General features: G+C 48.7%; 53 protein-coding genes, 1 tRNA gene and 1 pseudogene. 18 read left to right on the plus strand and 37 right to left on the minus strand.

The window, feature by feature from the left end; translation table 11 throughout:
• Positions 1 to 374 precede the first annotated feature (374 nt).
• The 5 genes from ACI1P1_RS28120 to ACI1P1_RS28140 are packed head-to-tail and all read left to right on the plus strand — an operon-like array spanning position 375 to position 5,065.
• The gene (locus tag ACI1P1_RS28120; RefSeq protein WP_416219890.1) at positions 375 to 1,568 is read left to right on the plus strand and encodes a serine hydrolase domain-containing protein; all 1,194 of its coding nucleotides are present in this window, start codon (positions 375 to 377) and stop codon (positions 1,566 to 1,568) included.
• The gene (locus ACI1P1_RS28125) at positions 1,568 to 2,386 is read left to right on the plus strand and encodes an ABC transporter permease (RefSeq protein WP_416219892.1); all 819 of its coding nucleotides are present in this window, start codon (positions 1,568 to 1,570) and stop codon (positions 2,384 to 2,386) included. The genes ACI1P1_RS28120 and ACI1P1_RS28125 overlap by 1 nt, the downstream gene beginning before the upstream one ends.
• 30 nt (positions 2,387 to 2,416) lie before the next feature.
• A complete protein-coding gene (locus tag ACI1P1_RS28130) occupies positions 2,417 to 3,199 on the plus strand; it encodes an ABC transporter permease (RefSeq protein WP_416219893.1) in 783 nt (260 codons plus the stop codon).
• Positions 3,196 to 4,218 (plus strand): ABC transporter ATP-binding protein, encoded by a 1,023-nt coding sequence (locus ACI1P1_RS28135; protein WP_416219894.1) that lies wholly within the window; start codon positions 3,196 to 3,198, stop codon positions 4,216 to 4,218. The genes ACI1P1_RS28130 and ACI1P1_RS28135 overlap by 4 nt, the downstream gene beginning before the upstream one ends.
• Positions 4,219 to 4,276: 58 nt before the next feature.
• On the plus strand, positions 4,277 to 5,065 hold the full coding sequence (locus tag ACI1P1_RS28140; RefSeq protein ID WP_416219895.1) for a class I SAM-dependent methyltransferase: 789 nt from the start codon (positions 4,277 to 4,279) through the stop codon (positions 5,063 to 5,065).
• Between the two features lie 87 nt (positions 5,066 to 5,152).
• Here the strand turns inward: ACI1P1_RS28140 and ACI1P1_RS28145 are convergent, their stop codons facing one another.
• Positions 5,153 to 5,956 (minus strand): hypothetical protein, encoded by an 804-nt coding sequence (locus tag ACI1P1_RS28145; protein ID WP_416219896.1) that lies wholly within the window; start codon positions 5,954 to 5,956, stop codon positions 5,153 to 5,155.
• Positions 5,957 to 5,995: 39 nt separating this feature from the next.
• Between ACI1P1_RS28145 and ACI1P1_RS28150 the strand changes: the two genes are divergently transcribed.
• Positions 5,996 to 6,751 carry a GNAT family N-acetyltransferase gene (locus tag ACI1P1_RS28150; protein ID WP_416219897.1) on the plus strand — a complete coding sequence of 252 codons (756 nt, stop codon included), beginning with the start codon at positions 5,996 to 5,998 and terminating at the stop codon, positions 6,749 to 6,751.
• Positions 6,752 to 6,777: 26 nt separating this feature from the next.
• Here ACI1P1_RS28150 and ACI1P1_RS28155 read toward each other — a convergent pair whose 3' ends face one another.
• Positions 6,778 to 7,032 carry a zinc ribbon domain-containing protein gene (locus ACI1P1_RS28155; RefSeq protein WP_416219898.1) on the minus strand — a complete coding sequence of 85 codons (255 nt, stop codon included), beginning with the start codon at positions 7,030 to 7,032 and terminating at the stop codon, positions 6,778 to 6,780.
• Positions 7,033 to 7,057: 25 nt separating this feature from the next.
• Positions 7,058 to 7,645, minus strand: a complete 588-nt coding sequence (locus ACI1P1_RS28160) for a helix-turn-helix domain-containing protein (protein WP_416219899.1) — start codon at positions 7,643 to 7,645, stop codon at positions 7,058 to 7,060.
• Between the two features lie 167 nt (positions 7,646 to 7,812).
• Here ACI1P1_RS28160 and ACI1P1_RS28165 point away from each other — a divergent pair, with 167 nt between their 5' ends.
• A complete protein-coding gene (locus ACI1P1_RS28165; RefSeq protein ID WP_416219901.1) occupies positions 7,813 to 8,154 on the plus strand; it encodes a DUF7716 domain-containing protein in 342 nt (113 codons plus the stop codon).
• 11 nt (positions 8,155 to 8,165) lie between these two features.
• Here the strand turns inward: ACI1P1_RS28165 and ACI1P1_RS28170 are convergent, their stop codons facing one another.
• The 7 genes from ACI1P1_RS28170 to ACI1P1_RS28200 form a co-directional block, all read right to left on the minus strand.
• Entirely contained in the window at positions 8,166 to 8,876 is a 711-nt protein-coding gene (locus tag ACI1P1_RS28170) for an ABC transporter permease (protein ID WP_416219902.1), read from the minus strand.
• Positions 8,873 to 9,796, minus strand: a complete 924-nt coding sequence (locus ACI1P1_RS28175) for an ABC transporter ATP-binding protein (RefSeq protein WP_416219903.1) — start codon at positions 9,794 to 9,796, stop codon at positions 8,873 to 8,875. The genes ACI1P1_RS28170 and ACI1P1_RS28175 overlap by 4 nt, the downstream gene beginning before the upstream one ends.
• Positions 9,797 to 9,861: 65 nt before the next feature.
• Positions 9,862 to 10,491: a TetR/AcrR family transcriptional regulator gene (locus ACI1P1_RS28180; protein WP_416219904.1), complete on the minus strand. Its 630-nt coding sequence runs from the start codon at positions 10,489 to 10,491 to the stop codon at positions 9,862 to 9,864.
• 350 nt (positions 10,492 to 10,841) lie between these two features.
• Positions 10,842 to 13,256 carry an ABC transporter permease gene (locus ACI1P1_RS28185; RefSeq protein WP_416219906.1) on the minus strand — a complete coding sequence of 805 codons (2,415 nt, stop codon included), beginning with the start codon at positions 13,254 to 13,256 and terminating at the stop codon, positions 10,842 to 10,844.
• Positions 13,257 to 13,260: 4 nt separating this feature from the next.
• On the minus strand, positions 13,261 to 13,962 hold the full coding sequence (locus ACI1P1_RS28190; protein ID WP_416219907.1) for an ABC transporter ATP-binding protein: 702 nt from the start codon (positions 13,960 to 13,962) through the stop codon (positions 13,261 to 13,263).
• 98 nt (positions 13,963 to 14,060) lie between these two features.
• Positions 14,061 to 16,394, minus strand: coding sequence for an ABC transporter permease (locus tag ACI1P1_RS28195; RefSeq protein ID WP_416219909.1), 2,334 nt, complete (start codon positions 16,392 to 16,394; stop codon positions 14,061 to 14,063).
• Complete coding sequence (locus ACI1P1_RS28200; protein ID WP_416219910.1) at positions 16,388 to 17,092, minus strand: ABC transporter ATP-binding protein; 705 nt, start codon at positions 17,090 to 17,092, stop codon at positions 16,388 to 16,390. The genes ACI1P1_RS28195 and ACI1P1_RS28200 overlap by 7 nt, the downstream gene beginning before the upstream one ends.
• A gap of 200 nt (positions 17,093 to 17,292) precedes the next feature.
• Here ACI1P1_RS28200 and ACI1P1_RS28205 point away from each other — a divergent pair, with 200 nt between their 5' ends.
• From ACI1P1_RS28205 to ACI1P1_RS28215, 3 genes are read left to right on the plus strand one after another with little or no spacing between them, the layout of a single operon-like run.
• Complete coding sequence (locus ACI1P1_RS28205) at positions 17,293 to 17,682, plus strand: GntR family transcriptional regulator (RefSeq protein ID WP_416219911.1); 390 nt, start codon at positions 17,293 to 17,295, stop codon at positions 17,680 to 17,682.
• Positions 17,683 to 17,689: 7 nt separating this feature from the next.
• The gene (locus ACI1P1_RS28210) at positions 17,690 to 18,559 is read left to right on the plus strand and encodes an ATP-binding cassette domain-containing protein (protein ID WP_416219912.1); all 870 of its coding nucleotides are present in this window, start codon (positions 17,690 to 17,692) and stop codon (positions 18,557 to 18,559) included.
• A gap of 11 nt (positions 18,560 to 18,570) precedes the next feature.
• Complete coding sequence (locus ACI1P1_RS28215; protein WP_416219975.1) at positions 18,571 to 19,248, plus strand: hypothetical protein; 678 nt, start codon at positions 18,571 to 18,573, stop codon at positions 19,246 to 19,248.
• 85 nt (positions 19,249 to 19,333) lie between these two features.
• On the opposite strand, the gene ACI1P1_RS28220 is transcribed toward ACI1P1_RS28215, so the two are convergent.
• From ACI1P1_RS28220 to ACI1P1_RS28230, 3 genes are all read right to left on the minus strand, one after another.
• Entirely contained in the window at positions 19,334 to 23,134 is a 3,801-nt protein-coding gene (locus ACI1P1_RS28220) for an S-layer homology domain-containing protein (protein ID WP_416219913.1), read from the minus strand.
• Between the two features lie 182 nt (positions 23,135 to 23,316).
• Positions 23,317 to 23,727 (minus strand): hypothetical protein, encoded by a 411-nt coding sequence (locus ACI1P1_RS28225; RefSeq protein ID WP_416219914.1) that lies wholly within the window; start codon positions 23,725 to 23,727, stop codon positions 23,317 to 23,319.
• Between the two features lie 77 nt (positions 23,728 to 23,804).
• Positions 23,805 to 24,797, minus strand: a complete 993-nt coding sequence (locus ACI1P1_RS28230) for a helix-turn-helix transcriptional regulator (protein ID WP_416219915.1) — start codon at positions 24,795 to 24,797, stop codon at positions 23,805 to 23,807.
• A gap of 121 nt (positions 24,798 to 24,918) precedes the next feature.
• Between ACI1P1_RS28230 and ACI1P1_RS28235 the strand changes: the two genes are divergently transcribed.
• Complete coding sequence (locus ACI1P1_RS28235; RefSeq protein WP_416219916.1) at positions 24,919 to 25,401, plus strand: DinB family protein; 483 nt, start codon at positions 24,919 to 24,921, stop codon at positions 25,399 to 25,401.
• A 1,059-nt stretch (positions 25,402 to 26,460) separates the two neighbouring features.
• Here ACI1P1_RS28235 and ACI1P1_RS28240 read toward each other — a convergent pair.
• The 3 genes from ACI1P1_RS28240 to ACI1P1_RS28250 form a co-directional block, all read right to left on the minus strand.
• A complete protein-coding gene (locus tag ACI1P1_RS28240; protein WP_416219917.1) occupies positions 26,461 to 26,760 on the minus strand; it encodes a hypothetical protein in 300 nt (99 codons plus the stop codon).
• A gap of 74 nt (positions 26,761 to 26,834) precedes the next feature.
• On the minus strand, positions 26,835 to 27,812 hold the full coding sequence (locus tag ACI1P1_RS28245; protein ID WP_416219919.1) for a phosphotransferase enzyme family protein: 978 nt from the start codon (positions 27,810 to 27,812) through the stop codon (positions 26,835 to 26,837).
• A 140-nt stretch (positions 27,813 to 27,952) separates the two neighbouring features.
• Positions 27,953 to 28,243 carry a hypothetical protein gene (locus ACI1P1_RS28250; RefSeq protein ID WP_416219921.1) on the minus strand — a complete coding sequence of 97 codons (291 nt, stop codon included), beginning with the start codon at positions 28,241 to 28,243 and terminating at the stop codon, positions 27,953 to 27,955.
• A 171-nt stretch (positions 28,244 to 28,414) separates the two neighbouring features.
• Between ACI1P1_RS28250 and ACI1P1_RS28255 the strand changes: the two genes are divergently transcribed.
• The gene (locus ACI1P1_RS28255) at positions 28,415 to 28,759 is read left to right on the plus strand and encodes a helix-turn-helix domain-containing protein (protein ID WP_416219923.1); all 345 of its coding nucleotides are present in this window, start codon (positions 28,415 to 28,417) and stop codon (positions 28,757 to 28,759) included.
• 89 nt (positions 28,760 to 28,848) lie between these two features.
• Positions 28,849 to 29,058, plus strand: a complete 210-nt coding sequence (locus tag ACI1P1_RS28260) for a helix-turn-helix transcriptional regulator (protein ID WP_416219925.1) — start codon at positions 28,849 to 28,851, stop codon at positions 29,056 to 29,058.
• 339 nt (positions 29,059 to 29,397) lie between these two features.
• Here the strand turns inward: ACI1P1_RS28260 and ACI1P1_RS28265 are convergent, their stop codons facing one another.
• The 4 genes from ACI1P1_RS28265 to ACI1P1_RS28280 form a co-directional block, all read right to left on the minus strand.
• On the minus strand, positions 29,398 to 30,249 hold the full coding sequence (locus ACI1P1_RS28265; RefSeq protein WP_416219926.1) for a hypothetical protein: 852 nt from the start codon (positions 30,247 to 30,249) through the stop codon (positions 29,398 to 29,400).
• Between the two features lie 34 nt (positions 30,250 to 30,283).
• Entirely contained in the window at positions 30,284 to 31,258 is a 975-nt protein-coding gene (locus tag ACI1P1_RS28270; protein ID WP_416219927.1) for a serine hydrolase domain-containing protein, read from the minus strand.
• Between the two features lie 205 nt (positions 31,259 to 31,463).
• The gene (locus tag ACI1P1_RS28275) at positions 31,464 to 32,066 is read right to left on the minus strand and encodes a GDSL-type esterase/lipase family protein (RefSeq protein ID WP_416219928.1); all 603 of its coding nucleotides are present in this window, start codon (positions 32,064 to 32,066) and stop codon (positions 31,464 to 31,466) included.
• 261 nt (positions 32,067 to 32,327) lie between these two features.
• A complete protein-coding gene (locus ACI1P1_RS28280) occupies positions 32,328 to 32,969 on the minus strand; it encodes a hypothetical protein (RefSeq protein ID WP_416219929.1) in 642 nt (213 codons plus the stop codon).
• A 282-nt stretch (positions 32,970 to 33,251) separates the two neighbouring features.
• Between ACI1P1_RS28280 and ACI1P1_RS28285 the strand changes: the two genes are divergently transcribed.
• The 3 genes from ACI1P1_RS28285 to ACI1P1_RS28295 all read left to right on the plus strand — a co-directional run bounded on the left by ACI1P1_RS28285 (position 33,252) and on the right by ACI1P1_RS28295 (position 36,366).
• Positions 33,252 to 33,980, plus strand: a complete 729-nt coding sequence (locus ACI1P1_RS28285; RefSeq protein WP_416219930.1) for a LytR/AlgR family response regulator transcription factor — start codon at positions 33,252 to 33,254, stop codon at positions 33,978 to 33,980.
• Positions 33,981 to 35,243 (plus strand): sensor histidine kinase, encoded by a 1,263-nt coding sequence (locus ACI1P1_RS28290; protein ID WP_416219931.1) that lies wholly within the window; start codon positions 33,981 to 33,983, stop codon positions 35,241 to 35,243. It abuts the gene before it with no gap.
• 166 nt (positions 35,244 to 35,409) lie between these two features.
• On the plus strand, positions 35,410 to 36,366 hold the full coding sequence (locus ACI1P1_RS28295; RefSeq protein WP_416219932.1) for a MerR family transcriptional regulator: 957 nt from the start codon (positions 35,410 to 35,412) through the stop codon (positions 36,364 to 36,366).
• A gap of 51 nt (positions 36,367 to 36,417) precedes the next feature.
• Here the strand turns inward: ACI1P1_RS28295 and ACI1P1_RS28300 are convergent, their stop codons facing one another.
• The 9 genes from ACI1P1_RS28300 to ACI1P1_RS28340 form a co-directional block, all read right to left on the minus strand.
• Positions 36,418 to 36,780, minus strand: coding sequence for a winged helix-turn-helix transcriptional regulator (locus ACI1P1_RS28300; RefSeq protein WP_416219933.1), 363 nt, complete (start codon positions 36,778 to 36,780; stop codon positions 36,418 to 36,420).
• Positions 36,781 to 36,935: 155 nt separating this feature from the next.
• Complete coding sequence (hxlB, locus tag ACI1P1_RS28305) at positions 36,936 to 37,499, minus strand: 6-phospho-3-hexuloisomerase (protein ID WP_416219934.1); 564 nt, start codon at positions 37,497 to 37,499, stop codon at positions 36,936 to 36,938.
• Positions 37,500 to 37,504: 5 nt separating this feature from the next.
• Positions 37,505 to 38,137: a 3-hexulose-6-phosphate synthase gene (gene hxlA, locus ACI1P1_RS28310; protein WP_416219935.1), complete on the minus strand. Its 633-nt coding sequence runs from the start codon at positions 38,135 to 38,137 to the stop codon at positions 37,505 to 37,507.
• 191 nt (positions 38,138 to 38,328) lie between these two features.
• Positions 38,329 to 39,327, minus strand: coding sequence for a DUF3231 family protein (locus ACI1P1_RS28315; RefSeq protein WP_416219936.1), 999 nt, complete (start codon positions 39,325 to 39,327; stop codon positions 38,329 to 38,331).
• 227 nt (positions 39,328 to 39,554) lie between these two features.
• Positions 39,555 to 40,121 (minus strand): DUF4256 domain-containing protein, encoded by a 567-nt coding sequence (locus ACI1P1_RS28320; protein WP_416219937.1) that lies wholly within the window; start codon positions 40,119 to 40,121, stop codon positions 39,555 to 39,557.
• 88 nt (positions 40,122 to 40,209) lie between these two features.
• On the minus strand, positions 40,210 to 40,638 hold the full coding sequence (locus ACI1P1_RS28325; RefSeq protein WP_416219938.1) for a hypothetical protein: 429 nt from the start codon (positions 40,636 to 40,638) through the stop codon (positions 40,210 to 40,212).
• Positions 40,622 to 41,095 carry a MerR family transcriptional regulator gene (locus ACI1P1_RS28330; RefSeq protein WP_416219939.1) on the minus strand — a complete coding sequence of 158 codons (474 nt, stop codon included), beginning with the start codon at positions 41,093 to 41,095 and terminating at the stop codon, positions 40,622 to 40,624. Before ACI1P1_RS28330 ends, ACI1P1_RS28325 begins: the two co-directional genes overlap by 17 nt.
• Positions 41,096 to 41,581: 486 nt before the next feature.
• Positions 41,582 to 41,950, minus strand: a complete 369-nt coding sequence (locus ACI1P1_RS28335) for a hypothetical protein (protein ID WP_416219940.1) — start codon at positions 41,948 to 41,950, stop codon at positions 41,582 to 41,584.
• Positions 41,947 to 42,771 carry a GGDEF domain-containing protein gene (locus tag ACI1P1_RS28340; RefSeq protein ID WP_416219942.1) on the minus strand — a complete coding sequence of 275 codons (825 nt, stop codon included), beginning with the start codon at positions 42,769 to 42,771 and terminating at the stop codon, positions 41,947 to 41,949. Before ACI1P1_RS28340 ends, ACI1P1_RS28335 begins: the two co-directional genes overlap by 4 nt.
• Positions 42,772 to 43,019: 248 nt before the next feature.
• Here ACI1P1_RS28340 and ACI1P1_RS28345 point away from each other — a divergent pair, with 248 nt between their 5' ends.
• Together ACI1P1_RS28345 and ACI1P1_RS28350 are read left to right on the plus strand one after the other, a co-directional pair.
• Positions 43,020 to 43,757, plus strand: a complete 738-nt coding sequence (locus tag ACI1P1_RS28345) for a LytR/AlgR family response regulator transcription factor (protein ID WP_416219943.1) — start codon at positions 43,020 to 43,022, stop codon at positions 43,755 to 43,757.
• Between the two features lie 92 nt (positions 43,758 to 43,849).
• On the plus strand, positions 43,850 to 45,142 hold the full coding sequence (locus ACI1P1_RS28350; protein ID WP_416219944.1) for a sensor histidine kinase: 1,293 nt from the start codon (positions 43,850 to 43,852) through the stop codon (positions 45,140 to 45,142).
• On the opposite strand, the gene ACI1P1_RS28355 is transcribed toward ACI1P1_RS28350, so the two are convergent.
• The 8 genes and pseudogenes from ACI1P1_RS28355 to ACI1P1_RS28390 all read right to left on the minus strand — a co-directional run bounded on the left by ACI1P1_RS28355 (position 45,114) and on the right by ACI1P1_RS28390 (position 57,302).
• Positions 45,114 to 45,551, minus strand: coding sequence for a hypothetical protein (locus ACI1P1_RS28355; protein WP_416219945.1), 438 nt, complete (start codon positions 45,549 to 45,551; stop codon positions 45,114 to 45,116). The genes ACI1P1_RS28350 and ACI1P1_RS28355 overlap by 29 nt on opposite strands.
• Before the next feature lie 155 nt (positions 45,552 to 45,706).
• Positions 45,707 to 46,354, minus strand: coding sequence for a hypothetical protein (locus ACI1P1_RS28360; RefSeq protein WP_416219946.1), 648 nt, complete (start codon positions 46,352 to 46,354; stop codon positions 45,707 to 45,709).
• A gap of 200 nt (positions 46,355 to 46,554) precedes the next feature.
• Positions 46,555 to 46,894, minus strand: a pseudogene (locus ACI1P1_RS28365) (DUF600 domain-containing protein).
• Positions 46,891 to 47,244, minus strand: coding sequence for a hypothetical protein (locus ACI1P1_RS28370; protein ID WP_416219947.1), 354 nt, complete (start codon positions 47,242 to 47,244; stop codon positions 46,891 to 46,893). The pseudogene ACI1P1_RS28365 and the gene ACI1P1_RS28370 overlap by 4 nt, the downstream one beginning before the upstream one ends.
• Before the next feature lie 583 nt (positions 47,245 to 47,827).
• Positions 47,828 to 52,387 (minus strand): hypothetical protein, encoded by a 4,560-nt coding sequence (locus tag ACI1P1_RS28375; protein ID WP_416219948.1) that lies wholly within the window; start codon positions 52,385 to 52,387, stop codon positions 47,828 to 47,830.
• Between the two features lie 959 nt (positions 52,388 to 53,346).
• Positions 53,347 to 53,419 (minus strand) — tRNA-Ala (locus ACI1P1_RS28380).
• A gap of 470 nt (positions 53,420 to 53,889) precedes the next feature.
• Entirely contained in the window at positions 53,890 to 55,560 is a 1,671-nt protein-coding gene (gene nagZ, locus ACI1P1_RS28385; RefSeq protein ID WP_416219949.1) for a beta-N-acetylhexosaminidase, read from the minus strand.
• Between the two features lie 119 nt (positions 55,561 to 55,679).
• Positions 55,680 to 57,302 carry a response regulator transcription factor gene (locus ACI1P1_RS28390; protein ID WP_416219950.1) on the minus strand — a complete coding sequence of 541 codons (1,623 nt, stop codon included), beginning with the start codon at positions 57,300 to 57,302 and terminating at the stop codon, positions 55,680 to 55,682.
• Between the last annotated feature and the right edge of the window lie 369 nt (positions 57,303 to 57,671).

The following is a 57,671-nucleotide window of genomic DNA, read 5'->3' on the forward strand; positions in this document are numbered from 1 at the left end:
CGTTTATTTGCTCCCGCGCCACGTGCTCCGACCCTGCTAAACCGGAGGGCTTGACAAAAACGTTCATAGCAACGAATCTCAGCCACTCTATTTGTCCCAATTGGCCCCAAAATGCTGCCAAAACGGGGAATAACGCGTGTGAGAATCGTTAGATTTCTAACAGATGCGTTTTTCGCCAAATAGTGTGTGTGAGATTCATTAGCCCGCTGCACCAAAGACGGATGAAGTGCCGGAAAGTTCGGTTAATAAACAAACTAACTGTTGTCAGATCCAAACCCTGGAAATATACTTAAAACAAGAACGGCTCATCATGATATGAAAGGGCTTACTTCTCCCGCTTCTCTCATCCATCAACAATCTTCAAGGAGGCTATTATGCTGCATACCGCAGGCATTACCGACTGCTCACCGGCAGAGGTCAACTACGACGCTTCAAGGATTGAGGTTCTGCAAGCTCACTTCCAGCAGCTCATCGACCAGAAAAAAATTCAAGCTGCCGCCTACTGTGTGTCCCGCTACGGAAAAACCTTCATACATGGAGCGGTAGGCCCGCTCTCCTTCCGGGAGCATTCCACAGAGCCGCTGCTGCCCACCTCCGTGCACAGCGTTGCCTCCATCACCAAAGCCGTGACCACCGTGGCCATCGCCAAGCTGGTGGAGGACGGCGTTCTCCGGTTCGATATGCCGGTTGGGGCTATTCTGAAGCTGTTTGACGTGGCGCCCTTCAACAAAATCGATATCTACGGCCTGCTGACCCATACCTCGGGGATGTTTCCCGATTGCGCGGAAAGCATTCCGTATCATAAGTCCTACTGGCAGCTGATCGATGAATACTTCAACACCTATAAACCCGAAGATGGAGAACCGGATTGGCTGAAAGCGTCCCTTAGCTGCGGAGTCAACAAACTGCCGGGCGAGGAATGGCAATACTGCTCCTTCGGCTTCTGCATTCTAGGCGAAGTCATCCGGAAGGTGACCGGCATAACGGCCGAGCAGTACATTGAAGAAAACATCCTCAAACCGCTTGGTATGAAGGACTCGGTTTTTGAGCTGACACCGGAGCTGGCCAAACGCCATATTATCCGAAACGAACGGTATGAGTTAATTGGAAAAGCACTGCTCGACGGCCAACCGCCGGAAATCTCCCCTGTTGAGAAGCTGTGGGATACAATTGTCCCCAAAACCGGCGGAGGCCTGATGTCGACACCTGCGGATCTGATCCGGTTCGCCAACATGCTCCTGGGTATGGGCAGACTGGGAGAAACCCGGATTCTGGGCCGCAAAACGGTAGAGAAAATCACCACCCGGACGCTCTATGGAGTTCCCGATCATTGCTGGAACGCAGATGTCAAGGACAGAAGCTACGGCATCGGCTTGGACATGAAGCAGGGCCCGGCCTTCCTGTATTCCCCCACAACGTATCTCCATGAAGGGGCAGGCGCCTGCTCCATGGTCATCGACCCCACGGAGCAGTTGGCCGCCGTATGGTTCGTGCCTTTTGTCGATAACAATTGGCGTGCAGAGGCTCTGTTCAATGTGTCCAACATCATCTGGTCGGGCATCATCTGATGAACAGCCTGAAGCATCATTTGCGGGTATGCCAGGCGGTAGCGGATGTGACCTACAAGGAATGGAGTGCCTACCGAACCCATTCCATGGTGTCCATCATCGTCGGACCGGTTTATTTTATGGTGCAGATGTTTATTTGGACGGCGGTGTATGGAGATCATACCACCTTGGGTGGGATCGATCTGCCGCGGATGATCCGGTACTTCGGTGCCACGGCGCTGATCGGCTACCTGACCATGGACTTCGCCGATTGGAACCTGTCCATGCTGGTGCGCACCGGCAAGTTCCTGACCTTCCATCTGCGTCCGGTCCATCACCGCTCCTTTGCCTTGTTCCAAAAAGTCGGGCACCGGCTTTTGGGATTCCTGTTTGAATTTTTGCCGTGTCTGTTGATCTTCATCTTCCTGTTTGGAGTGGATATGCGGCCCGCAAGCTTTTTATGGACTTCCATTTCGGTGATGCTGGCCTTTCTGATGGTATTCTATGTGAACTACACCATCGGCCTCACTTCGTTCTGGCTTGTCCAGTCGGATGGAATACGAGGCGCGTTTATGCTGGTTTCCGGCATTTTTTCCGGCGCGCTGATTCCCCTGGACTTTTTTCCTCATTGGCTTCAGGTGGCGCAGTTTTTCCTGCCTTTCCAGTATATGGCCTACATGCCTGCCATGGTGTTCACCGGGCAGTATTCACTGGGCGGCATCCAGCTTCCCATTGAGCATATTGTCGGGATTCAGGCGCTTGCCGTACTGGTGACGTACGGGTTCAATGAGCTGATCCGGCGTCTGGCCATGAAGCAGTTTACCGCTGTCGGAGCGTAAAGCCGTTATGCCAGGAAAGGACAGATCCCCATGAAACGGTACTGGGATGTATATAAACAATGTCTGTATTCCGCTCTGCTGTCGGCGTCGGCCTACCGGATGAATTTTTTCGTCAGCAGCCTGATTACGCTGGTGAGCAATATTCTGTTTCCGCTGGTGACACTGCTGATATACCGGGCTGGCGCCAGCTTTTCCGGCTGGAGCTTTTATGAGGTGCTGCTGATCCAGTCTGTTTTCACCATGTCCAGCGGATTGTCCAGCCTGATTTTTGGCGGCGTGATGTGGACCACCAACCATCTTATCCGGGAGGGCAGCTTTGAGGTGGTTCTGCTGAAGCCCCTGAACCCGCTGTTTTTTATTGTGGCCACTACCTTCTCCCCGGACAACGTCGGATTATTCTTGGGCGGAGCCACGCTGTTTGTGATTGCCATTGCGCATGTGAGTGCCATTCCGGCGTTTCTCTGGCTGCAGTTTGTGGTGCTGTTTGCCGCGGGGACAGCCGTGTTGGCAGGATTATCCCTGATGATGGCCGCCATGTCCTTCAAGTGGGTGGGTAACTCAAGAATATCTGAGCTTGCCGACAGTGTGCTTCAGTTCGGGAAATATCCGCTGACCATTTTCCCCAAGGCTGTACAGGCTTTGGCAACCATGATCATCCCGGTGGGGATGGTGGGTTTCTTCCCTGCGTCCGCGCTACTGGGGCGGGTGCAGGCTGCGGATTTTGCCGCGGTGCTGCCTTGTTTCCTCTTCATGGGAGCAGGGATATGGGCCTACCGGCATATGATACGATTGTACGAGGGGGTAGGCGGATGACGCCGGTTATTGACGTGAAGCACCTGACCAAAACCTATACAACCTACAAGCGGGGCAGCGGCATGGGTCAAACCGTCAAAAGCTTCTTCCACCGCGAAAAGGTTGTGGTGCATGCGGTCAACGATATTAACTTCAGCATCGGGCAGGGGGAAATCTGCGGGATTCTGGGGCCGAATGGAGCGGGGAAATCCACCGCCATCAAAATGCTCTGCGGCGCTCTTTATCCCACAAGCGGGGATATCAGGGTGCTGGACTGCTCACCTGCCAAGGACAGAAGACGGTATGTGGGCAAAATCGGCGCCGTTTTCGGCCAAAAATCCCAGCTGATCTGGGATATTCCGCCTATGGACAGCTTCCATATGAACAAGGCGATTTATGGAATTGCGGCCCGGGACTTCAGCAATCGTCTGGAGGAGCTGACAGAGCTGCTGGATATCCGGCATGTCATCGAAAAACCCACAAGAGTGCTATCTCTGGGTGAACGGATGAAATGCGAATTTGTCATGGCCATGCTGCACCAGCCGGAGATTCTGTTCCTGGATGAACCCACCATCGGTCTTGATGTAATTGCCAAGGTCAAAATCCGCGAGTTTGTGCGCCAAATGAACAGGAAGAAGAACATGACCTGTATTCTGACCACCCATGATCTGGAGGATGTAGAGGAGCTTGCCCATCGGGTTATTGTGATCAACCACGGAGAAAAGGTGTTTGACGATTCCCTACGGAGGCTGAGGCTGTTTCTGGGAGACAAGAAGCGGGTCAGCTTCACCTTTGTGGAGTCTGTCCGCGATACCGTGTTCGACAATGCCCATACCACAGTAGTGGAGCGGCTGTCGGATTTCCAGCTGACCCTGGAGGTGGATACCGCCCAAATCTCCATCAGCGACTTTATTGAGGATATCTCCCGCAAACACAGGTTCTCGGATATTTCTGTGAAGGAGCTCCCCATGCAGCAGGTGATCATGAACATCTATGAGAATGGGGAAAAAAATATAGATTCCACTTCAGCCGCATTATGATATAATTGATAATGATAATCATTATCTAATTGATGCGAATTGGGGAGGGTTTCATCGGATGGGGACATTTAAGGGAAACGTGGATTTTGCCACCATACCCGGTCATTGGGTTCTGGCGAACCTGGGAAAAACCGTGCTGCGGCCCGGGGGGATTGAGCTGACCCGGACGATGCTGGACCGTCTGGACATCTCGTCGAAGGATGCTGTTGTGGAATACGCCCCCGGTGTGGGTAGAACCGCCAAGCTGACACTCAGCCGCAAGCCGTATACGTATACGGCCATCGAGCAGGACCAGGAGGCGGCAGCAGTAGTCATGTCCTATCTCAACGGAACCAGTCAGACCTGCGTAGTCGCCGATGCCCGAACCCCTCCCCTGCCGGATAGCTCCGCCACCGTGATCTATGGCGAAGCCATGCTGACCATGCAGCCGGACCGGCTCAAGGAGCAGATCATCCGGGAGGCCCACCGTATGCTTCAACCGGGCGGCCGTTACGCCATCCACGAGATGTCCCTGCAGCCCAATGACATCCCCTCCGAGCTGAAGGATACCATTCATAAGGATGTTTCCAAGGTAATCCGGGTGAATGCGCGGCCCCTTACAGTGGATGAATGGAAAGGGCTGCTGGAGCAGAACGGCTTCCGTGTTATTGAAGTTCATACCGCGCCCATGCATCTGCTGCGGGTGAAACGCGTGATCACTGACGAAGGCGTGCTGGGCACACTGAAGATCGGGTACCGCTGCGCCACACGTGGAGGCGCCTTCAAGCGGGTCTCCGCCATGCGGCAGGTATTCATGAAATATGAAGAATATCTGGGTGCAGTGAGTATGATTGCCGTAAAAGAATAAATGAATGGAACGCCTGCCCGCTTCGTATATGCGAAAGCGGGTTTTTCTATGCCTGGCGATAGCATTTACTTATAGCTGTTTATTACCCTACACACGATTATCAAGCTGGTATACTTGTAAAAAAGCGTTAAAAGCTCTGTCAGCAGCTTCTGTAAAAATGTTTGGAGTGATCCTGCAGCCGTCCAAGGATAGTTTTGGCACAGTAGCTGTGAACAAGGCCAGATGGATAGGCAGTTCATCCTTCACCTTGTAATGGCACCCATCTCTTACTAATAAACCTACTGATATAAGCTGCGAGGTATCAAAGTAAAATCTTGCCCCTGGTGAGTATTCACAGTCAGCATCCATACAGATAAAGCCCTTTTCTCTGGAATTCACAACCACTTCCGGCGCAAGCCCTTCTCCCAGCATAATATAGTCCCGAAAATCCTCCGGGTCCCCCAATTTAGCACCAATTGGGCTGTCTTCCGATATATGACCCTCAGCTTTTACACGGGTCCAGGATTTTAATGCACCATCCCGAAGAATATGCTGCAATGCTGCAGGCGGTGCACTATGTATTAAGTACTTTGGTTCATAATAGCGCAGAAATGGATCACGTAAACGATGTCCCAGGTATACTTTCTGCGCCTCCTCGTAATGTTCCGGATCTGCTGTCAAAATCACATTCCGCCCATATCCCAGTTGATAAGAAATGTAATCCATCACCCGGAATTGCCATCCTTCATAACATTTGCTCACTGTGAGCTGAAAAAGAATGGTTTTCCGGGTTATCATGGAATACTCCAAATTCTCTGCAATTACTAGCTGAACCCAACTGCTGTCGTATAAGCCATCTTCACTGAAGGGATTTTGTTCCGGAAGCTTCCCGGAAAAGTAGAGGTTGCCCACTCCCAAACCCCACCTCTCTATAATAATGGAGGATTTACCATGATTATTTTGCAAATCCCGCAATACGGATTAATTAAGCCCATGCTGGTTGATATTCCCGGTTGTCTATGGATGATTACCGTTATGGAGCAGCAGCATATTGGAAAAATATACGTTGACCGGATGCCAGATCCCCAGTCCGTTTATGTGGAGTCCCCCTATTTTTTATATTACATAGGCGGAGCTTTTCAGGAGGTTTTTTTAGATGAAGTCATGGTCCATATCATATCGGACTTGATCCCGGCCGGAGAAACAAGGCCTGTTTTTGTTTTCTCAAGCAGCGCGGAATGGAAGCAGAGCACCCACCAATACTTAGAGCCCTGCAACCGTTCTACGTTCGGCCCTTACTTAACCAGGCGTTTGCACCACCTCAATCACGAAGCTTATTCCGAGTTTAAACGGAACTTGCCCCCTGCTCCCGATTCATATTCGATCACCCTTAGCCAGGACAACGGACAATGTACTGTCCGCGCCATGCACGACGGCACAGAAGCTTGTTTCTGCCGGGATGGCGGACAGGGACTGGGTTATATGGATTTGGACGTATTTACCCATCCTGCCCATCGGCATAAAGGTTTAGCTGCTATTTGTTGCTCTGTATTAATCGATTATTGTTTGGAGCAGGAACTTATTCCTCAGTGGGGGTGCTGGACCGTGAATGTCCCTTCGTGCAAGCTAGCAGCGAAGCTTGGCTTCCGCATTACCGCTGAAACGGAAGTCAACTTTGCAGAGATTCAAAAAGAGCATACAATTTGACACACCACTCTCGTGACCTATTTTCTCTAATGCTTCCAACGCTTCAGCGTCGGGAATAACTCTCTCATTTCTCTTCTGAGGGTAGCTGCATCGGGACCATCCGGCCCCTTCATCCGGAAGGGGATACAGCTTTCAATCATCTCTTCCATGGACTCATCCTTGCCGAATTGGCCGTCCGTGAAGCAATGCAAGCAGTAATCCTCATTGGGCGTTTTGTCCTTATTAGTTCCGTACAGCTCCCCGGTCATTACCATTCCACAGCTTTGGCATACTTTTTCCATCGAAAAGCCTCCTTTTTAGGTTAAACTACCCACCCGTTACTTCTATCACATTTCCATCTGGATCATGGAGATGGAAATAATAATAGGTCGGACTGGCTTGTTTAATCTCCGTTATTTCCCCGATAGCCAAATCCTTAAGGCGTTCATGCTCAATGGACAAATAATTCACCCAAAAATTCAGAACGAACTTGTAATCCCCGTTTCCTCTATAATCATGGCCCGGTAAATTTGCTTCATTCATTAAGGAAATACATTGATGATCAAAGAAAAACTCTGCGAATATCGTACTGTTCTTCGTGGAAACCGTCATACTCAAGAGCTGTTCGTAAAACGCAATCGATTTCTGGAAATCCTTCACGATCAGATAGATGGACCCCAGATGCAGCTTATTGTTTTTGGCGCGGATTTCCCGTGCCTTCGAATCCATCAGTAAATCATCTGTGGATACAGAAAACAAAAGACTCATTTGGATAATCTTATCTACCTCAGGGTAACTCTGGCCTAGCTCCCATTTGGATACGGACTGACGGGAAACCGACAGCTTTTCCGCCAGCTGCTCTTGTGAAAGCCTATTTTTAAGACGATACTTCTGAATGTTCGCTCCCAGCTCCATAACTGCTCCTCCTCTACAAGAAAATTATAGTATAAAGGAAGATGCCGGAAAACCAACTGGCAGCAGAAGGTTGTCAACCATGAGTTGCTGTTTCATTTTTCTTGGATGTTCAATTATATATTTGTACGGTAAAATGGATGCAGCAACCAATTAGAGGAGGAAGTGTCATGGATAATTTAATAGAACTGGAGAATCTTTTAAAAAGGGTAAATGAATTTAACTGGTCAGATTCGTTATATTTGCCGGCAGATGACGTATGGGACTTAACCACTAAAGGGCTAGTTCTGGACCCTGATGATGTTGAAGATGAGGAGGATGATGTTCCAAAGCTGGCCAAGGAACATGACATGATTGATGCGCTGTCCATTCAAACCATTCAAGGCATCGTCAAAAATGCTTACGAGCAAAAAAGCGATTGTACGGTTGAAGAATTAGTAGAGGCGTATTTATATTATTTTGATCACGATGCTTATATTGATTTTGAGAAGCAAGCTGCAAATAATTCTTAAATCCTAATCGTCTATTTCTGGTCCGTCCACCGTACCCACGCCCATGTGCCAACCAGCCCCAGGACACCGGTGGCGACCGGAATGATGTAGCTGGCCATGCTCAACGGAAAAACGGTACTTCCGCTTCCTGCAAGCTGAAGGGCGGGAACCGACCAGGGGAGATACGCTCCCAGCCACGTCGACCCGGTAATCAAAGCGACCATCAGTGTGCAAAAGGCATAAGCAATAGGCGCCAGATAACCGCGGGAGACAATTGCCACAAACACAACAGGACCGCAAAGGAACAACTGCAAGCCGCAGATGATCAGGAGCTGGATAAGATATTGCAGCGCCATATCCGCCGAAAAACCCTCCAACCGGAACAGCAGGCACATCAGCAGGGCAAAACCGTAGGTGGCCACCGTCATAACCAGGCTCCACAGAAAAACGGTCAGGAATTTGCCGGCGACAATCTTACCGCGGGATACCGGCAAGGCCAATAAATCCTTCATCGTCCGGTCCGTATATTCCCGACCGAATACCCAAGCCGCCAACGCGCCGAAACCCACCAGCCCAAAGACCGAAGCAAACATAAAAACCGCATTTTGCAAAAAGCCTGCAGCATCCCCTTCTCCGATGCGGATAACGGAGACAAACAGGAAAAATCCCAGCATCCCCCATAATACGGCGGAACGGCGCAGCTTCATGGACTCCACTTGTATGGCTGTAAGTAAAGTGCTCATGCCCGCACCTCCTTTGCTCCAATTGTTTTCAAGAAATAGGATTCCAATTCCTCTTCCTCCACCTTCAGCAAAGAAAGAGGCAACCCTGCATCCGCCAGCAGTTTGGCGACACATTCAGGGTGGCGCACCGCCCTTTCGTCCGCCAGCTCAAGCAACCCTTCCTTCACTTCCCGGGCTTGGTATCCTTTGTCTGCCAAAACCACACGAGCCGCCTCCCGCTGTCCGCCAACACCGATGTATAACCGTTTTTGCCGGATTGTTTCGAATTCCTCCGCCGTAATCTCCTGCAGCATAACCCCTTTATGGATAATACCGATCCGGGTAGCCATCTTCGCCACCTCCTCCAGAATGTGGCTGGATATAAACACCGTTTTCCCTTCCTGCTTGGCAAGCCGGATGAGCAGCTCACGGATCTCCACAATTCCTGCCGGATCAAGGGCATTGGTGGGCTCATCCAGAATCAGAATATCCGGGTTATGCAGGAGCGCCTTGGCTAATCCCAGCTTCTGCATATTGCCTAACGACAAAAATTTGGCTTTCCGGTCCGCATAGGCGTCCAGGTTAAGCTCCTTCATCACCCTGTCCACGCTGTCTGAAGGCTTCAGGCCACGGAGCTTTGCCATCAGCAGCAGATTCTCCCTTACCGTAAAACCGGGATAGGCCGCCGGCATTTCTACCATATATCCCACTTGGTTCCACAGCCTGCTTCCGCTTTCGCTTACTCTATTGCCAAACAGGAATACATCTCCTGAAGTTGGTTTAATCATCCCCAGCAAGGTGCGGATGGTGGTGGTTTTACCTGCTCCGTTCAAGCCGAGAAAACCGTAGACCTCCCCTTGCTGCACCGATAAGGAAACATCCTGAACCACCGAAACCGTTCCATACCGTTTCGTCAACCTTTCCGTCCGAATCTGCTCCATCCTGCTGCATCCTCCCCGCAATTTAACTTAACGTCCGTTTAGTGAAATGAGTAAAAAAAGACAGCTTACCGGGACCACAATGCTGCATAATAGTCAACGATCCGCTGTTTTTGCTCCATTCCGAGATTCTGTTCTTTGATCATACCCTGAACAATCAAGACGACAATGTGTGATAAAAATTGGGAGGCTGCCATAGCGAAGTCCATCTCCCGGAGCTCTCCTCTTGCAAACAGCTTCCTCAGATAAACCTCCATAGCCTGAAACGGTTGTTTGGTCAGGTCGTCCAGCGCCTCCTGCTGCTCCGGCTCCAGCTGGTTCCGCTCCTGAATCAGAATCAGGAAATAGTCCCGGTCGTTCTGAATCTGTCCGGCAATACCATCCATCAGAGACAACAGCGTTTGGTCCAACGCAGGCTCCCCCAGGAAGGTCTGCTCCAAAAAAGCAACGATCCGGGCAATCCGTTCCTCCTGTGCAACCTGTAAAACCGCCCTCAGAATATCCAGCTTGCCTCCCGGAAAATAATGATACGCCAGCGCTTCGGTCATACCGATGGTTTTGTTCAGCTCCCGCATGGAGGTAGCGTGATACCCCTTTTGTGCAAATAACCGCTTCGCGGTGTCCAAAAGCTGCTGCTTACGTTCTGCCGCTTGTATGTCCCGGTTGGTCATCCGTGTTCGTTTGCCTTCCGCGGCCATAATTCTTCACCCCCTCTTACTTAACGATCGTTAAGTAAATCATATTCGATAAGCCTGACCTTTGTCAAACGGTGTCGGCGGCGAATAGAAAAAGGAGCAGCCTAAGGAGGCTGCCCGAACGAACCAAATTAATACTCATTGGGTTTCATTCCTTACCGGGAAAGGAGTGCCTTGGATGCTCAAACACGTTTTGTCGGCCTTGATTTGAATTAAATATAAAGGTTTCAAAGCCGCCAAAAAACTCGCCCTCAAAGCATATGCTTCCGAAGCCAGTTTTCCTACAGAAAACTCTCAACTCCTTTCCCTCCCAGTCATTCCACATGAGTATTTAATCAATGATTTCCCTTCGGCTACTCCACACTTTTCAGCGCCTCTACCATCACGATGCGGTTCAGCGTCCGGTTGGTAATCCAATTGACGGCAACGGCGAAGCAAAAGGTCAGTGCTGCGGTCATCAGATAACTCACCGGCTTCACAGACACGGCGAAATGGATCGAGGGCATGTTCAGCGCTACCGTAAGGAATCCGCTGATGAACCGGCCCACGGGCAAGCCGATGAGAATACCCGCCGCGGTGAGCAGCAGCGTTTCTTTATTCACATATTGATGCACTTCCTTATCGTAGAAGCCCAGCACCTTGATGGTGGCCAGTTCCCGGTTGCGCTCCGAAATATTCGTGTTGGACAGGGTGAACAGGACCACAAAGGCCAGCCCGCCGGCCATTACAATAATCAACAGCAGCACGGCGTTCATCAGGTCAAAGCCGTATTCGTCCAATAAAGCGGCTGTGCTTACCGCAGACAATACGGCATCGTTGTCCAGGAGCTTCTCCGCATAGGCAGCCTGCTCCTGACCGGATAGTGTTGGCAGATGAGCCAACACACCATTTGGGGCATAACCTCCGAACAGGGTCTCATATTGCTTCTGCGGTACATAGACACTGTTGCCCAGATAATTCTTCACCACATGGGATATGGTCACCTGATGCTGCTTGAGTCCCATATCCTCCAGAGTAAGGGAGTCCCCTGCCTTCACATCCAGAATACGCGCCGCGTTCTGGGTGAGCAGTACACCCTCGCCCTCCGGCTGGACCAGCTTCCCGTCCAGATTTTCCAGCCGGATATACTCCCCTGCTGCCGCTCCGGCGGGAAATGCCATAAGCTGCATTTTTTCCGCGTCCCCACTGGAATTAAGCAGCTTCACACTATCCACCCGCACATCCAGATAATCCTCAGCCTTGCCGTCGGCGGCCAGCTGCTCCACCAGCTTACCCTGTTGAGTCTCCTGGGCCACCGCCATAAGGTTATAACGGTAGACCTCCTGGTACTGCCGGGGTCCCAGCCGGTCAATGGAATCCTTAATGGCAAAGCCGCACAGGATCAGAGCGGTGCAGCCCATAATGCCGCCCATCGTCATAAACAGGCGCTTCTTATAGCGGAACAGGTTTCGTACCGTCACCTTGTTCAGGAATTTCAGCCGGTTCCAGATTAACGGAAGCCGCTCCAGGAACACGCGGGAGCCGGCACGGGGCGCCTTGGGGCGCATTAACGAAGCGGGCATCTGCCGAAGCTCACTGCGGCAGGCTAGGGCCGTTGCCCCGACGATGGCCACCAGGAACAGGAGAACGCCGCCTACCCCATAAACCACATCAAAACGCAGCTCATAATGCGGAACAGTGTACAGCTCCTCCAGCACAAGGGAAATAAACTTGGGCATCAGGACAAAGCCGAACGCATCACCCAGCAGTCCTCCCAACAGGCTGGCCATGGAGGCAAAGAGCAGGTATTTGCGGTAAATGGCTCCATTGCTGAAGCCCAGAGCCTTATAGGTCCCGATCAGCCCGCGCTCCTCCTCCACCATCCGGGTCATGGAGGTCAGACTCATCAGCACAGCCACCAGCAGGAAAATCACCGGAAACACCTTGCCCACGGCTTCGATCGAAGACAGATCATTTACCATGCTGGAATAGCTGTCCAGTGAGGTCCGGTCCTGAATGTACCATAGGGCGGAGCTGCTGTTGGAACCGGTCTGCCCCCGCAGTCCCTCTATCCCGCTAATAACCTTCTGTACAACCTGTTTATATTCATCCGAAAAGGTATCTAACTCTTTCGTACCGGCCACCGTCAGATAAGCCGCAGTAAACATCGGGCTGCCGCCAGGTGCTGCAGGTATCGCCGCTGCCCCGGCCTCTGCCGCCACCGTGAAAAAGGTGTAGTCCGCGGCGGCATTAGCCCGGAAAACACTGGCCATACCCTCGGCCTGGATGTTCATCGGATCCATGGCTACACCTGTAATGGTATAGGCCTCATTGCCGATAGGTAGAGAACCGCCCACAGATGCGCCGCTTTCCTCGATGTACTTCCGGTTAACGGCAAGCTCCCTGCTTCCGGACGGCAGAACCCCCTCCAGCATGTAAGGGGCATTGATACCCTTGGCACTGAGCGTCTTCAATTCTGCACTTTTTCCAACACCATCCACATCCGTCTCAACCGTTCGGCTGAAGGCTCCTTCCACCGCCTCCACACCCTCCACCCGGCTGACCGTCTTCACGTCTTCTTCAGTCAGTCCCATAGGAGACATGATCCGGATATCGAATAAATTCTGCCGGTCATAGAACTTGTCTGCCGAATAATACATATCCATGCAGGAAGCGTACAGGCCGGTGAGCATCCCGACCCCCAGCGCGGTGATGATCATGATGGACATAAACCGTTTCCACCCTTTGCGGATGGAACGCCAGATATCGTTCCGGTAAGCCTTGTTCATCCCCTCACCACTCAATCTGCTCGACGGGAGTCGGCTGTTCGTTATGCACCATCTTCACCACTTGGCCGTTCTTGAAGTGGATGACCTTGTCCGCCATAGGCGCCAGTGCCGAGTTGTGGGTGATGATCAGCACCGTGATCTTCTCCCGGCGGCACATGTCCTGGAGCAGCTGCAGAATCTGCTTGCCTGTATTGTAATCCAAAGCGCCGGTAGGCTCATCGCACAGCAGCAGCTTCGGCTTCTTGGCGATGGCGCGGGCGATGGATACCCGCTGCTGCTCCCCGCCGGAGAGCTGGGCCGGGAAGTTATTCTTGCGTTCGGATAACCCGACTTTATCCAGGGTCTCGGAGGCGTCCAGCGAGTCTTGGCGGATCTGGGCGGCCAGCTCCACATTTTCCAGGGCGGTCAGATTGGGCACCAGATTATAGAATTGGAACACAAAGCCGATATCCGTACGGCGGTAACCCACCAGCTGCTTATCGGAATAACGGGATACCACCTCACCGTCTACCACTACCTCGCCGGAGGTGGCCGTATCCATTCCGCCTAATATATTGAGAGCTGTTGTTTTCCCCGCACCGGAGGCTCCGAGGATTACAGCAAGCTCTCCCTTCTCCACCGAAAAGCTGGCATTCTCCAAGGCGCGGATGACAACACCCTCGGAGGCGTATTGCTTTCCCACTTGATTGAATTCAATATAGGCCATCAGGTTCTCTCCCTTGACTTTGGCGTGCTAATACTTAATCGTATAAACACGGCACGCGTTTGTCAACTTGAGAGAACGGCAAGGCCATGCCTTCCTTTTTACTCCACACTCTTTAACGACTCAATCATATTAATGCCTGCTACCTTCCTGCGGAGAAGCAGGCTGGATGTAGCCGTAAGCAGAAGGGCCAGCAGCACGGCTATCAGTATAACGGCAGCAGGCAGCTGGTCCGGGATTTGCTGGTGGCTGCTGGACAATGCCTTCACAATATTCCCGAACACGTAACCGCTGGCCGGGAGAGCGAGAATGACCGCAAAGGCGGTTACCGCTATATTTTCGGAAAAGATGAGCCTGTTGATTTTGTGCTTGGGATAACCCAATACCTTCAGGGTGGCGAGCTCCCGGTTTCTTTCGTAAATATTAATGGACGAGATGGTATAGATTGCTCCGAAGGACAAGATCACGGCACAGATGATGAACATGATAAACATAAAGCTGTTTTGCTGCATCATATATTCCGCCGATTTCCCCAAATCCGTCTGGTCTGTAATGGCCTCCACCTGAGGGTCCTGCTCAAAGAAGCTGCGGATTTGGGAAACCTCTGCGGCATGATCCGCTGCAACCAGAAGCGAGGTTGGGCTGTACGTCAGCCCAAAGCTCTCCAAATACTCCGGTGTCACAAAAAAGGACGGATTGGAATACTGGTTGGTGATATGTTGGACCTTCATAGTAACGGTTTGATTCCGCAGCTCGGGAGCCGTAAAGGCCAGCTGAATCAGATCCCCTTCCGAGATGTGATACTTGTCGGCATACGACTTGGGCACCAGCACCCCGCCGTTCTCCAGAGCAACTTGGTTATCATGAGCGTCAAAAAAATGAATAAGCTTGTTTTCCGTTCCGGTTACGACTAAATCGGCCTTTTCTGCCCGGCTGTCTTTCATGAAGTTCACCGGTAAAGTGGACAAGCCGTAGCTGCTTTTTATGCCGGAGGGCAGCTTCAGGGTTTCCAAATTCACTCCCGTTTTGTAGTCCATTTTCAGATCATAGGTGTACACCTCTCCGATTTGATCCGCAACCTTTTGCAGAGACATCTGTGTGCCAAAAGCCGTGATAAGCAGAATGGTGCTGACCGCTACACCAATGGAGCTGGCAAGCGCTTTAGGCTTGTTGAGAAAGATGTTCCGCAGAATCAGCTTGTAGCTGTACGGAAGACGGCTCCAAATACCGGGAATCCGTTCCATGACTATTTTTTTCATCGCTTTTGGCGGTTTTGGCCGCAGCATCTGGGCAGCCCGTTCCTTCAGTACCTTCCTGCCGCTCAGGTAACAGGATATCATCCCGAACACACTGGAGATAACAATGGGAGGCACGAGGGAGAACGGAGAAAGTGAAAATTCGATCCCCGGCAGCGAATAGGAGTTGGCATTAGACGCCGTCACCATGGGAACAAAGACTAAAGCGGCAACAATATAACCCAGAATAGAGCCTGTAATACCGACAATGACGGGAAATCCCATGTAATGAAGCATGATGCTTCTGTTTTTCACACCCAAAGCCTTCATAATTCCCACCTGATTCCGCTGGGAATCGATCATCCTGGACATGGTCAGGAATAGAATAATGGCTTCAATCAGGAACAGCACCAAGGGGATGACCTTGCTCATCAAGCCGTTATTATGAATGGTGGCCGTCAGCTGGGAATAGCTAAAGCTACGTTCCTTACTCATTTGACTCCTATAAGACAGATTCCGGGACTTCCCTTCGATGACCTGGGCTATCTGATCGATATCGTAGCCGTCCTCTGCATCAACCAAAATTTCGTTGTAAACATTCCCTTCGGCAATGTCAGGCACGGATGCTTCAGCCACATAAGCGATTCCATGGGTTTTGTGGTCTTGAATTTCATTTTTCTTGGCATGCTCCACATTTTCGCCCAAACCAACAATGGTGAACCTAAGTTCTTTGTTGTTGGCCCGGATTGTGATGGCATCACCCGTACGATAGTTATGCTCACGGGCATAATGGGAATCCAGTAACACCTCCCCCTGATTCGAAGGAATACTCCCCTCCAATACAGCAGGCGTATTGATGGTATTGTCCTCAGGAATAGAATGAACGTTTATGATGGCCTTATACGAGTCAAACACCTCCGACGCCTGAATGCTGTACCGGCCTTCTATTTTTTTGACGCCTTGAATACCGCTTAATGAGGCCATTTCCTGCTTGGAAAGCTGACTGTAATACACATTCAGATCGCTGATATTATGCTTATTGAAATACTGCTCTGTATACCCGCTTAAATTATCGCTCAAGGTGACCAGGCCTGTATAGAAAAAAGCCCCCACAGCAATGACCACAGCAAACGCCATAAATTGTCCGGCGGATTGCTTCAGGTCCCTCCACAGCTTGTACCGTAATTTCCCCATCACCATTCGATCTCCTCAACGCTTTGTTTGCGGGCATTCACCGTAACGCTTTCGATCAACCCGCTTTTCACCTTGATCACTTTATCGGCCATGGGCGCAATGGCGGTATTATGGGTGACCAGTACGATGCAGGTTTTCATTTCCCGGTTCAGATCCTGGAGAAGCTTCAGAACAGACTTCCCCGTCACATAATCCAATGCCCCGGTAGGTTCATCGCAGAGAAGCAGGGAGGGATTTTTGGCAACGGCTCTGGCAATCGCCACCCGCTGCTGTTCTCCGCCGGAGAGCTGGGACGGATAATTGCTGGTACGGCTAGTCAGACCGACTTTATGGAGAATATCCTTGGCATCCAGATGGTTATCGCATACCTCGGCGGCAAACTCCACATTCTCCAGTGCATTCAGATTGGGAATCAGGTTATAAAATTGAAATACAAAACCTACCTTCTTCCCCCGGTATTCCGTGAGCTTTCTTTCGTTGAGACGGGTTATATCCTGGCCGTCAACCAAAACCCGGCCCGAGCTGGCTGTATCCATTCCGCCCAATATATTCAGGATGGTGCTTTTGCCTGCGCCGCTTGTGCCTAAAACCACCACGAACTCCCCCTCCGATATGGAGAAATCCACACCGGCCAACGCTTGGATTTTGACTTCGCCGATCTGGTATTCCTTCGTTACGCCGTTAAATTCTATCAATGTTTTCACTGGTCTCTACTCCTCGTTATGTGGGTTCGAATGTGGGGGATAGCATTTTCAGCATGGGTATGTTAGTATGTCGGTATGTCACTCATGTAGTATACTGTAACGCCAGCAAAAAATATTGTCAACAACTGAAATACCTGTCGGGTCCAAACATTGACAACAGATAACACATCCCATAAGGTATGTTAGGTAGGCAACATACTATGAAGATGAATGGTGAAACGATGAACTTCACTTTCGACGATAAACAGCCCATTTTCCAGCAAGTCGCGGATATTATCGAGGACGATATTCTTAACGGCACCTTCCGAACGGACGAGCAGATTCTATCCGTCGCCCAGTTCTCCCAGACCTTCCAGATCAATCCCGCTACTGTAGTGAAAGGCATCGGCCTCCTGGTGAATGAAGGTATTCTCTACAAAAAAAGAGGGCTTGGCATGTATGTCTCAGCGGATGCGATGGAGAAAATCCGGATGAAGCGGAAGGAGAGGTTTTCCAAGAAGCTGCTCTCTGACCTGCTGGCAGAGGCGGACAAGCTGGCCCTGACCACCGACGAAATCATTGACATGATTAAGCAACTGAGAGAGGAATGAACCAACTGTGAGCACTGCTTTAACTTGCGCCAGCGTAAACAAAACCTATGGCCGGACCGCTGCCTTGCGCAGCCTGGATTTGACGCTGGAGGAAAATGTGATATACGGCTTGCTGGGGCGCAACGGTGCAGGCAAAACGACGCTGTTGAATACCATCGCAGGCGGGATTTATGCAGATAGCGGCATAATCGAGGTTTGGGGGAAGAAGCTGGCCAAGGGCGAGCTTCCGGGGGATTTCTGTTACGTGCGGGAGAACCACAAAAGCATGGGAAGTGCGCGGGTGATTCAGGCTCTGAACTATGCCTCCGCTTTCCATCCCCATTGGGACTGGACCTTCGCCCATCAATTGCTGGACACCTTCCGGCTTGATCCGAATAAGAAAATCAGGCAGCTCTCCCGGGGGATGGAGTCCCTCGTAGGGAATATTATCGGCTTGGCCAGCCGGGCGCCGCTGACGGTTTATGATGAGCCGGTGCTGGGACTGGATGTTTTGATGCGGGAACGGTTCTACAAAGCACTTCTGGAGGATTATGCCAACCATCCCCGCACCATTCTATTGTCCACCCATCTGATTGACGAGATTGCCCCTGTAGCGGAACGGGTCTACATCCTGGAGGAAGGTACTGTTCTCCTGCATGACGAAATGGAGCGGATCCACATGAGCGCCCATCTGATCCGGGGAAATACGGATGCGGTGGCTTCGTTTACCGCCGGCAAGCGGGTGCTGCACACGGAGGGTTATGGCCGCGGCACCCTTGCCGCTATTTATGGTGAATTGGGTGAGGGAGACAAGCAGCAAGCGCGGGAGTCAGGCATTTCGATTGAGAGTTTAACCCTCCAAAAATTCTTCTCGTATCTGATTGAAGGAGGCAACTGACCTTGAAAGCAATGACCGTTCATATCAAAGCAACCTACCTGCAAATGAGACTGTATATATGGGGCGTCATTCTAATGATTCTGCTGGGAAGACTTGCGGATTGGATTGTTACGCTTAGCACAAACGGCAGCTATAACACTATGCGTCTTTCCGACGGCAATTTGCTGCTGCTGATTCTGCTCTTTTTCGCTGTTGTCCTTCCCCTTCGCTATTTCAAGCGGATCATACATTTAGGGGCAAGCCGGGAGCATTACTTCAAGGGGCTTCTGATTGTATTCGCTATTTGGGCAGCAGCAATCGCATTATTCAATTCGTTCTATCATGTGCTGGAAGTGAATGTATTGCGGAATTACTCCGGTATGGTGGATATGATCGAGGCCTTTCATTGGACAGACTTTGGGGTGGCGGGGTCATTCCTGTACCAAGCCGCTTTTTATGTCATGTTCATGGCATTTCTCTGTTTGTTGGTTTCCGGCTATTCCCACCCGGCAGGCTGGCTGCTCTGGGCCTTGGTGATTACCGCTATCCCGGTGGGAACAGCCATTCCTTCCTTGCGTGTCCATGTGGCGGCCTTCTTCAAGGCTCTATTGTTCAACAACTCACTTCTGACAGGAGTGTTTTTTAACCTTGCGCTCTATGTGCTGTTCGCAGCCGGAGGCTGGTGGTTTACCAGGAGGAGAACGTATTAAACGGACGGGCTGCACGAAGCAAAACTTCCTTCAGAAACTAAAAAGCTGTCCCTTCGCAAATGCGCTTGGGGACAGCTTCTTTGTTCTAAATCAATTCCGACTTCTGCAGCAGACGCCGCACAATGGAGGCCACCTCAGCCCGGGTGACATAAGCCTTGGGGGCAAGCTCTGTATTGCTTCTTCCGGACACAATCCCCGCCTGGATGCTGTCGGCAATGCCGCTCCTGGCCCAGCCGGAGACTTCATCCGCATCGGCGAACGGCTGAAGGATAGTATCCATATCCTTGACGGGAAGCTTCTCCTTCAGGTTGGTAATGACCATCATTTTGGCCACTACAACCATTGCCTCCTCACGGGTGATCTTGTCCTTGGGGCGGAAGGTTCCGTCCTCAAAGCCGCTGATCAACCGGTAGTCATAAGCCGAGTTGATGGCGCTGCTGTAACGATCCGACGCTTTGACATCGGAGAACGGGGCTGCTCCGGTATCCGGACGGATGCCTAGTCCGCGGACCATCAAGGATGCGAATTCGCCGCGGGTGATCTCCTGGTCAGGACCGAAGGTATCTACTCCCGGGTCCTCATAGGCCATACGGAGACCCAGGTCCTCCACCGCCTCCTTCGCCCAATGGCTCTCTACATCCGTGTAGGATACCGGATGCCTGACCACCACATAGGTGCTGTTGGTTAAACTGCTGATCCGGGCATAGGCTTTCCCGTTTTCCTTCATGATTTTGGTAGGCACATGACGGAAAGTGCCGTCGGTCTCGATAACCAAACCGGTTAACGTTCCACTCAAATCTGCATCGTCAGGCAGGGTTATGGTGCGCTCCACAAAAGCGTTGAACTTGGACACACTGGTGGTTTTATCTTTATAAGCGGCTCTGACAGTAAAGTCAACGGGAGGTGCAACCACGGTGAAACCGCCCTTCTCCGCAGCGATCCGCACCAGCTTCATCATGTCTGCGTTGGAGAGAGCAACCTCCATCTGAATCTGAATGTCCTGCAGAGCCACTGATTCTCCAAGCTGCTCCGAGATCGCTTTGAGATCGATATGCTGCGCCGGCAGGGTGTAGGAGGCATAAGGGGTTTTGATTTCAAATACCGCGTGTTTGTCTGCCATACTCCTCATCATTTGACCGTTCATTTCTCCCACAACCGCATCGGTGTGGCCATCCACCTGAACGCTCAGCACCGCATTCTGTCCATCAGCGGCAAGCTTCTCCTCCAGCTTCCGCTGGTCCAGGGTAAAGGTCGTAACCGTCCGGTTATGGACCGTGGCGGTTTTGGCCGTCCCCACACTTCCGGCCGTCCCCTTCACCACAACGTTGGCCGCGGGAGTTTCCGGGGTAACCGCAGGACCTGTTGATTCCCCGGTATCCTCATCCCCGCTCCCCGTTTCCTCCGGTTCAACGGGTTGAAACGGTGTGACGGTATTCGATTCGGAGGAAGCCGCACTTTTCCCCTTGCTGTTGATGGCTTTTACAGTAAAGACGTAGGCCGTCCCGTTCGCCAGACCCTGGACGATAATCGGGCTGGAGGCGCCGGTTTCAGTAATGGTACCTGTGGAATCCGTTACCTCGTAGCCGGTGATGGGGCTTCCTCCGTTATCCGCCGGAGCGGCAAAGCTGACCGCAGCCTGCCCGTCCCCTGCGGTTGCGGCAATATGAACCGGAGCATCAGGAACTGTCGCTGGAGTAGCCTGAACCTGATTGGATTCCGCGCTAACTCCTCCGTCATTCCCTGCTTTTACCACGAAATAATACGTCAGCCCGTTGGTTAGTCCTGCGATGGTATAAGTTGTACCCGTCACCGTGGCAAGGGTGGGCCCATCGAATTGTCCCGTCATCTGGGACATATACAGCTGGTAATAGGTCGCTTCCGTTACGGTATTCCAATGAAGCGTCACCTCGCGGTTCCCTTCAACAGGCGCAAGCTGCTCCGGATTGGACGGCACATCTGGCAGATGGACAGCCTGGGTTACTGTAAAGGACACGTCCGCCATATTGTCCGCCTTCAACGAGACGATGGCAGTGTATGTGCCTGCCGGCAGGCCATCTTTTGCTTTCACCGTAAAGCTGGTTGCGGTTGCTCCGCTGGTTAACGTACCTGCCGGTTGGGTGAACTCGAATTCACCGGCCTGAGGACCGCCGAGCACCGCGGAAAGACTGGTCAAATCCGCCGTACCTGTATTAGAGAAGCTGACGGTTACGGTTTCCTGTGTTCCGGATGCATAACCTTGGATAAGAGGTGCCGCTGTCCGGTCGCCAGGTGCAGAAATGGTGTAGGTAGGTGCGATATCGACCTTTACCCCCGCTGCTGTGCTTGTTGCCGTTGCTGTTTTGGTTCCCGTGGCACTGCTGTTGGTGTTGGTGACGGTCACATAATAATAAGTGGTTCCCGCTGCTTCTGTAGGCGCTGCAAAGGTGCTTCCCGTTGCGTTGGCAATCGGCTGGCCGCCGCTATTGCTGTCCGAGGTATTGGTATACCATTGGTAGCTTAACGTTCCCGCATCGCCCGCCGTTGCCTGTACGGTCAATGTGGCGTTTTCCCCCACGTATACGGTTTTGTCCAGCGGATGGGAGGTAATATCTGGGGTGGCCGCGTCGGTTAGCGGACTAACCGTCACTGCTGCCGCATCGCTGGTTATTGCTGCCGTTGAACCCGGGATTTTGACGGCACAGTAATAATACACAGTGCCTGTTGATGCAGTCGGTGCGTGATAGTAATAATTCTGTGCGTTCACAATTGGCGTTCCGCCGCTGTTCGAATCGGCAGTATTGCTGTACCACTGGTAGCTGACGGACTCGCCTCCGCTTGCCGTAGCTCCGATGATCAGGACGGCGCTGTCGTTGGGCACAACGGAAATATCCTCCGGCTGAGAGTCGATTCCCAAGGTGACCTCTGCCCGTTGGTAAACACCGGAGTTTCCTACTCCTACCCACTTTCCATTGGCATAGATCACGTTTTGGAGCACCAGATTTTCAGCCTCGGGTGTCCAGGTGATTCCGTCTGCGGAAAAAAGCGTCGCATAATCCCCTACCGCCGCATACCCGCCTCCGTCTGCGGAATACGCCACATCATACAGGGAGTAGGCGGTCGGCGAGGTAACCTCCAGCAGAGGAAATGCACTGCCGCTGTTAGGATCGGTGCGGAGAATCTTCCCCCCGCTCCCCACTGCGATGTAGTTCCCTGCCCCATCTGAGGCAACTCCTTGAAGGGTAGGCTCTCCTGCGGCTTTAACAACCGTACTCCAATTGATGCCGTCGGCGGAGGTCATCATAGTTCCCGCTGCGCCAACCGCCATAAACTGGCCATTGGCGTAATTCACATCAAACACCGAGGACGTTCCCGGGGTATTGTATGGCTGCCTGACCCAGGCTGCTCCATCGGCAGATTGGAAGTAGTACAGGGTGGTATTATTCGTAGGAACAACAAATGTGTTATTTCCAAAAGCAATCGAGCTTCTGGAGAAGCTGGGATCCGCCGAATCCACGCCGGTCCAATCGGTGCCATTGGCAGAACGGATTATCGTGGCTCCGGCCCCATAGTTGCCCATCGTAACCGCATAAAAACTTCCGTCTATGTATTCCAGGGCGTTGATGGGGCGGGTGGAGACTGCACTGATGTCCAGAGCGGTCCAATTCACCAGGTTTCCGGATGTATAGAGCTTCCCGTCGGAAGAATTTACTGCTACATACATCCCCTGTCCATAAGCAATTTTGGAAAACTGAGTACCCGACATCTGCTTCCACAAGTAACCCGATACGGAGTCCGCAGCAGCCGCTCCCGTTTGGGATGGAGCAACCATCATACCTCCCAGCACAAGCACACTGCTCAACATCAATATGATCGTTTTTTCTATTTGCCGCCAAACACTCTTCTTCACGATTCTCCCTCTTTTCCGGACAAACCAGGTCACGGTATTGGATGTGGTTGTGGAATGAAATTGCCACCTCGACCACTAGAGAAAATTCGCCAATTTTCATCATTTTCCTCCGGGTTGAATTAGATTTGATCGGGAGTTATATTTCTTTAATGTTAATAGGCGTAAACTAAAAAACGCCCGTTTTAGGGCGTTCCCAGAATTGAAAGCAGTTTTCTGGTGTCTTCCTCTGTAACCTTCCCGTACTTGGACTGTCCTTCAATAATCACTTCTAATATGTCTTTCTGGGGTGAAAGCCAAGCTGCACAAGTGAAGGTTTCATAACTGACCGTAGGATCTGTGTTGACCGTTACAATCTTATAATCAGGCTGTCGGGACATGGATACTTTTGCGTTTTCCCACGGCACATTGAATAAAATATCCAACATGATTTTTACCGCTTCCTGATCTTCGACTTTCTTGTAAACCGTGTAGCCCTGTCCTTCAGGTTTGCTGATATGAAGATTTAGATTTTGCCCATATGATGCTTCTTTTTGATTACAAGCGACAATAGCCAATAGGAATAGCAGCAGCCCGGCAATAAACCACTTTCTCATAAATCGCCTCCTGGTTCTTGCTAACTAAATAACGGAGCCACGCCTGATAATGTTGCGGATGCTTAGTTGTAACGCGGTTAAAACAATGAAGCATCGTTTCCATTAGTCCCGTACTGATCCCGCAATGTGTCCAGCATCTGCCTGATTGCTTCAACCAGCTCAGGAGGCTGCAGCACACGTGCTTCCATCCCCAACCCGATATAATAATGGGCATTGTAGCTAATGTCGGACTTGGGTATCCGGCTTTCAATCCAACCGGTTCCGTCCTCCCGCTTATGGATTTGGGGCTGGGGCCACATCTCCGTCTCGAATCTCCGGCATCCCTCCCGGGTAAGCTCCACATGGATGCGGACTAACTCCGTATCTTTGTCATGCATGTTATCCCAGTTCCCCAAATGAACCTGTTCCGCCTCAGGCAATGCCTCCATCTCCGGTTGTCCGGCTTTTGGCTCCAGGATTTCCGCTGTTTTCATCCGGTCACAGCGGAACAGCCGGTAATCCCGCCGGGTCAGGCAATAGGCCGGGCAATACCACAAGCCATTGCTGGCATAGATGCCAACAGGAAGAATATCCCGTTCCTCCACTCCCGCTTTGCCGTCATATCCGATACGGACAGTCTGCCGCTGGACCGCCGCCTGCAGCAGCACATTCAAAAAAGGCGATGCCTGGCTTCTATACGGCACCTGAAAATCCACCCTGTCCCGCATTTCATCAATTCTGCTGCGGACATCCTGGGGCATATGCAGATAAAATTTTTGAAGAGCGGAGGAGGTTTCCGTTTCGAAGGGGAGGTCGCGGTAATGCCGGAGGGCATGGCTGGCGAAAAAAATTGCCACCGCTTCCTCTTCGCTGAACGCGATGGGAGGAAGCATCCGTTCATTCAGCAGGCGATACCCCCCGTGAGGGCCGACCTCCGAATAAAGCGGCACCCCCAATTCACCCAACTCCTGCAAATCCCGCAGCATGGTCCGGGAGGAAACGCCGAATTCCTCCGCCAGCTCCTTCACCGTGAAGGAACGTTTGCGGTGGACCACAAGCATCAGCTCCATAAGCCGTTTTGACTTGGACATGATAAGCTCCTTATCTTTTTCTGTAATCATGACAATACTTGTCACTATTATAGGGTATAGTCTCTAATAGGACCAGCACCTCAGGTGCCGGAAAAATTCAACGGAAATGGAAGTGTACCCAATGACAGCCGTTCAAGAGCTACAGCAGATGTTGTTTGAGGAATTGGAATTGATCGTGAGGACCACCACGAATCTATTGGCTAAGGTGAAGCCGGAAGGTATAGAGTTCCGCCCGCAGCCCAACATGCGCACCCTGCGGGAGCTGGCTGAACACCTGGCCGCGATTCCTGCTGTGGATCTGCAGATTGTGCAGGAGCATACGGCTGAGGAGGTGCGCGCCGTGGAAAAACGCTTCGAAGCGATGGAATTCGCCAAGCTGGGCGCCGCCATGGCAGAAGGACTGGAGCCGCTGCGGCAGTACATGACCACATTGCCGGAGGAGGACTTCCTCCACAAAAAAACCAAACCCTTCTATCTGGAGCACGGCACAGCCCAAGCTAAGTGGCTCATCGAAATCGTCACCCACACCCAGCATCACCGCGGCCAGCTGTTCACCTACCTGAAGATGCAGGGTTACGACGTGAGCATGTCTGATTTGTATTGAGCTGACCAGTAGGGATTGGCGGTTGAGGCTGAGCGGATGGGAGTGCTCCTTGTCATGGGGGCGGTTGGGGCTGAGCGTAAGCAGCGGCCTTAGCATTGCGGCGGAAATCTAACGGATACCAGCGACCTTATTGTAGCGCCAGAAACCTAACGGACACTAGCGACCTTATTCGAAGGAAAAACGGGGTGTGGGAATTCTAACGGACAAGAGCGCCGCTATTTCGCCCGAGCAGCCTCAAACTGAGTCCCTTTGCCCGAAATAGCGGCTGTGGCTTCCATTAGAATCCAAGACCCCCTCTTTTGAGCCAAATAGCGGCTCTGACCGCCGTTAGATTTGCGGGAGGGGTAAGCACAAACTAAAATAGACCGTCCCCTTCAGTCAAGGGCGGTCTAATTTCAATTGAAGTCGTCTAGGAGCGCAGGACACTAGGAGCCCCCTTCCCATCAGCCGGAAACGGCCCATCTGGTGATTCCCAGGGTACTAAGCATCTTTTTTCCCTTTTTTCGTTTTAAAGCTGTATTGCAACACAAGAATGTAGAGAAGCCATATGCAAACACCTACTACATCAAAAACTATACTCTCATTGTTATTCATGGATCTGACTAATCTTCTTATGTTGAGGGCCAATCCTCCAACACCACAAAGGAGTATAAATAGTCTTGGGAAGTTCTTCAATAAGAACACCTCTCCACCTCCAATACAACTATTATATCGGTTAAATCAAAAAGAGGGTGCATATTCTTATTTTGTTGGTGACTGCAGAAACCTAACGGACTCCAGCGACCTTATTCGGCTGAAAAACGGGGTGTGGGAATTCTAACGGACCACAGCGCCGCTATTTCGCCCGAACAGCCTCAAACTAAGCCCAGTTTCCCGAAATAGCGGCTGTGGTGTCCGTTAGAATCCGAGACGCCTCCTTTTGAGCCAAATAGAGGCTCTGAGGTCCGTTAGAACGGCGGAGATAAGCCAATCCCCAAAATAGACCGTCCCTATGTTAAGGGGCGGTCTATTGGGGTTGAAATCGTATAGGAGTGCATCACGCTAGGAGACCACCTCTCCCTACAGCCGGAAGCGGCGAACATGCTCGTGAAGCTGCTCCTTTTCCAAAATCTCCTTCTGCCTAGGCCCCATCAGATCGAAGTGGGGATACGGCGGATGCTCATGGATGTAAGCCGGATTCAGCCCATGCCTCTTGCACCACTCGGTCAGCACTTTCCGGTCGGAGCAGCCTACCTTGGTCACAGTCCGGATGGACGGAAACCGCGGGTCAGTCCAATAGTGAGTCAGGAACGCAATTTCCCCGCGGGATACCGCCTCTTTCCATTGCTGCAGCTCCTGCCGCTTCACGCCGAATGCCAAGGATTTCACCACCTGTCAGATATGCCACCAGTTTACCTCTTATTGAGGATAGGAGCAACTGCAGGCACACTACTCTACAACACCTCGCCGAACAAAGCGGAATCCTCTTCAAGCCCTTCGGCCAGCCTTCCCCTTAACCCGGTTAACCACTCCGGCTCATTCTCCCACTTCTCACCAGCAGCCCGCAAGACTCGGGTATATCCATACAACTTAGCGAACCGCTTGCATGCGGCCACTATATTCTCAGCATCGCCGGAAACCTCATATTCAGTCCGGTACCCATCCAGAAAACATTGTGTCTTCTGTTCAAAATCCTCCGGAGGGACCTCTTCCCGCAAGCTCTCCAGCGCCTGGTCAATATCCATCACATACCAATGATACATCGCATCATCAAAATCTATGACATGGCAGGTTTGAGTCTGTTCATCATAGAAGACGTTATCGTATTCAAAATCATAATGAATCAAACCAAAGTCAGCCTGCGATTTGGGAAGCGAAGCAAAATACCCTCGCAGCAACTCCGTTTCCTCTAATGCCGCTGTCTCTCCGGGAAATGCGGTCAGCACATCCTGAATCCAGTCCAACACATCAGCATAGGACCATCTTTTGACTTCACCCGGCATATATTCACTGGACAAACGATGGAGCTTGCCCAATGCCTTCCCGTAGCAGACCATAACGTCATCCGGGAAATCGGTACGATCCAGCTGAACCCCCGGAACCCGCTTGAAGACTGATGCAACATAAGCTCCCCATGGAGTCTCCACCTCAACAAGCTTTCCGCCAGCCTTGGATGGAACCGCCTCTAACACACCATACCCCTTGCCGCGCAGGTAAGCAATAAACTCCAGCTCGGCCAGAAGGTTCGGCTTAAGCTTTTCCTCCTGGGGAGCGAACCGCAGGAAATGAGTCGTCCCGTCCCGTTTGAACGGGTAAATCGCATTGGAGGATACCCGGTAATGCTTAAACAGCCCGGTGTCCTCGTAATCCCAATTCTGCAGCAGCATTTCCGCCAAGTCCCGGTTATCAAAAAGATACTTTAGTTTCAGCACGTAGCCAACATCTCTCCTTTTAAGCTTGGATTACCATCACATTTCTGATCCTTTCAATTGTACCTGGAAACCTCCAAAAGGCTTAAGGGAGAGTTTATATATATTAAAACTAGGGTCAGCTTCGGCTAACCGCTGTTCCTTCATTCATCCGGCAAAATGTTCACCAGGTGCTTCCAGAAGGTCAGACCATCCTTTAATCCGGCAAAATACAACCACTCCTTTTCAATCGTGCAGCGGAAATTGAGATTCTCTTCCCATTCGAGAATCTGCCGGTACTGCTCGGAGGTTAATTGCAGCTTCAATTCGGTGGCCAATTCGTCCTGCTGTTGAGCAAGCTCATTCACTTCATCCAAGTGAAACGCCTCAATCGAACGCTCCAAAAAGCGCAACTCAAAAGCAGGCCGCACCCATTCCGGCCAAGGTTCGGGCATGTGGGTTTCCTCCTTCTTCCCCGTGTCATCAATCTTGATATTTTTTCTTTAGGAATACATAATCGATTATACAATTGACTAATATAAGTATCAATAAATTAATTTTTGACCATTAAATATGTATTTCTTAAAGAGTAAGTTACATCTACACTCAACATGAGGTGTAGGCATATGTCTGAAATCCTGGTTAATGTAGGAAAACGAATCCGTGAAATTCGAAAGTCCCGTGGTTTATCCCAAGCCGCTTTAGCAGAAAAATGTGGTTTTACCTTTTCCTATATCGGTGGTGTGGAACGGGCAGAAAAGAATATCTCTTTGTTAAACCTGGAGAAAATTGCAGAGGGTTTAGATGTAGGTGTCCATCAATTTTTTACGTATTCTTATCAGTATGAACAATTATCAAATAATGAAGCAACAATCAAAGAAATCGTTTCCTTGCTGATCAATCAAGATTCGCAATCCATTGAGATGGTGAAAAATATCGTAGCAGAAGTGTTGAGGAATTCAAGGCAGTAAAATAAGTTATCTCCATAAGACCTAATGAACAAGCGCTCTCTAGACGCTTGTTCTATTTATGTTAGCAACTGGGGAGGTGTTCCTTTGATATGAAATTGAGCGAAGCCCGGAATCAAAAAAGCTTAACCCAAGAGCAGGTTAGCCGCGCTATCAATGTTTCCCTTAAACACTACCAGAATATCGAGCATGGACTGACCTCTCCCACGGTTAATATCGCGTTGCATATTTGTGAAATTTTAGGGGTAGACCCGCGGGAGATAGATGAATGGAAAGATAGGCGAAAGGAAGAAAAGTTGTAGGGTGAGGTACATTTTGAGTCAATCATCAAGCAAACCCAAGCGCACTCCCATGTTGACAACAATTATTGGGGAGATATTGAAAGAAAACCCGGTTGACCAGAACCAACCTTCGCCAAGAGGATTTAGCAGGTATCCGCGGGGTGGACTGAGCCTACAATTCCCTGATCGAGAGAGGCAAAAACGAACCATCAGTCAGCAAATTATTTGAGCTGTGTGAAGCCATGAACCTTTCACCGCCTGAATTCTTTTCAATGTTAATCAAAGCCACAAATACAGAGTCATCTGTTTCCGCGGCTTGTTTTTTGATTTTTACGAAGTGTAATTCATTTATCCTCCCCCTCACCCCTCATAATACGCCTTTACCTTTGGCGGGAAAGGCAGCCTTTCTTGTTTCATGAGGTCCACCAGCTCGTCAAACATATCCATATAGCCAAACTCCAAGCTGATTTCAGCGAAGTCGGTTATGTACCCGAGATAACCTGGAAAATGAAAGGTACTCTCTTGCAGGTATGGATCAGCCTTGGCCGCATCCCAATGCTTCCGGAATTCCAGGCGGTCATGCTTATAAAAATCCATTCGGCTTTCATAAATACTGTTCATGACAAAACACTTATTAGGGTACACCTCTGTTTTGAACATTTCCTCGATTCTCTCAAATTCCTTCAGGGCTTCAATTTTACTACCAGATTGATAGAGGGTTGTCGCATAATTGCAAAACAAATGAAGATCATTCGTTTGCTGATACAGCTTCAGAAAATACCGGGCACCGAGGGCTCTGTGTTTCGCATTCTTGGAGTCGGATAATTCATAGGCAACATCTTTTTTGTCGCGCAGGTCCAACGAATCAAAATCCATTGCCATCAGCTTGTCCAGCCGGTTTCTTCTCCGTTTTTCCGCCTTCTCCAGCTTCTCCAGCTCTTTTAGATATGTGACGGCCTGAGGGGAGTCAGGGAATTGCTCCAGTCTCGCACGGACCTTTTGCAGGGTGCTGCCGACATCATCCACATATACTTCAAGGGCACATTCAATTTCAATGTAACTGATAAAAAGCGCAAGCTGCACATTTTCCAGCCCAACATCCTGATCATGCTCTTCTAAATAGGCTAAGATGTTTGTCAGAGCCTTTTTATTTTCCTTATACTGCTTCCTTACCTCCAGAGGCAAGGCTTTTTCATCAAATGGCTTTTTCACAGGGGCACCCTCTCGGTTTTTGTCAAATTCAGACTCACTCCTCAAATATCGGCTCAATATGCGTCATAATAAACTCAATCCGGTCCTTCACCTCCGGCACATAAAGCGACGCGATGGAAACGACCAATTTTTTCTTAGCATTGATATAAATGACGTTTCCTCCGTCTCCCATGGCGGCGTAGATTTGCTCGTCTTCGTTTATAATCCACCAAAGGTATCCATACGAGAGCTCCCCCCAGCGGCTATGCTCCCGAGTGCTTTCCTCGATCCAACCGGCCGGGATAATTTGTTCGCCATTCCAGATACCGCCGTCTGCATACAGCTGGCCCAGTTTCGCCATATCCCCAGATGTCAGGAAAAGTCCCCAGCTAGCAGTATTAATCCCTTGGGGGTCAACGACCCATCCGGTTGTATTCTTATCGTTCATCACGGCATAATGCTCTTCTTCACTACGCAGCACTACATTGTGCGGAACCTGGATACCCAGCGGTGAGAATAGATGCTCCGTCGCAAACTCCAGTATGGATTGTCCCGTTGCCTGAGCCAGAATGCCGGATAAGATGTGGGTTCCGACAATGGCTGAATAGGTGAATTCGCCGATTGGCCCATCGCCCCCCAATAAATCCAGGGCAGCATTCATCCAATTCTCACTGGCAAAAAACTCCTGGTATGGTTCCAACTCGTATTTATAGGGAGCCGTCATGGTCAGCAAATGTTTGATCGTCACGTTTTGTATGGTGGTTTCCCCAGCTTTCACCACATAGTCCGGGAAAAAGTCCAGTACCTTCTGGTCCACACTGCGAATTAGGCCTTTACCCATGGCGATCCCAATCAACGCGGAGAACACACTTTTGGTCACCGAATACACATGAAGAGCGTTACCGGCGGTATAGCCGTTGAAGTAGTGCTCCAAGCATGTGATGCCGTTTTGTTGTACAACAATCCCTGCGATATTACTATAATCCCTGCTGATTATCTGTTCAAGCTCCCTTAATTTCCTCTGATCCATACCATCCATTCCTCCTCGAGTGATAAAGAGTACCTTCACAAAAATGGTATAATGATTAAAAATACTTTTCAAGGCCTTTTTAAAAATTTATTAGCGGAGGAGGATCCAAGGATCTCAAACGGCGTACGCCAAAAAAGCCGCTAACATGCGGGAGGGTCCCCAGTGTTAACGGCCTACTGTTCATTTTCCCCGAGAGTACCGGTAGTTATCTGATGTTCCTAACCACCACGGGATAAAGCTGCTCCACAAAAATCGCATATCCTTTACCTGTTAAATGAGAAAATTGGTCATCTTGGAGTGTGCCTTCAGCACCTAATACACCTTCCAGGAAATTAGGAATCAGATCCGTCTGATAATCTCGGGACAACCGAGCATACATCTCAAAAAAGTCATTCTTTAATGTAACTCCGCCTTTTTGGGCAATGTTTTGGAGCTTTTCTTCCAACCCGGCATCAGCCGGATAACCTTGGTATCCTACGATAATGACCTGAGCTCCGGCACCTCTCGCACGTTCAATCATCTCTGACAAGTTATGATAAATATCCTCGATGCTGGAGCCTCTTCTCAAATCGGCCACACCAAAAAGCAGGATCACAATATCCGGTTGATACTCCGCTAAAGCCTCCCCCAGTCTTGCTGCGCCGTCCTTCGAGGTATTTCCGTTAATCCCCTTATTCATGACCTTGCAGGAGTAGCCGTTGTTAGTTAGCTTCTTCTCCAATTGGGCCGGGTAGGCTTCGTTCCGCTCTACGCCTGCACCGTATGTATTGCTGTCTCCTATTGCGAGAATAGTTGTATTCGTTCCCATAGTGGCACCTCACTTAATCAGTTTGATATGTATCGAGATTCTAATAATATCACAGGCCTTACTTGGCGAAAATCAGTAGGTTTGAAAATGTAACGAATCTGAGCCACGCTATTCTTTATCCCGGGAGGCCTTTCGAGGCCATTCTCAACAAAATAAGCTCTTACAGAGTCGTTAGCCAACATCAGACCAACGCCCGACTCATAATAGCGTCCACCTGCACATGGGGGTGGAGGCCGTCGTCTGCCAGCCCGTCGCGCAGGGTTAGCCTACACCTCCTACGCCACCTTCGCCCGTGTTTTCCAGACCCGCTTTCAGATGTCCCCTAGCGCCTACAGGAAACTGAGGGGCGGATGAATGATAAAGATTCGTCGACATGATCAAAAACCGGCAAAAATCCTCATTATCCCCCTGCAACGAAGGGTCCGCTTGGTTTTTTAAGAAAAGGATATGTTCCCGGTACGCCCTATAAAAATCATACGCCGGGGAGGCACAGTAGGTAAGGCCCTCCAACTGATAATAGTCAATTACCTTCCTGGCAGTTACCGGATGGATGAAGATCTCCTCGTAGGGCCTGCAATAGCTTGGACACACCGTCAACACCGGCCATTTCGCCATTTTATACCCGTCCAGCACAGACGTTATCTGATGAAATCCCGATCTCTGATTACCATACAAGAATTCCTGCATGCCGGCAGATAATTGCTGTTTGTGATTGTCGTGCATGAAATGGATGGCCTCCTGGAGCTTCACCTTTTCGAAGAGCGAAATGAAAGGGGACTGGCCCACAATGACACCCATACTATCCGCAATATGGCTTGGTGAATCGAATTGCTCCATGGAGAAGCTTTTCTGCGCCAGCTTAACCAGATGTTTACCCTCGCGTTTCTGGGCAATTTCCAGCATAAGAGGATTCATAATCCCCCCTGGATAGAGAATCAAAAACCGTTCCTCCGCTTCCTTCAACCTAGTCAGGTCCATCGCCTCATCCACCTTTTTTCAGCATATGGTTGCTGTGCCATTCTTATCTTGCCTGTCATACCATCGAGCGTAGCATGGACGGGAGTTTTATGGGGAACGAATGCGCAAAACGTCACCGGATTAGCGCAAAATGTATGTTTTCTATCATGACATCCAATTTTTCCTATGGTAAACTTACTTCTGAAGTATTGGGTAGGAGGGCCCGGTATGCTGCATATTGCGATTTGCGAGGATGACCGAAGGGAAGCCGCATACCTCCGCAAGCTGCTCGAGCAATTTGCCGCCAGCAGCGGTGTGGAGCTGTCCTGCACAATATACGAATCGGGCTTCGCGCTTGCTGATGCTGCAGAACGCCGCCCCGCCTTTGATATTATTCTTCTGGACGTAATGATGCCCGGCTTAAACGGCTTGGAGACGGCAGCCGAAATCAGGCGGGGGAACGATCATGTGAAAATCATCTTTCTGACCTCCAGCTCCGAATTTGCAGTGGCCAGTTACGCCGTTGATGCGTACTTCTATATGCTAAAGCCTCTCTGCGAGAATACCTTCTTCCGCATCATGAACAAGGCCTGCAAGGAAATTCAGGCAGAGCGCTCCAGCAGCATTGTGGTCCATAACCACAGAAGTATCGCCAGGCTATTTATTGCGGAGCTTGCCTATTGTGAGATTATCAACAAAACCATATACTACCACCTGGCCACGGGCGGGGTCCTGGATGGGCCGGGCAGCATGTCCGAGCTGGAGCAAAAGCTGTCGCCTTACCCCTTTATTGTCAAGATACACCGGTCATACATGGTCAATCTAAGGCATGTACAATCCTTAACCGGCAAGGAAATCACCATGATGACAAAGGATATCCTTCCGCTTTCACGCGGCCGTTTCGATTCCATTAAGCGGGCGTTTCTTTCCCTGCCCTTTGAGGGGGGGCATGCCTGAATGCTTGCTGCAGTGGAACAGATCAACTATCTGACCGTGCTGCTGTTCGGTGTGGTGTTATCCGTTGCTTTCTCCGGTGTTGATCACAACAAAAAAAACCGGATCGCGGTTCTGCTCCTCTTCCTCCTGCTTACGCTCATTCAGGCGGTTTTTTATCATACATGGGGACTGGAGCGGACAAAAGAGCTTTATCCGCTCATTACCCATCTGCCGCTGATTATGGCTCTGGCTGTCTATTTCAAGAAACCCTGGGTGCTGTCTGCCGTTTCCGTGTTATCCGCCTATCTCTGCTGCCAGGCCCGGCGCTGTTTCGGAACAATAACGCTTTTACTCTTTCATGATATGACCGTAAATTATGCGGTACAAATCGCGATGACGCTCCCTCTCCTGATCATTCTGATCCGTTATGTTGCCCCACAGATGCGGAAGCTAATGTGCAACCCCCACCGTTCCGTGCTTTTTTTTGCCGTAGTGCCGACCGCTTATTATCTGTTTGATTATATTACGACCGTATACACCGATATCCTGCATAACGAAATCTTCGTTACGGTAGAGTTTATGCCCTCCGTTATGGCCGTTTGTTATTATTTGTTTGTGGTGATACATACCAACGAAATGCAAAACCGGCACGAGCTTGAGAAGGAGCGCCAGATTCTCTCCGTTTTGGCCAATCAAGGACTGATGGAGCTGGAGAGTCTGCGCCGCTCACAGCTGCAGGCTGCCGTCTATCATCATGATCTGCGCCATCACCTCCAATTTGTGGATGCTTGTCTCCAGAACGGCAAGCTGGAGGAGGCCCGCGCTTACATTGAGGAAGCCAGCAGTGAGATTGAACGGAATTCCATCATCCGGTACTGTGAGAATGAAACCGTCAATCTGATCCTATCCTCCTACGCGACAAAGGCAAAAAAAGCCAATATCAAGCTAATCTGCAAAGCGGACCTGGCCCCGGATATCGGCGTTCACGCAACGGACCTGTGTGTCATTTTGGCCAATGGGCTGGAGAATGCCCTGCGCGCCTGCGAGCAGGTAAACGGAGAACGGTTTGTTTCACTGGTTGCCCACCGGCAGATGTCCAGAGTCTTCCTGCAGATTCAGAACTCCTATAACGGACAGATTCTTTTTGCAAACGGACTCCCGGTCAGACCGGAAATCGAGCAAGGTTTTGGCGTCAAAAGTATGGTAATGACCATCGAGAAGCTGGGCGGACTCTGCGATTTCTTCGCCGAAAACGGAGTGTTCACCATGCGGGCTTCTATGTAGGCAGTGATCACAAACAAAGCACATGTATCCACGATTAGGATGGTGTGAGGTTGGACAAACAATCGGTTTATGAAACCAACAGCCGAACCGTTAAGCCTTTGACTCTGCCTTTGGGGAAGCTATTATAATGATGGCATATCGCCAAGGTTAGGGAGGAGATTGGATCATGGACAGTTTCTTGAAAATCCGGGAGGTTTCCGCTAAATACGATATTACGTCCCGGACTCTCCGTTATTATGAGGACATGGGCCTTATCAGCAGCGTACGAAGTGACGAGTATGCGTACAGAATGTATGACGAAGCCGCCATGAAAAGGCTGGAGCAAATTCTTATCCTGCGCAAGCTCAATATCAGCATACGGGATATCCAGTCCATTTTCAGCGCGTCCGGCTCAAGTGTAGTGTTGGAGGTCCTCAGTAAGAAGGTGGAGCATATAGACGATGAGGTGGCGCTATTACACGAACTAAAGGAGATTGTACTGGCATTTATCCATCAAATCGAACAAATGGACTTCAGCTCCGATTCGGATGTGCGGTTGATTTACGATAAAGCGAAGGATATCGAATCCCGGTTAACCCACGTGGACTATATCGGCAAACCGTCGAACATGAACCGGCTCCTGGAAGTGACAGAACTGCTGGAGAAAAAGCCGGACGTAAGATTGGTGGCTTTACCTGCGTGCAGAATGGTCACCTCCGGAGTGAAGACGGGAGAAAACCACGAGAGGTTCGAAGCCATGTGGACGAGTCTAGACGACAAACGCATTGACCGGTTTTATCCCAGGGATTTCATGTTCCATGATCAAGAAAGCGGCAGTCCGGTTTGGTATTACGCCATTGAGGATTGGGTGACTGAAGCGGATACGGAGGGTTTTGCAATCATCGGATTCGAAGGTGGGCTTTATGCCACCTCGATTGTGCATGACTTCGACGTCAATGAAGTGATGAAGGTGTACAATGGCATCAAGGAATGGCTCGCCCAACATGATAACTTGACTTACGATGAACGGCCCGGGCATCCGGTTATGTTTCATGTAACCAGACCCGATACTTACGGGCTCTTAGGCTACAGACAGGTGGAATATTTTTTCCCGGTAAAGCCCATTTACTGTTCGCTTGAATAGCCGGTGATCACACAAAAACGCCCTCCCGTTCAAGGGGGGGCTATAATTCTACTACTCTTCTATTTTCCAGATTACATTTTCTCCGTAATTCTTGCCCCAATCGTACATCGCCCGCAATAAGGGCATCAAGCTTTGACCATATTCCGAGAGGGAATATTCCACCCGCGGCGGCACCTCGGCATATATCTTGCGCTGGATCAGCTGGTCTTCCTCCAGCTCACGCAGCTGGTTGGTCAATATTTTTTGGGTTACGTGGGGGATCAGACGCTTCAGCTCGCTGAACCGTTTGGTGCCTTCCAGCCCAAGATGCCATAATATGATGAGCTTCCATTTGCCGCCTATTACAGCAAGAGTCAACTCCTTCTCGCAGTTGATTTCCTTCAAATTGATGCGTTCCTTCACCTCGGCGGCCATGAACCAGGTCTCCCCTCATCATTTTTTTCGGACGAATCTAGGATATCTCTTCATACTACACTACAGCAGGCCGCAGATGCAAAAAGGATCTATCAACCATATATGTACAAAAAGACCGGAATCCTGATGAATCAGAATCCCGGTCCTCGCTTCGCTTATTCCAGGTTGGCATGTCTGCTGAACATGTCCGAACCGGAGACGCCTTTCTTATCCATCAACAGTAACACCAGGGTGTCCAGCCCCAATAAGAGACCTTGCTCGAACAGCGAACCCATAGGCTGGATGGTAAACGCTGCGCGGGAAGAAGCGGTATCCTCCTTCACCGATGCCGGGATTCGAACGGTAACACCCGCCAATTGCCCGATGGAGGATTGGGGCTTAATTGTAACCAGCCCAATCCTTGCTCCTACGCTTGCAGCTTTTTTGGCCATCAGCAGCAAACTTCCCGTTTCACCCGACCCCGAGCACAGCAGCAGCATATCCTTCGGGCCAATTCCCGGAGTAACCGTCTCCCCCGCCGTATAGGCGTGCAATCCCATTTGCATCAGCCGCATAGTAAATGCCTTGCCCATCAAACCGGAACGGCCTGCCCCGGCAACGAATATTTTCTCGGACTGGAGAATCTGTTCAGCCATAGCCTGCATGTCCACGTTGTCGAGTTGGCTGAGTGTCAGCTCCAGCTCCTTCAAGATATGTGCTGCATATTGTCTGCCTCTCATGCCGCTTACCCTTGTTTGATCAGCCGCTGAATTTCGGAAGCGACTGCAGCCTTATCCGCCGCTCCGGTAATTCCGCCGCCCACAATAACCAGATCCGGGTTGGCCTTGATCACCTCAGACAGGGTCTCCAGCTTGATGCCGCCGGCAATGGCTGTTTTCGCATGGGTCACCGCCCGTTTGATGGTTTGCAGATCCTCGAATGGGTTTTCTCCGGCAGCCTGCTGGTCATATCCCGTGTGAACACAAATATAATCCACGCCCAGCGCATCCACCTCACGTGCACGCTTCTCCAGATCCGCCACGTTTATCATATCCACCAAAATTTTCTTATTTTGCTTCTTGGCTTCCTCAACAGCACCTTTGATGGTCATATCATTGGCAGCACCCAGGACTGTGACCAGATCCGCTCCCGCCTCAGCCGCCTTCATGATTTCATAGCCGCCTGCATCCATGATTTTCAGATCAGCCAGCACCTCCAGATGCGGGAAGGCTTCTTTCATTGCTTTTACCGCATGAAGACCTTCGTTAATTACAATAGGTGTGCCGATTTCCACGATGTCCACATAGGGTTCCACCTCTTTTACGAGAGTGATTCCGTCCGGGATATTAACCAGATCCAATGCCAGCTGCAATTTCATATGAGTAGTCTCCTTTGTTGTTGGATTGTGAAGGGAATAGCCCGCTTTACTCCATTATTGTAGAGTCGAACCTTCCGGTGGGGAAGTACGCACTTTGAAGTGGTGTAGTTACGTGGACGAAACTATTGGGTATTTCCTGCACAAAAAAACCTCCCTTTAGGGGAGGCGCAGATTATTATCTAAGGTTTTACCTACTCCATCAAACGGTCCCGGTCCTCGGCCATGGGAGGTTTTTCGAACCAGCCTTTTTCCAGCATGAGCTCCGCTCCATCCTCTGAATATAACAATTGCTCGCCGATAAGCTTTAGGTATTGGGCAGATAGATCCCTTCTCATACACACGGCCTGTCCCGCCCCATAAAAACCGACGGCCGCCGACGATAAAAAAGCGGTGTGAAACATAATGAGCTTATCCGAAAATGGGGATGTCGTCGAATTGGTAACCATGGATTCCCAGGAAATCGGGAAATTCAGGTTACTCTCCATGAAAAAATTGTTGAATGCCTCTGTCACTTTGGTGGAGAGCTCCAAGCCTCTTTGCAAATACATTCTCAGCTTCTTATCATGGGCGACCTGGGCGAATGCCATGGATATGGCTTTGCTCAAATAAGTCTTGTTCATGTTAAAGGTGATATTGCTGATTTCTATGGCTGTTAAGGGTCTGCGCTTTCCAAGCCAGCCTGTCATGAAGGTTTTCTCCGCCAATTCGGGGAATTCCGGAGAGTAGATGTATGGAGGCCGTGTATACAGTCCCTTAGCGAGAGCCAAATCCATAATGGCATTATATAATGCAATCGTTTCATTCAGACAATCAGTATAATACCGGCGCATATCCGCCCGGCAGGATACCTGGAGAGAAACGGCATAGCCGGTCATTCCGTGGTACGACATGATGAGCATATAGTTTAGAAAAAAACTGTCCAAAAATAACCGCGGCGCTTTAATATTGACATCCTGCTCCGTAAAACCTATTGGAATGGGAAATTTTTCAGTGGTCAGAATTTGTTTTATGCTCAGTACATGGCTTTCGGATAAGCCCAGAGCGATTTTATATATCTCTTTGATTTCTTGATCAAGAATGATCTCCAATGCATATTTACTGAAGCAGATCGACATGGAATCATTCATAAATTGAGCCCACAATGCGGCAATCTCTGTTGAGGTTAGGATGGTGTTCAAATCATGATCCATTTCGGAAAAGACCTCCATTGTCCGGGCAATTTAGTCTGCCTCACAATTCCCACTCACGGCATTCTACAACATTAAGATGGTTCCGTTATAGCTAAATTATTCATAAAATTGGAAAACCACACTTAACATTTTGAACAAGGCGTACAGGGGTACGGTACATTTCTCCGCAAGAAACCCGGCTGCTCAAGGCAACCGGGTTGGGATGGGACTATTGGATCCACGCAAATTTATATCCGCAGCGAGCCACGGAAGCCTCTGGCCCCATAGTAGGAGTCAGCCCCGTTATGGTAGAAGAAGACTTGTCCGTACCGGTAATCGCCGAAAAGTGCTCCGCCCAGCTTCCTCATCTCGGGAGGGGTCTTGACCCAGCTGGAGGTTTTGGCATCGAACCTGCCCAGCTTCTGCAGCTCACGGAACTGGTCTTCCGTCAGGATCTCGATCCCCATATCTGCAGCCATTCCCATAGCACTATTTTCCGGTTTGTTTTGCTTCCGGGCGTTCAGGGCTTCGTGGTCATAACACACACTTCTCCGTCCAGTGGGGCTCTCCGGCGAACAGTCCATGAAGATCAACTCATCTGCAGCCTCATCGTACCCAACCACATCCGGTTCGCCGCCGGTCCTCTCCATTTCATGGAGTGACCAGAGCTTGCCGTCAGCCGCTTCCAGCTTACGCTGTACATCGGCCCATTCCAGCCCTTCGTGACGGTTCAGGTTTTTCTCAAACCGGACTTTAAGGATACCTAACAGCTCTTCCTGCTGCTCAGCGGACAACGCCTTCTTTTCATTCGTCACGATAATCCCTCCGTTTGTAAGCTTCTTATATGTTCTGCATCACAGCCGAAACCATACGGATTTACACAAAAATTCCAGCCCTGCCTCATCATCCTCTGCCAGACTGGGGAGGATTGCCTCTCCTTTTTATACCCATAAGAAGAAGAATCATATAAATGATAATGGCCATAGAATCCAATAACGTACCGCCCAGCGCCGAAGCATCTAGAATGATGGTTACACCGAGAATAACCAGCAGCCGGACAAGCAGAATCGAAGCGATAACCCATGCGGCAAAACGGACCTTGGAAGGCTCACGCACCATGGACATCATCAGGAAGGCGATGCCAAAAATCAGATTTTCTGCGGTAATAATATGCCATACATACGTAAACACGATTCGGGTCTGGAGAGATACTGCATCCATATCCAGTTTGGGCAGCTCAACAGACTGTCCGTTCCAGGCATGGGTCACTGCGAACAGAATGGCAAGAATACCAGCGATACAATAGTACGGATTTCTAATCCTCATGGCCATCACATCCCTCCTCCAATATGAGTGGTGCCTTCCCCCGGATATTCTGGTAAATATTCCGTACAGTCTCTGCCAGCCGGCGGTCGCTATCCGGATTCAGGTCCCTTAACGTTTCGGCTGTTGCTTGGAGTAATTCGCTGATGTTTTCCAGGTGCTCGATCTTCTTCCTGGTCTCCGCTTGTTTGGCGTCCAGGAAGGAAGCAAGCTCATCGCAATCAGCAGGGTCAATATGCTGCATTTTATGAAAATGAAACTTACTTTTGATTTCCTCCAGGGTAAAATCCGCGTATTGCAAAATTTGAATGTTCATCAAATCAATCAGGTCTTTCTTAGAATAACGGCGGTAACGGTTCTCCTTACGCGATGGCGATACAATTCCCTTCCGGTCATAATACCGGAGCGTATCCTTCGGAATCTGGAGCAAACGGGAGACCTCTTGAATCGAATAGTGTTTATCCATGCATCAAGAATAACATTGGAGCGCACTTCAATGTCAAGGAACGTTTGTAAAAGTTTTCTAACGAATCTCACGAACCTTATTTCGCGAAAAAGTGGCCGTTTGGAAATCTAACGAAACTGAGCCACGCTATTGCTTACACTGGAGCTCATTTCTACGTCTTTTGCCAGAATAAGGCGTCTCAGATTCATTAGAGCTGGAAGAAGAGCCAAATTGGTGAAATAGCGTGGCTGAGATTCGTTAGAAAACTCATATAGAGAAAGACTCTTTACGTTTAAGATATACCGGCTAAATCCGGCTTCAGTATCCGTCCCGTCAATCTGGTAGTATTTAAACCGTCGTTCCGATTTGGGATAAATCTCGGAGACGATGACAGCCATTATCCTGTAATCCGCCCTCTCAAACAAAGAACTGAATTGGATAACGGATGCGCCTCGTAATACGCTTTATCCTTATACTTCAACAGTTCCCCGAATATATGACCATTTTTCATACTGTGGGCATGGATGAGCAGGACAGGAGACTGAAGAATATTACAGCGGATATCCAAGAAGGGCAGCCCATTCTGATTTTCTTTTTTGTCATAATATCCGCATTCTCGGCATACAGGCTATGGAATTCGGGAAGCATCTCTGTCCCTTGCGCCGGGATAATTCTTTTCGTACTGATCGCAACTGGAGAATTCAAATCCATGATGACGGAATACGGATGAACGATTTGATCATCCATCATTCGCTCCAAATTTGTTATTTGCTTTTTGGACCAGTAGAAATCAAGGAAATAGCAGCTAAGATCAACCGCAGAATATCCGAATATGAGGAGAAGGGCGGGAATAAGAATTTTGTTGGTTTTACTCATAAGGCTTGCCTCTGCTTCATCCGGTACATCTCCATGTCGGCCTGCCGGAGAAGCGCCAAAAAATCATCTTTATGGGAAGGTTGGAGGGTAGAAATTCCATAACTGAAGCTTACCGGGTAAGGTTTTCCCCATGATTCGCCTTGTTCCCGGGCTTTCTCCTTGGCACGTGCCAAAATCTGCTTGGATGTAACGGGTGCACAGTTCCTAAAAACGATCAAAAATTCATCTCCGCCGTAACGACAAAGAATATCCGTATTCCGGATGGAAGTCCGCAGGATATCCGACAGGGCAGTAATGTAATGATCCCCTTCCTCATGGCCCAAACAATCGTTTACCTTTTTTAGACCGTCCAAATCCAGAAAAGCAAGGGTATGTGTTTCACCGCAGGAGGCTTCCAGAAGCGCATCCACATGCAGTAGCCCGCCTCTCCGGTTCAATAGACCGGTTAAGGGATCTGTGACAGCAGAGCAGAACAGCATTCTGCTTTTGTCTTCAGGAACAGTTAAATCACGGACTATATGAAGAAAAACAGGAGAGTTTCCCCACAGGGATAACCGGTCACTAAAAATCCGGAAGCAGGCGGAATGTGCACAATCCATCACATATTCATCTAACGGGTACTCAAGACATACATCGCTTTTCTGTTGGATGAACTGCAAAAGGTACTGCACTTGCGCACTTGTGCTGAGTAGGTTTTCCGCAGAATCCATAAAGCGGCGGGCTGTGGAGTTTACATACAAGAGCGTCCGGTCAACGCCTGTCATAAAAATTAAAATCCGTTGATCATGTTGAAGCTGCCTCAATACTGTTTCATGAACCATCCGCGTCCCCTCGAATTTTCTGATGGAATATCTGATTTCTATTCAAGGATACAGAGAGATGATGGACATAACACAAAATTGTTCCCACTGGAAATAAATCTGCTCCGAATAACACTGCCGGTCTTCATTCGGGACAAAAAAGATGAAATTGGGAACACCCGTTATAGTTAACTCACTTCATCATGTAAACTGCTTGAATAGTTCCCCTTTTCTAATGAAAGGCTAAAAAAGACAAGGTGGTGCGATGAATGATCCATATCTATCTGTGCGATGATAGCCAGTCCTCATTAAACACATATGCAGGGCTAATAAGCGATCTTGCAGCAAAGCACCATATTGAGATTTCCCTTCATTCTTTTTCCAGCGGAGAGGCCTTACTGTTTCACTTATCTGAATGCACTTACAAAGCGGACATCATTTACCTGGACATTCTAATGGAAGCAACCAATGGAATCGAAACAGCCCGAAAGCTGCGCAAGCTGGGCTGTCATGCGGAAATTATATTTTTGACCACAAGTGAAGATTTCGTATTCGAAGCCTTCGATATTGCCCCGGTCCATTATCTGCGCAAGGAATCCACCCCGCGGGATAAGTTCGAGCAGGTTTTCTTGAGAGCCTTGTCTCTGGCAGAGAAGAAGGAGGCGGAGATGTTCTTCTTTGAGTCTTTCGGAGTCAAAAAAGGGGTTTTAATAAAGAGTATTTCTTACTTTGAGGTTTTGAAGCGAGTTTTGACGGTTCATTCCGCCAACGGAGAAACCATGCAATTTTACGGAAAAATGGAGCAGGTAGAAAAACAATTAGCCGACAGGAATTTCCTGCGTATTCATCGTTCGTTTTTAGTCAACATTGCCTATATTGCCAGCTTTATGTCCCAAAATGTGGAGCTTAAAACGGGAGAAACCCTCCCCATCGGAGTCACTTATACTCAATCCTCCAAGAAGGCTTTTTCCGATTACCTGGCCAGCTCCCATCTCTACATGCTTTGACAACCTGATAAAAGAAGGGACGACCGGTCTTGCTCTTCATGATCATGGCATTTTCGGCAATCGGTTTTTATACAATTATCTATATCAAATATATGGATGAGCTTTTTGACCGCATCCGTCCTCATTCCCTGTGGGGGTGGGCAGCCTCCTTGTTTTCTCTTCTCATCTACATCCTTATTACAATCATGGGCTTTCACCGAGTTGGATTACTTATCATGATGGCAGGCATGCTGGTCATTACCCGTTTCTTGTACCGAATGAGCAGAATCCAGATGATATATGCCAGCAGCCTGTATGTATTTGCAGTGTTTAGCAGCAGAGGGATCATAGCCTCTATTTTTTCTCTGGCTCAGCACAAAAGCATTGGGCAGGTACTAACCGAGAGGTATTATTATCTCATTTTATTTTTGGCCGTTATTCTATCCATTGTCATTAATTGGACATTGCGATTCAAGCTTGCTCCCGACGACCTAAGCAAACATCTGGTAAACAACCCTTCACAATTGCTGATTGTAGCTATTTTCCTTCTTACTCAAATCTTCTATTTGCTTCTTATTAATAATGGACGTTTTCTTACAATGCCAGGGAGCTGGTTCTCTGTTCTTTATTTGGCATCGTGCCTGATCAGCAAAGCGGGATTCGTCTTTATTATTTACCACACTCTGAAGGTGTCCATCCTGCTTCAATACGAACACCAAACCTTGCTTTTGCAGGAGCAATTAAACAGACAAATAAACCACTACCGTGCCTATCAGGATTTCACCAAAAGCTTCCGTGTGTTCCGGCATGATTTTATCCAGATGATGAGTGGTGTCAAGTCCCTCCTTCAGGGCGGTGAACAAGAGAAAGCGGTCCGGCTTATGGACGAAATCTACGATACCATGCGGAATAATGTCCGCATTCATAACATGTATGCTAACCACATGCTGCTAGATGCGATCCTGCAGGATACGGCCAATATCTGCAAAAACAAAGAAATTGAGTTCACGGCCACCCTCCATCTTCCAGACCAGCTGCCCCTCGGTGATTTGGAGACCATCCGGATATTCACAAACCTGTTAGCCAACAGTGTGGAAGCATGTACCAATATGGAGCCTTCAGCCCAACGTTTTCTTCGGATTAATGGGGCTAGCATCAACGGATGGATGTATGTGGAGATCGTCAACTCCTTTAACGGTCTGCTGAAGCAGGTCAAAGGCAAGCTCGCGACCACGAAGTCCAATAAGGATTTTCATGGTGTGGGGTTGTCTATTGTTGAAGAAATTGTCCAGTCCATAGGCGGTTTTATCCTTATTGATCCCAATGTAGATAAAAAGATGTTTATCGTAAAATTGCATATACCTCTGGATATTGTTCCTAATTATCCGTGTAAGCAGAAGCATTGAGGCTTTCCGGGCCAGAGCGCAGGATGAAAGCACTGACAGTTACATAAAGTGAATAGATAAGCAAGCCGCTTACCGGAGCCGGAATGTTATACACGGAGGCAGAAAGCGGGATAAGAATATTATTGCTGCTCGTAGGAGAGCCGGTATAGCTGGTTATAGATTGATAAACAATCGGATCTGTTGAAAGCGTACCGTTCACCAGCGTTAGTGTGATTGTTACGTCGGAAGTAATGCCTAATTGCGCGCCTATTACACCGTCAAATTGAATGCGGATTATTCCCGGGGTTGACTGTGGCACATTCAGCCCAACCTGTCCGGCTAGCACGGGGTCTCCTACAGGAAACGGATCGGGACTTAAATCAGTAGTGCTTAATCCCATTGAGGTTCTTGCATCTATAAGTCTTGTCATTCTATGCTCCAACTCCTCTATTTTAAGATCCTACAACATATGCTTGTGCAAAAATTGTGCTTATGCGCATATCCAATTGAGGAGGATAAAACTCACAGCCGCATAAAAGCAAGACCCCCCATTTTCATGAGAGGTCTTGTCTGCCGCGGTACTAATTAAAGAATAAATACAAGAGCAATCATCATATAAGAGTACCGGATATTCTTTTGGAGCAATATGTATACCAGGCCATATAGAAGGGACATAAAAACCGCATATACCCCTGTCATTGTGCCTTGAAGCAAAATATGTATAAGCCCCCAGGTAAGCGCAAGAAAGATCCCGCCATAGGGCAGGCTGCCTTTTTTAAACAGCGTTTCCCCGAACTTTTGTCCGAAAGCAATGGTCAGCAGAATCAAAGCCGCTTCAAACAAATAATAGATATTCTGAAAAATGAAAGTAACGATACCCTTATACTCCTGAACAGGCTTAAACCCGCCCCAAGCAACCGTCGTGACGATAATGGCAATAAGGGACACAACAACCGCAAGCAGCCAGCGTTTGGAGTCCGGCACATCGTTTAACCTCATGATATCAAAAGCGTATTTCTTCTTGGAAAGCCTTATCAAAAATAGAGCCATACTCCCCCATAATAGACAAGTGAGCGTCCAGTGGATACAGTGGTGCACGAGGGTATATTCCGAGCCCTTCACTCCCACTATCATCGGCAGCAGCATGGACAATACCACCTCTAGACCAAAGCCTGCAAAAGCATATAACCCTAAAGCCAGATAATCACTTGCCCCAACTTTCGTTTCCTTCATTGGTATCCTCCAGTAAACATAGTTAATAAATAGCATTTTTCTTCCCTTGTAGAAGGTTCGACGCCAACTCTTTCTCCTCCTTTTTTTTCATATCCACTTATTTGCTTTAGCTCAATACAATATAAAAAGCCGCTAAACACACAGCAGGAAACACATGTGTTAACGGCCTTTTTATTAGCGGTGGCATTCATTCTAATCCATTAGAGGGATTTGCTTTGGATCTCCTCAAACCATTCATCCGCAATATGGTTGGCTGTTTTCATGTCATCATGAGTATAAACCAGTTCATATTGATACTCGGCCCGAAGCTTGCCGCTCCCAACATCATAGATTAACTTCATCTGTGTTGGCCAAAGCAACATTCACTTTATGACACTCTACATACCTATTATGAATGCGAAAAAAGAAGCTGCCGGAAATCACACTTTCTTCACACGAAGCAATAACATACACCTTGTCTGCCCGATTCTCCACATACTCCATACAAATGGATATCATATCTGCATGCACATCACTGCATTTATCTACAAAATCATTCATCCGATTTCCCCCTGTATACATAGATTTTCTATTTCTTCGATTATACCCCAATCAATGGATTCTTCCAGCTCCTGATCTATCTCCTCCAATAATTGAAACCCCTGCTGCTCGATTCCTGCGTCAGGCCCCATGAGAGCAACATACCGTTTCTTAAACTGGATGAACCAATAATACATACTATAGTAAATACTTGATTTATTCTCGGGAAGAGTATGTACGCTCAGCCTTAGAAATGAAAACCGTGCAAACCATTCATTCAGGACACTATCTTCAATAGTGGCATTGTATAATGCCCGCAGCTCCTCATCAGAAATGAACTGCCTGATTTCATCTTCTTTTAAAAGCTTCATTATGTTTCCCACATCTCCTTAGTGAAGCATTTGCAGGTATTGGGCCTCTATAATGGATTCATCCGGCATCTTCATGCAAACAATGAAGAAATTTACAACTATCGCATGTCAAAAATACATAGTCTCCCTGTTTGGCTCCGTTGCTTCCATACGAGGAGTCTTACCGCCAGAGTCATCCTCGTACTCTGTAGCAAATATGCATGAAGAGCCACCCTATTACAAAAGACTGACTCTTGTGCTGCTATTTATGGAGTCTAGGGGCAGTCCACTGACGCTCCTTGCGCGTGGGCTAGCCCCTTGGCCTCATCGCTGCCAGCGATGGGTTCTACCGCCGTGGTCGGTTTCACAGCCCCAAAATTACGGACACTTGAGTTCACTTCTGCGAACAACTACATGGAGAAACTCAGATTACGTAAATTTTTTGTGGTTTTTAGAATTGTCCAAATAATGTTCTTGTTAAAGTAGCATATTGATAGCAGTTTTATGCCGCGCCATCTGTCACAAACTCGTTATGCTACTCAACTCAAATAAGAAATGCAAAGAAATGAATACCCCTTTCTAGACATAGGACCGGAATCACGCATCATCTTTCCATCATTTCTTTACTCAATCTTCTAATTGGCCCGATTTGCTTCTCAAACATTAAATCCCATATATCTAGACATTCTTGTGCTATTCTCTTTAATTCAGGTATTGTTGATCCACAGGTTTCATCATACAATCCAATTATTAGTTTAGCAATTTCTTCTTGTATTCCCCAAACAGACTCATACCTCTCAATATCATTCTTAATTAAATGCCAACTCATTGACAAAATTACATCCTTGTATTCAATCACTGACTTGGATTCCTTTTCCAGATAATGCACAAATGCATGGAGTGTTCTACGACTTAAATCTGATTTCATCAGCTCTATTAAAAAATCCTTGTCTCTATCTAAACTAATTAGATTATCGTAAAACAATCTTGAAATAGGCATTTCTAGGTCTACTTTGCTTGTTTTAAATCTACGTATAATGTCCTTTGCTAATGAATTATATTCGCTCTTATTAAAATATAACATGACCATATATAGAACCTCTTCAGCCTGCAATTTGCTCATGGTATCTACATTTGTCATTTCATCTACAAATTCATTTTTAAGAATAAACATTTCTGATAGGGAGTGTGCTCCAGTCTTTATTAATTTTTCATCTTCAGAATCGTAAAATTGTTTAATTATGTTTAGTACGCCTTGGCGATATTGAGGATATAATAGAAAAAACATATTTTTGCTATCATGGAACCCTGCTAACCGATAATCTTGTTCATACAGGTAAAAGATCTTTCCAGATGCCCAATCACGATTGATGTTATAAGAAGGCCACAAAGCAAATAGTGACGCCATCCTTACTGCGGGGTTTTCATCCGATATCAATTTCTCAATTGTATTTTTAAACTGTTCAAAAAGATCGCTGTTTTTCCACAAGAAATGGCCAATTGTTCGAGCTGCTCTGCCTCTTATGCAATTTAAAGAATTACTTTGCAACATATCAAAAGTACGCATTTCTTTATCTTCATCATTAGTCACATTCGGTTTTCCAAATTCCGGATCTTTATGCTTGGTCGCAATTTCCTTGATTATATCTAATATCTCCTGCGACCATTCAATGTCTCCCCTATCTTCAATAATCGTACAAATATAACTCGCCCTATGTGAATTGAAATCTATTGGATAGTTCAAAATCATTGCTTCCAATAGTTTTACGCTTACATTTATTAAATTTTTACTATGTGCTACTCCACTAAATAAGGAGTCAATATATATATCCAAAATCACTCCTTTATATGATAGTATCAACTTTATCATTCTATTTGGCTCTTCAGAAACAGCATTATTAAAACTACCGGAAAATGATTCAAACGAACTCTCTATAAATCCTCCTTGAATCTCTCTCCACCCACGATTATGTTTTTTTTCCATTTTATTATTTGTTAAAATGCCAATCCATACCCTGTCGCTAAGTTTTTTCCCAGAGACAGGAGAAGTTATCGACCCACTATGTCCGTTTGAATATTTATATATGCTTTCTATCTTGTCAAATCTTCGTCGTAACACTCGTAATAAATCCTTTGCCTGCTCACTGAGTCGGTGATGAGGAAGGACTTCTAAAATTTCTTTTTGCAGATCTCCCCAAAAACTCCAATAGACTTTATAACCATTTTTCTCGCGATTGATTTCAATTCTTCTTTGATACATTTTCTTAGCTAGCGGTGATATATACCTAATAATTCTTTTTTCCAATAAGTTGAAAACACCTTGTTCACAATGTTCGGAATGTTTAACTATAACCTGTTTAGCTAATAACAGTTCATCGCCATTGCCACTTATTTTTTCAAATAAGGTATTCTCCAAGTCTCTACATAAATATTCAATAATAAAATCGCTGAATGAGGTTGGTAATTTTATCAATGCATCTAATACTATCTCGTTATACAGATCATTGCCCGTTCCCATATATTCTCCATATCGTTCCCAAAATGTTTCGGGATTTAAAACAATCATGGCTGCATTTGCCTTTTTTATAATTTGAATGCATGTTCTTTCGAGACCTATTTTATAAAAATATCTTCCAGACCAATCACTTATTGATGATATTTCGTCATTTGAATTCGGAATATATGGTAATAATAAATTGACAACTTCTAAACCATTTTTAATTAAAAACTCAGAATCTTCATCCAGAAACTCATCTTCATACTTATATATAGTTTTAGAATGCTTATTAAGCTTATTTTCCAACAAAAAAGCCAATATTCGTATTGTCCGCATTTCACAATTCTTAAGCATCGCCTTGAAATCAAGATAATTATCAGCCATTTGAGGATAACGATGATAGAATTCCATCCGCAATTCAAACATTTCATCAGTATCTTGATTAATATCATGTAAAAAACATCGTGAAAAATTGTTATCATCTTCTTGCGATTGAAATGCATATTTTTTAATAAAAGAAATATCTTTCAGTTCATAGTTAGGAGAAATGCTATTTATTAGGTTAAAGACAATTGCCTTCTTCTCAGGATTATCAAACCACCTGTTCAATATGCCGCGGTTCCTGAGCAATCTAATATATTGTGGTTTGGAATACATAACATTATTAATTAAGTACTTACCATATGATTCATCTTCACAATGATCGACTATGTAATTCTGGATATTCTCATCTAGAATATCCAATTGATTTAACATTTCAAAAAAGAGAAATTTTACACTGAATCTAACTTGGTCAGAAGTTAGCATTTGTAGCCCTGCATTAAGAAAATCCTGACTCTCAAATTCAATTAAATTCTGTAAAAGCATCTGAACCTGATATCTTCTACCTGGAGTCTGCTTTTCTTTATTACCAATCACTTCTATTATGTTTTTGTTTTCATAATATTTTATAAGCATTTTTTCAGCTAGAAAGCAATCTAATATAGATTGATGGGCAAATGCAATTGTATTATTTTGTATCAATAGAAAACCACTAGAAGACAAAAAATCTAAACAAGAGGCATTGACACTCAATAAGTTCCTGGGAATACTTATTCGACCCATTTTATCAAAAGATTCTATTATTTTTTCCTTTGTTACATTTATATCTCCTTCACTCAATCCAATTGCAAAACACCTTTTTACTAATTGAATCCACCATTCAGAGACCAAATGATTTGCAGAAGAGCATTCATTATATTCTTTATTCTTGTCTAGTTGTCCCCAAATATATATATTGCTTGGAATCCTCAGTATGTCCTTCAGTTTTCCTGTTAAATAGTCATACCGCTTACCAATAACAACTTTCACAGTTTCGTCATTCAATTCATTAACTTGAATCTTATTCCAATAAATTCCTATTCTTTTCTTATTATCGTTTTTAAACAAAAGTTTAATGTTATTATCATTTTCTAAATCATAAGTTCTACATACGAAAACTAATGAAATTTTATTTTCTCTCTCCAAATTAACCCTGTCTACTTGATCTATTATTTGGGTACATACCATTAAAGCATCCCAGGAATGGGCCTGAGTCCAGCGTAATGCATCTAATTGATCCAGAATAATTACAGCTTTTTCAGTTTTTGAAACGCTATGAATACAATGAACTATTGAAGTGGGCAAGCCTAATTCTTTACCCCATTTCTCTGCAGTTCCAGTCGGAATACGCTTATCCAATTTGATTGCTAGATATGGTATAACTCTTTCACTACAATAGTTTATTATATCCTCAGTACAACCGCTTTTTCCTCTTCCAGCTTTCCCGTGTATTATTAAAGATTCTCCTGATTGTATTGCCGTTCTACATAAGGAAAATTCTTTTCTGTCAATCAGTTCGTTGTTTAGTGGAATAAACGCCGATGTATATTCTCGATTCAACTCTTCTAATCTAGGAACAATTCGCTTATCGGTAGCAAGATTTTTTAGTTTAATTTCTTTTTCATTAAAAAATTGGTATATTACTGATGGATTGATTGCTTTTCCCAAGATATCTCCTTCAATAATCCACGCAACCAAGGTTTCATACATAGCTTCTTCATCACCAAGCAAAAGATAGCTTATTTTTGATAAAATTAATTCTTTTAATTCGCTATCTGGAAATTGATGATATGATATTTTTTTCAAAAAAGAAATACATTTAATTAAGCCCTTCTCTTCCTCGGTATTTATATCCATTGACTTACAAAAATTTTTGAAAAAGCTTTTTAATTCTTGACTGGCATTTTGAATTTGGTGACAGTAGAAATCTTGAGGGTTGTTATTAGTATTCTTTGCTCTACTAACTAGATCTTCCAGTAGCGTGAAAGCTAAGGGAGATACTAACGAAACTGTGTTTGACTCATCCCTCTCTAATTGAAATTTCCAATTGGTAAAGATACCCTTCGCATTAGCTGTTCCGTAATCCCAGTACTCCTTACTCGCATTTCTCCCTTTACATTGTTGAGCTTCTCTGATGTCATTCTTCTTACCAATCCAAATATCGACTCCACGTTCATCATCTCCAAGTGCTTCAAAAATAATATAATCTATCTTTTCTTCAACTACTTGGAGGAGTTGATATATTATCCATCTTATTTCAAATCTATTACCACTTTTATCTGCTCTTCCTCCAATTTCGTATGGCATACTATTCCCCCCAAAAAATAATTTACAACAGTATTTTGTTTTAAATTAAAGTTATTCCGTGTCAGAATATTTGTTTGAAGTAAAATACTAAACACTACTATTATACTGTATTCTGGAACCGATGGATGTAATAAACAAGAATATCTGGATCATCGGGGTAGTCTTCATATTGGACTTATGCTCCAAAGTCATTGCAGTTTTCTCTTCCAACAATAGTTAAAGCATTAAAACAAAAGGAAAACATGTTGGATACAAGTGGTAGGTTCAAAGCATTTCGCATCTCGCCTTTTCAAGACCCACTTCATTAGCTGCAACTCAAAATAAAAGAGCGCTGCCATTTTAGGGTTAACGCTCTTTTATTTTGGATCCTAGGTGCATGTCCCCTGATTGAAATAGCTAATGGCGACTATCGATGAAGCAAAACGCAGCGGTTGATTCAGATGCCGTACTCGTCCGCTAATACTCCCTGCGTGCGTGCGAACCCCTTGCAGGGATCCCCTCCCCCGCCTGCGGCTCCAATAAAAAAGCGTTGACCCCAATGGTCAACGCCCTTTTATTATTGAGCTTAGGTGCATGTCCGAATCTCGATTGAAATGGCTAACGACGACTATTCAACGAAGTAGAATGCAGCAGTTGTTTCAGACGCCGTGCTCGTCCGCTCACGCTCCCTGCGCGCAGGAGAACCCCTTGCAGAGTCCCATCCCTGCCTGCGGCTCCAATAAAAAAGCGTTGACCCCAATGGTCAACGCCCTTTTATTATGGAGCCTAGGTGCATGTCTGAATCTCGATTGAAACGGCTGACGATGATTGTTCGATGATGCAGAGCGCAGCGGTTGATTCAGACGCCGTGCTCGTCCGCTGACGCTCCCTGCGCGCGGGCGAACCCTTGCAGGGGCCCCACCCCCATCTGCGGCTGTAATAAAAAAGCGTTGACCCCAATGGTCAACGCCCTTTTATTATGGAGCCTAGGGGGATCGAACCCCTGACCTCATCGCTGCCAGCGATGCGCTCTCCCAGCTGAGCTAAGGCCCCGTAGCTTCCGGTATGTCTGCCGGACAAGAACTAATTATACCTATGCTTTTTGTAAAACGCAAGAGGGATTTTTAGCGTTTCTGAGCTCTATCTGGTAGGAAAATGCTCATCCGTTCGACCGTTCCGCTGCTGCTTTTTTGCCGGTATTTATTCTAACGGAAGCTACAGCCGCTATATCGCCAATTTGGCCATTCCTTTTTTTCTAACGCCGGCCAGCGCCGCTATTTTGCCCTTTTGCCTAGATTTCTGCTTCAAAAGGAACAAATAACGGCTGCTGCTTCCGTTAGATTTTCAAAAAGGCTATTTTACCGGAAATAGCGGCGCTCACCGCCGTTAGAATCAGCCACGGTCCATAGGCCACCGTCGAAAGTGAAAATTTCGGGTACAAGCGCGGCGTTTCCTACAATTGGGGGTCCTCATCACTCCCCGGTGGATACCACGTCCCGTTGCTACACCCCAGAGTTCACCCATCACTGCAGGCTGTCCATCCCCCAGCCTGCGGGATATTCCGCCGACAGGCTGACGGGCAGCCTGCCCTGCGGCGGCACCCGGCCCGCCAGCACCTTGGCGGCGGCCAACAGCATCGGCGGCCTGTTCTCGTAGCAGGCCGCATACGCATGGACCTGCGGCATCGCCAGCAGGTCATAGGGATTGCGCAGCGCCACAGCCGTGACCGTGGCGCCGGGCAGAGCGGCCAGCGCCTGCACCAGGCTGGCCTGCCCCAGAGCAAAGGCGGCGTTGTACACGCCCGCCACAATCTGCAGGCGGCCGCCTCGCGCCGCCGCCAGCACTGCCGCTTGCTCCGCCGCCGTCGGCTCTGTGCCGATGACCATCTCGCACACATCCGCCACATACGGAGCCAACGCCCACCCCAGGGTGAGCTCCTGGGGAATCACCTCATCCACCTCCGTGCTTCGCCTGACCTCCGGCCAAACCACCAGCGTCGGAGCATCCGCGCGCAGAGGCAGTGCTCCAGGCTCCGCCCGGACCAAAGTGACACAGCGCTCCGCCGTTTCCTCCACCCATCTGCAGCTCGCCTCATCACCAACCAGCCGCACACCGGCCGCTTCCGTCTGCCGCCAGACCTCCTCCCGCCATATCTTGGCCCGAAGGATACGGCCAACAGCCTCATCAATCCGCGCCATGGGCAGCTCACCGCTCTCGACCGCAGTGTACAGCGCCTCCAGCGCCTCCACCTGGCGGTCCTCCCGGTGGCTGACCAGCACCATGTCGGCTCCCGCCGCTACAGCCAACACGGCTCCCCGCCCTACACCAACGGTTTGCGAAATGGCGTTCATCTCCAGACAATCAGTGACGATTACGCCTTTATACCCCAACTCTTTCCGCAGCAGTCCGCCCAGGATGGCAGGCGACAAAGTAGCTGGCACTCCGCCGGGATCACAGGCGGGAAACCGCACATGTGCCGTCATAATTGCATCAACTCCAGCCAGTATAGCACTCCGGAATGGCGGCAGCTCCACCTGCTCCAGCCGCTCCCGGCTATGCGGCACAAGCGGCAGCTCATGATGGGAATCCGCCGCGGTGTCGCCATGACCTGGGAAATGTTTAGCGCAAGCGCTTACACCAACCTCCTGATATCCCCTTGCCGCAGCTGCCCCCAGTGAAGCAACCAACTCCGGATTTTCCCCGAAGGACCGGACACCCACTACCGGGTTAGCCGGATTATTGTTTACATCTACACAAGGGGCAAAGTTGAGATTAATGCCCATTTGGCGCAATTCCACACCGGATATCCGCGCCGCTTCATAAGTAAGCTCCGGTTTGCCGGCCGCGCCCAAGGCCATGTTGCCCGGTGCCAGCGCCACCTCACGGTCAACCCGCGCCACCATCCCGCCCTCTTGATCCACCGCAATCCACAACGGCGGCCCGCCCAGAGCGTCGTTCGCCTCCCGCAGCCTCCTGGATAGCTCCGCCACCTCTGCAGCACGGCCGATATTACGCCGGAAATAGATGATACCTCCCAGCCGGTACTCCCGGATCAAACGGAGAATCCCCTCCGTAGGAGCCGTCCCGTCAAAACCGCACATGACCATTTGCCCAAGCTTTTGCCGAAGCGTCCAATCCGCCCGCTCCCTGCCGGAAGCGGAAGCAGAGGTGTCCTTTTTATCCCCGTTCATCATGATTTACCACATCCTTCCCAGCAAGCCGCAGCGTATTCACATCCGTCAGGCCCATCCTGCCCTCCATGCTTATTCGTTCACACTTTCGAACACTGCCCTCATTCCTTCAATGTTCGCCCTCACATGTTCCTGCTACTGCTCTCCTGGCCAACTGCCTTCCGCGCCTCCCGGTACTCCGAAGGCAGCTCCCCTGTCAGCTTTTGAAACACCTTATTGAAGTACCGCCGTTCCGAATAGCCCACCGCCCGGCAGATTTCCGTGACGCTTTTATCCGTCAGCACCAGCAGGGATTTCGCCATTTCCACCCGCTCTGTAGTCACATATTCCACGAAGGTTACGCCGTACCGCTGCTTGAACAACAGGCTGAAATAACTGGAGCTGATGCCAAGCGCCCCGGCCACCTCATCCACACCAATATCCCGGGACAGATTGCGGTGAATATAATCCTTGGCGGCGTGCATCAACATGTCACCGGATTTTTTGCTCATGGCGGTGGAAAGACTCTCGTCCACAATCCGCTCCACCACCTCCAGCAGATCCTTTACCCGGTCCGCCTGCTCCATTAAGGTCCAAATCTCATGCTCCTGAGACGCAGACAGCACATCCAATCCCCGCATTTCCCGCAGCAAATGGAGCACGATGAAGTAAGCCAGCTTTTCCGCATGGGCCAGGGACTGCCCTGATAATGCTCCCAGCTGCTGATTCACACAAACCAGCTTCTCCCGGACCTGGACCCGGTCACAAATCTTCAGCGCCGACACCAGCTCGGCGATATTCTCCCACAAGGCGCTGCGCCGCGTTTCACTGCCTTCTCCCAATCGGTACACCACCACAGAGCAATCCTGTTCCTCGGCCAGATGAACACTGCGCTGCAAGGACCGGAAAGCCCGGGGCAGCTCCTCCATACCCAGCGTTGCCAGACAAATGCCGAAGGCCAGCTCGATTTTCACATGGGTCCGCACACTCTCCTGCAATTCCTCCGCCAGCCTGCGGCCTTCCGCCTCGCTGATTTCCCCGTCCCCCAGCCGACGCTCCACCAGAATGCACCATTCCCCTTCCCGGGTTTGCAGAACGGCATGGCGGCAGCCCTTCATGGCGAGCGTATCCTTCAGCACATTGCGGATGGCGAAATTCCACAGCTTCCGGTTCTGCTCGGAGGCTAGCCGGTATTGCCGGGCATACTCATGGATATCTGCCAGCAGCATAAAATAGCGCACACGCTCCAGCCCCTCCAGATCATCCCCGACCATGTCATGGGGAATCACCGCGCCGTAATCCATGATCATATCGTACAAAAGCTTCTCATACGCAAGCTCCATCGCCTGCCCGAACATCTGCTCCTCGCTGGTCCGCTCCATCCGGTCCCGCCGGATAGAATCCGCCAGCTTGCCGATAACCCGGGTCAGCTCGTCATAGTCGAAGGGCTTCAGGATGTAATCCTTCACCCCCAGCCGGATTACCGAACGGGCATATTCGAAGTCCTGGTACCCCGTCAGCATCACCACCTCCGCCCGGCAATCCGTTCCCGCCAGCGCTTCCAGGAAGGCGATGCCGTCCATAACCGGCATCCGGATGTCGCAGAGAATCAGGTCAGGATGCAGGAGCTTCACCTGCTCCAAGGCCTGCAGCCCGTTGCCGGCAGTTCCGGCCACCTCGATGTCCATCTCCCGCCATGGCAGCACCTGGCGCAGATTCTCCAGAATTTTCGCCTCATCATCCACCAGTAATGCCTTCAGCCTCATCTTTTCCACCACCTCCAAATATGCCGTCTGCGTCGTATGCCGGGGTTAACCTGGGATATTAGTTAGTCTATTAACGGACCGGAGAGACCCTATTTCGCCAAAACACACACTTCCCCAAATCTAACGGACACAGCAGCGCTTATTCGTTACCTGGAGTGCCGAAAACCAGCAAATGGGTGTGAATAGCAGCGCTGGAGTCCGTTAGTTTGTCAAAAGAGCGGTTTTGCGCCAAATAGCGTCCGTGGGGTCTGTTAGCATAATGCGGGTCGGTGTATTGCCCCTCACACCCCATCCGGCCTGGACCCCACTGTTCGCTTCTACCCTCAAATTGGCTTTGCCAATTTCGAGGCCCTCACACCCCATCCGGCC

The organism is Paenibacillus mesotrionivorans (assembly GCF_046098205.1).
In the GTDB taxonomy this organism is placed as follows: domain Bacteria; phylum Bacillota; class Bacilli; order Paenibacillales; family NBRC-103111; genus Paenibacillus_AR; species Paenibacillus_AR mesotrionivorans.

Bases quoted from the DNA above. Each gene is read 5' to 3' on its own strand.
- ACI1P1_RS28390 (WP_416219950.1), bottom strand. From the start codon at position 57,302: ATGAGGCTGAAGGCATTACTGGTGGATGATGAGGCGAAAATTCTGGAG.
- ACI1P1_RS28190 (WP_416219907.1), bottom strand. From the start codon at position 13,962: ATGGCCTATATTGAATTCAATCAAGTGGGAAAGCAATACGCCTCCGAG.
- ACI1P1_RS28180 (WP_416219904.1), bottom strand. From the start codon at position 10,491: ATGGCCGCGGAAGGCAAACGAACACGGATGACCAACCGGGACATACAA.
- ACI1P1_RS28155 (WP_416219898.1), bottom strand. From the start codon at position 7,032: ATGGAAAAAGTATGCCAAAGCTGTGGAATGGTAATGACCGGGGAGCTG.
- ACI1P1_RS28170 (WP_416219902.1), bottom strand. From the start codon at position 8,876: ATGAGCACTTTACTTACAGCCATACAAGTGGAGTCCATGAAGCTGCGC.
- ACI1P1_RS28120 (WP_416219890.1), top strand. From the start codon at position 375: ATGCTGCATACCGCAGGCATTACCGACTGCTCACCGGCAGAGGTCAAC.
- ACI1P1_RS28160 (WP_416219899.1), bottom strand. From the start codon at position 7,645: ATGGAGCTGGGAGCGAACATTCAGAAGTATCGTCTTAAAAATAGGCTT.
- ACI1P1_RS28315 (WP_416219936.1), bottom strand. From the start codon at position 39,327: ATGGATCATGATTTGAACACCATCCTAACCTCAACAGAGATTGCCGCA.
- ACI1P1_RS28285 (WP_416219930.1), top strand. From the start codon at position 33,252: ATGCTGCATATTGCGATTTGCGAGGATGACCGAAGGGAAGCCGCATAC.
- ACI1P1_RS28325 (WP_416219938.1), bottom strand. From the start codon at position 40,638: ATGGCCATGAGGATTAGAAATCCGTACTATTGTATCGCTGGTATTCTT.
- ACI1P1_RS28345 (WP_416219943.1), top strand. From the start codon at position 43,020: ATGATCCATATCTATCTGTGCGATGATAGCCAGTCCTCATTAAACACA.
- ACI1P1_RS28130 (WP_416219893.1), top strand. From the start codon at position 2,417: ATGAAACGGTACTGGGATGTATATAAACAATGTCTGTATTCCGCTCTG.
- ACI1P1_RS28260 (WP_416219925.1), top strand. From the start codon at position 28,849: ATGAAATTGAGCGAAGCCCGGAATCAAAAAAGCTTAACCCAAGAGCAG.
- ACI1P1_RS28270 (WP_416219927.1), bottom strand. From the start codon at position 31,258: ATGGATCAGAGGAAATTAAGGGAGCTTGAACAGATAATCAGCAGGGAT.
- ACI1P1_RS28330 (WP_416219939.1), bottom strand. From the start codon at position 41,095: ATGGATAAACACTATTCGATTCAAGAGGTCTCCCGTTTGCTCCAGATT.
- ACI1P1_RS28280 (WP_416219929.1), bottom strand. From the start codon at position 32,969: ATGCTGGAAATTGCCCAGAAACGCGAGGGTAAACATCTGGTTAAGCTG.
- ACI1P1_RS28355 (WP_416219945.1), bottom strand. From the start codon at position 45,551: ATGACAAGACTTATAGATGCAAGAACCTCAATGGGATTAAGCACTACT.
- ACI1P1_RS28215 (WP_416219975.1), top strand. From the start codon at position 18,571: ATGACCGTTCATATCAAAGCAACCTACCTGCAAATGAGACTGTATATA.
- ACI1P1_RS28175 (WP_416219903.1), bottom strand. From the start codon at position 9,796: ATGGAGCAGATTCGGACGGAAAGGTTGACGAAACGGTATGGAACGGTT.
- ACI1P1_RS28235 (WP_416219916.1), top strand. From the start codon at position 24,919: ATGACAGCCGTTCAAGAGCTACAGCAGATGTTGTTTGAGGAATTGGAA.
- ACI1P1_RS28185 (WP_416219906.1), bottom strand. From the start codon at position 13,256: ATGAACAAGGCTTACCGGAACGATATCTGGCGTTCCATCCGCAAAGGG.
- ACI1P1_RS28165 (WP_416219901.1), top strand. From the start codon at position 7,813: ATGGATAATTTAATAGAACTGGAGAATCTTTTAAAAAGGGTAAATGAA.
- hxlB (WP_416219934.1), bottom strand. From the start codon at position 37,499: ATGAGAGGCAGACAATATGCAGCACATATCTTGAAGGAGCTGGAGCTG.
- ACI1P1_RS28290 (WP_416219931.1), top strand. From the start codon at position 33,981: ATGCTTGCTGCAGTGGAACAGATCAACTATCTGACCGTGCTGCTGTTC.
- nagZ (WP_416219949.1), bottom strand. From the start codon at position 55,560: ATGATGAACGGGGATAAAAAGGACACCTCTGCTTCCGCTTCCGGCAGG.
- ACI1P1_RS28205 (WP_416219911.1), top strand. From the start codon at position 17,293: ATGAAGATGAATGGTGAAACGATGAACTTCACTTTCGACGATAAACAG.
- ACI1P1_RS28360 (WP_416219946.1), bottom strand. From the start codon at position 46,354: ATGAAGGAAACGAAAGTTGGGGCAAGTGATTATCTGGCTTTAGGGTTA.
- ACI1P1_RS28335 (WP_416219940.1), bottom strand. From the start codon at position 41,950: ATGAGTAAAACCAACAAAATTCTTATTCCCGCCCTTCTCCTCATATTC.
- ACI1P1_RS28370 (WP_416219947.1), bottom strand. From the start codon at position 47,244: ATGAAGCTTTTAAAAGAAGATGAAATCAGGCAGTTCATTTCTGATGAG.
- ACI1P1_RS28375 (WP_416219948.1), bottom strand. From the start codon at position 52,387: ATGCCATACGAAATTGGAGGAAGAGCAGATAAAAGTGGTAATAGATTT.
- ACI1P1_RS28195 (WP_416219909.1), bottom strand. From the start codon at position 16,394: ATGGTGATGGGGAAATTACGGTACAAGCTGTGGAGGGACCTGAAGCAA.
- ACI1P1_RS28230 (WP_416219915.1), bottom strand. From the start codon at position 24,797: ATGTCCAAGTCAAAACGGCTTATGGAGCTGATGCTTGTGGTCCACCGC.
- ACI1P1_RS28255 (WP_416219923.1), top strand. From the start codon at position 28,415: ATGTCTGAAATCCTGGTTAATGTAGGAAAACGAATCCGTGAAATTCGA.
- ACI1P1_RS28295 (WP_416219932.1), top strand. From the start codon at position 35,410: ATGGACAGTTTCTTGAAAATCCGGGAGGTTTCCGCTAAATACGATATT.
- hxlA (WP_416219935.1), bottom strand. From the start codon at position 38,137: ATGAAATTGCAGCTGGCATTGGATCTGGTTAATATCCCGGACGGAATC.
- ACI1P1_RS28140 (WP_416219895.1), top strand. From the start codon at position 4,277: ATGGGGACATTTAAGGGAAACGTGGATTTTGCCACCATACCCGGTCAT.
- ACI1P1_RS28225 (WP_416219914.1), bottom strand. From the start codon at position 23,727: ATGAGAAAGTGGTTTATTGCCGGGCTGCTGCTATTCCTATTGGCTATT.
- ACI1P1_RS28275 (WP_416219928.1), bottom strand. From the start codon at position 32,066: ATGGGAACGAATACAACTATTCTCGCAATAGGAGACAGCAATACATAC.
- ACI1P1_RS28135 (WP_416219894.1), top strand. From the start codon at position 3,196: ATGACGCCGGTTATTGACGTGAAGCACCTGACCAAAACCTATACAACC.
- ACI1P1_RS28150 (WP_416219897.1), top strand. From the start codon at position 5,996: ATGATTATTTTGCAAATCCCGCAATACGGATTAATTAAGCCCATGCTG.
- ACI1P1_RS28340 (WP_416219942.1), bottom strand. From the start codon at position 42,771: ATGGTTCATGAAACAGTATTGAGGCAGCTTCAACATGATCAACGGATT.
- ACI1P1_RS28300 (WP_416219933.1), bottom strand. From the start codon at position 36,780: ATGGCCGCCGAGGTGAAGGAACGCATCAATTTGAAGGAAATCAACTGC.
- ACI1P1_RS28250 (WP_416219921.1), bottom strand. From the start codon at position 28,243: ATGCCCGAACCTTGGCCGGAATGGGTGCGGCCTGCTTTTGAGTTGCGC.
- ACI1P1_RS28350 (WP_416219944.1), top strand. From the start codon at position 43,850: ATGGATGAGCTTTTTGACCGCATCCGTCCTCATTCCCTGTGGGGGTGG.
- ACI1P1_RS28125 (WP_416219892.1), top strand. From the start codon at position 1,568: ATGAACAGCCTGAAGCATCATTTGCGGGTATGCCAGGCGGTAGCGGAT.